The organism is Streptomyces gardneri (genome assembly GCF_006539185.1).
Taxonomy (GTDB): domain Bacteria; phylum Actinomycetota; class Actinomycetes; order Streptomycetales; family Streptomycetaceae; genus Streptomyces; species Streptomyces gardneri.
In genome coordinates, this window is the sequence record NZ_BJMN01000050.1 from 1 (window position 1) to 56,314 (window position 56,314).

General features: G+C 71.8%; 51 protein-coding genes (1 of these 51 cut by a window edge). 15 read left to right on the forward strand and 36 right to left on the reverse strand.

What is annotated here, in order from left to right; genetic code table 11:
* The 3 genes from SGA01_RS32530 to SGA01_RS32540 form a co-directional block, all read right to left on the reverse strand.
* Nucleotides 1-1,330 (reverse strand): NADH-quinone oxidoreductase subunit C (locus SGA01_RS32530; RefSeq protein ID WP_141301076.1); only part of this gene is annotated, 1,330 nt, incomplete at its 3' end.
* Entirely contained in the window at nt 1,327-1,890 is a 564-nt protein-coding gene (locus tag SGA01_RS32535; protein WP_141301078.1) for an NADH-quinone oxidoreductase subunit B, read from the reverse strand. The genes SGA01_RS32535 and SGA01_RS32530, both read right to left, overlap by 4 nt.
* Nucleotides 1,881-2,309 carry an NADH-quinone oxidoreductase subunit A gene (locus SGA01_RS32540; protein WP_174867584.1) on the reverse strand — a complete coding sequence of 143 codons (429 nt, stop codon included), beginning with the start codon at nt 2,307-2,309 and terminating at the stop codon, nt 1,881-1,883. The genes SGA01_RS32535 and SGA01_RS32540 overlap by 10 nt, the downstream gene beginning before the upstream one ends.
* A 197-nt stretch (nt 2,310-2,506) precedes the next feature.
* Here SGA01_RS32540 and SGA01_RS32545 point away from each other — a divergent pair, with 197 nt between their 5' ends.
* The 5 genes from SGA01_RS32545 (at nt 2,507) to SGA01_RS32565 (ending at nt 9,291) form a co-directional block, all read left to right on the forward strand.
* The gene (locus tag SGA01_RS32545) at nt 2,507-3,706 is read left to right on the forward strand and encodes a sensor histidine kinase (RefSeq protein WP_141301080.1); all 1,200 of its coding nucleotides are present in this window, start codon (nt 2,507-2,509) and stop codon (nt 3,704-3,706) included.
* Between the two features lie 155 nt (nt 3,707-3,861).
* The gene (locus SGA01_RS32550; RefSeq protein ID WP_141301082.1) at nt 3,862-5,148 is read left to right on the forward strand and encodes a sensor histidine kinase; all 1,287 of its coding nucleotides are present in this window, start codon (nt 3,862-3,864) and stop codon (nt 5,146-5,148) included.
* Between the two features lie 120 nt (nt 5,149-5,268).
* The gene (locus SGA01_RS32555; RefSeq protein WP_057950495.1) at nt 5,269-5,940 is read left to right on the forward strand and encodes a response regulator transcription factor; all 672 of its coding nucleotides are present in this window, start codon (nt 5,269-5,271) and stop codon (nt 5,938-5,940) included.
* Between the two features lie 359 nt (nt 5,941-6,299).
* Nucleotides 6,300-8,237 (forward strand): 2-oxoacid:acceptor oxidoreductase subunit alpha, encoded by a 1,938-nt coding sequence (locus SGA01_RS32560; protein WP_141301084.1) that lies wholly within the window; start codon nt 6,300-6,302, stop codon nt 8,235-8,237.
* Nucleotides 8,230-9,291, forward strand: coding sequence for a 2-oxoacid:ferredoxin oxidoreductase subunit beta (locus tag SGA01_RS32565; RefSeq protein WP_141301086.1), 1,062 nt, complete (start codon nt 8,230-8,232; stop codon nt 9,289-9,291). The genes SGA01_RS32560 and SGA01_RS32565 overlap by 8 nt, the downstream gene beginning before the upstream one ends.
* A gap of 49 nt (nt 9,292-9,340) precedes the next feature.
* Here the strand turns inward: SGA01_RS32565 and SGA01_RS32570 are convergent, their stop codons facing one another.
* From SGA01_RS32570 to SGA01_RS32585, 4 genes are all read right to left on the reverse strand, one after another.
* Nucleotides 9,341-11,527 (reverse strand): bifunctional serine/threonine-protein kinase/ABC transporter substrate-binding protein, encoded by a 2,187-nt coding sequence (locus SGA01_RS32570; protein ID WP_141301088.1) that lies wholly within the window; start codon nt 11,525-11,527, stop codon nt 9,341-9,343.
* Between the two features lie 3 nt (nt 11,528-11,530).
* Nucleotides 11,531-13,783 carry a bifunctional serine/threonine-protein kinase/ABC transporter substrate-binding protein gene (locus tag SGA01_RS32575; protein WP_141301090.1) on the reverse strand — a complete coding sequence of 751 codons (2,253 nt, stop codon included), beginning with the start codon at nt 13,781-13,783 and terminating at the stop codon, nt 11,531-11,533.
* A complete protein-coding gene (locus SGA01_RS32580) occupies nt 13,780-14,625 on the reverse strand; it encodes a hypothetical protein (RefSeq protein ID WP_141301092.1) in 846 nt (281 codons plus the stop codon). Before SGA01_RS32580 ends, SGA01_RS32575 begins: the two co-directional genes overlap by 4 nt.
* An 85-nt stretch (nt 14,626-14,710) precedes the next feature.
* Nucleotides 14,711-15,070, reverse strand: a complete 360-nt coding sequence (locus SGA01_RS32585) for a winged helix-turn-helix transcriptional regulator (protein ID WP_141301175.1) — start codon at nt 15,068-15,070, stop codon at nt 14,711-14,713.
* A 157-nt stretch (nt 15,071-15,227) separates the two neighbouring features.
* Here SGA01_RS32585 and SGA01_RS32590 point away from each other — a divergent pair, with 157 nt between their 5' ends.
* Nucleotides 15,228-16,094: an SDR family oxidoreductase gene (locus SGA01_RS32590; protein WP_141301094.1), complete on the forward strand. Its 867-nt coding sequence runs from the start codon at nt 15,228-15,230 to the stop codon at nt 16,092-16,094.
* Between the two features lie 178 nt (nt 16,095-16,272).
* On the forward strand, nt 16,273-17,202 hold the full coding sequence (gene rarD / locus SGA01_RS32595) for an EamA family transporter RarD (RefSeq protein WP_229918389.1): 930 nt from the start codon (nt 16,273-16,275) through the stop codon (nt 17,200-17,202).
* A gap of 33 nt (nt 17,203-17,235) precedes the next feature.
* On the opposite strand, the gene SGA01_RS32600 is transcribed toward rarD, so the two are convergent.
* Nucleotides 17,236-17,553 (reverse strand): DUF6401 family natural product biosynthesis protein, encoded by a 318-nt coding sequence (locus tag SGA01_RS32600; RefSeq protein WP_055641905.1) that lies wholly within the window; start codon nt 17,551-17,553, stop codon nt 17,236-17,238.
* 137 nt (nt 17,554-17,690) lie between these two features.
* Here SGA01_RS32600 and SGA01_RS32605 point away from each other — a divergent pair, with 137 nt between their 5' ends.
* Entirely contained in the window at nt 17,691-18,128 is a 438-nt protein-coding gene (locus SGA01_RS32605) for a winged helix-turn-helix transcriptional regulator (RefSeq protein WP_141301096.1), read from the forward strand.
* 122 nt (nt 18,129-18,250) lie between these two features.
* Nucleotides 18,251-18,916 (forward strand): DUF4291 domain-containing protein, encoded by a 666-nt coding sequence (locus tag SGA01_RS32610; protein WP_141301098.1) that lies wholly within the window; start codon nt 18,251-18,253, stop codon nt 18,914-18,916.
* Here SGA01_RS32610 and SGA01_RS32615 read toward each other — a convergent pair.
* Genes SGA01_RS32615 through SGA01_RS32625 form a run of 3 tightly spaced genes read right to left on the reverse strand, consistent with a single transcriptional unit; the run spans nt 18,841 to nt 20,806 of the window.
* Nucleotides 18,841-19,512, reverse strand: coding sequence for an NADPH-dependent F420 reductase (locus tag SGA01_RS32615; protein WP_141301100.1), 672 nt, complete (start codon nt 19,510-19,512; stop codon nt 18,841-18,843). The two genes, SGA01_RS32610 and SGA01_RS32615, sit on opposite strands and share 76 nt — an antisense overlap.
* A gap of 50 nt (nt 19,513-19,562) precedes the next feature.
* Nucleotides 19,563-20,189 carry a GNAT family N-acetyltransferase gene (locus tag SGA01_RS32620; protein ID WP_141301102.1) on the reverse strand — a complete coding sequence of 209 codons (627 nt, stop codon included), beginning with the start codon at nt 20,187-20,189 and terminating at the stop codon, nt 19,563-19,565.
* Nucleotides 20,186-20,806: a CGNR zinc finger domain-containing protein gene (locus SGA01_RS32625; protein ID WP_141301179.1), complete on the reverse strand. Its 621-nt coding sequence runs from the start codon at nt 20,804-20,806 to the stop codon at nt 20,186-20,188. Before SGA01_RS32625 ends, SGA01_RS32620 begins: the two co-directional genes overlap by 4 nt.
* A gap of 54 nt (nt 20,807-20,860) precedes the next feature.
* Between SGA01_RS32625 and SGA01_RS32630 the strand changes: the two genes are divergently transcribed.
* The gene (locus SGA01_RS32630) at nt 20,861-21,328 is read left to right on the forward strand and encodes a VOC family protein (protein WP_141301104.1); all 468 of its coding nucleotides are present in this window, start codon (nt 20,861-20,863) and stop codon (nt 21,326-21,328) included.
* Nucleotides 21,329-21,380: 52 nt separating this feature from the next.
* Here the strand turns inward: SGA01_RS32630 and SGA01_RS32635 are convergent, their stop codons facing one another.
* From SGA01_RS32635 to SGA01_RS32645, 3 genes are all read right to left on the reverse strand, one after another.
* Nucleotides 21,381-21,809: an RNHCP domain-containing protein gene (locus SGA01_RS32635; RefSeq protein ID WP_141301106.1), complete on the reverse strand. Its 429-nt coding sequence runs from the start codon at nt 21,807-21,809 to the stop codon at nt 21,381-21,383.
* A gap of 1 nt (nt 21,810) precedes the next feature.
* A complete protein-coding gene (locus tag SGA01_RS32640) occupies nt 21,811-22,158 on the reverse strand; it encodes an RNHCP domain-containing protein (protein WP_229918385.1) in 348 nt (115 codons plus the stop codon).
* Between the two features lie 262 nt (nt 22,159-22,420).
* Nucleotides 22,421-22,918 (reverse strand): DUF1203 domain-containing protein, encoded by a 498-nt coding sequence (locus SGA01_RS32645; RefSeq protein WP_141301110.1) that lies wholly within the window; start codon nt 22,916-22,918, stop codon nt 22,421-22,423.
* Between the two features lie 310 nt (nt 22,919-23,228).
* Between SGA01_RS32645 and SGA01_RS32650 the strand changes: the two genes are divergently transcribed.
* Nucleotides 23,229-24,530, forward strand: a complete 1,302-nt coding sequence (locus SGA01_RS32650; RefSeq protein WP_141301112.1) for a M28 family metallopeptidase — start codon at nt 23,229-23,231, stop codon at nt 24,528-24,530.
* 86 nt (nt 24,531-24,616) lie between these two features.
* On the opposite strand, the gene SGA01_RS32655 is transcribed toward SGA01_RS32650, so the two are convergent.
* Nucleotides 24,617-25,789 (reverse strand): LolA family protein, encoded by a 1,173-nt coding sequence (locus SGA01_RS32655; protein WP_141301114.1) that lies wholly within the window; start codon nt 25,787-25,789, stop codon nt 24,617-24,619.
* Between the two features lie 175 nt (nt 25,790-25,964).
* The gene (locus tag SGA01_RS32660) at nt 25,965-26,975 is read right to left on the reverse strand and encodes a polyprenyl synthetase family protein (protein WP_141301116.1); all 1,011 of its coding nucleotides are present in this window, start codon (nt 26,973-26,975) and stop codon (nt 25,965-25,967) included.
* A 186-nt stretch (nt 26,976-27,161) separates the two neighbouring features.
* Here SGA01_RS32660 and SGA01_RS32665 point away from each other — a divergent pair, with 186 nt between their 5' ends.
* Nucleotides 27,162-28,667, forward strand: coding sequence for a peptide MFS transporter (locus tag SGA01_RS32665; RefSeq protein WP_141301118.1), 1,506 nt, complete (start codon nt 27,162-27,164; stop codon nt 28,665-28,667).
* Nucleotides 28,668-28,688: 21 nt separating this feature from the next.
* The gene (locus SGA01_RS32670; protein WP_141301120.1) at nt 28,689-30,689 is read left to right on the forward strand and encodes a CocE/NonD family hydrolase; all 2,001 of its coding nucleotides are present in this window, start codon (nt 28,689-28,691) and stop codon (nt 30,687-30,689) included.
* 67 nt (nt 30,690-30,756) lie between these two features.
* Here SGA01_RS32670 and SGA01_RS32675 read toward each other — a convergent pair whose 3' ends face one another.
* Complete coding sequence (locus SGA01_RS32675; protein ID WP_141301122.1) at nt 30,757-32,145, reverse strand: LPXTG cell wall anchor domain-containing protein; 1,389 nt, start codon at nt 32,143-32,145, stop codon at nt 30,757-30,759.
* Between the two features lie 289 nt (nt 32,146-32,434).
* On the opposite strand from SGA01_RS32675, the gene fahA reads away from it, so the two are divergent.
* The gene (fahA, locus tag SGA01_RS32680) at nt 32,435-33,661 is read left to right on the forward strand and encodes a fumarylacetoacetase (RefSeq protein WP_055641920.1); all 1,227 of its coding nucleotides are present in this window, start codon (nt 32,435-32,437) and stop codon (nt 33,659-33,661) included.
* A 7-nt stretch (nt 33,662-33,668) separates the two neighbouring features.
* Here the strand turns inward: fahA and SGA01_RS32685 are convergent, their stop codons facing one another.
* From SGA01_RS32685 to SGA01_RS32760, 16 genes are all read right to left on the reverse strand, one after another.
* A complete protein-coding gene (locus SGA01_RS32685; RefSeq protein WP_141301124.1) occupies nt 33,669-34,499 on the reverse strand; it encodes a dioxygenase family protein in 831 nt (276 codons plus the stop codon).
* A gap of 38 nt (nt 34,500-34,537) precedes the next feature.
* On the reverse strand, nt 34,538-35,488 hold the full coding sequence (locus tag SGA01_RS32690; RefSeq protein ID WP_141301126.1) for a helix-turn-helix transcriptional regulator: 951 nt from the start codon (nt 35,486-35,488) through the stop codon (nt 34,538-34,540).
* A gap of 160 nt (nt 35,489-35,648) precedes the next feature.
* Nucleotides 35,649-37,301, reverse strand: a complete 1,653-nt coding sequence (nuoN, locus tag SGA01_RS32695) for an NADH-quinone oxidoreductase subunit NuoN (RefSeq protein ID WP_141301128.1) — start codon at nt 37,299-37,301, stop codon at nt 35,649-35,651.
* Nucleotides 37,298-38,878, reverse strand: coding sequence for an NADH-quinone oxidoreductase subunit M (locus tag SGA01_RS32700; RefSeq protein WP_055641924.1), 1,581 nt, complete (start codon nt 38,876-38,878; stop codon nt 37,298-37,300). The genes nuoN and SGA01_RS32700 overlap by 4 nt, the downstream gene beginning before the upstream one ends.
* A gap of 5 nt (nt 38,879-38,883) precedes the next feature.
* Nucleotides 38,884-40,776, reverse strand: coding sequence for an NADH-quinone oxidoreductase subunit L (gene nuoL / locus SGA01_RS32705; protein ID WP_141301130.1), 1,893 nt, complete (start codon nt 40,774-40,776; stop codon nt 38,884-38,886).
* A gap of 11 nt (nt 40,777-40,787) precedes the next feature.
* A complete protein-coding gene (gene nuoK / locus SGA01_RS32710; protein ID WP_017239464.1) occupies nt 40,788-41,087 on the reverse strand; it encodes an NADH-quinone oxidoreductase subunit NuoK in 300 nt (99 codons plus the stop codon).
* The gene (locus SGA01_RS32715) at nt 41,084-41,911 is read right to left on the reverse strand and encodes an NADH-quinone oxidoreductase subunit J (RefSeq protein WP_141301132.1); all 828 of its coding nucleotides are present in this window, start codon (nt 41,909-41,911) and stop codon (nt 41,084-41,086) included. Before SGA01_RS32715 ends, nuoK begins: the two co-directional genes overlap by 4 nt.
* On the reverse strand, nt 41,908-42,486 hold the full coding sequence (gene nuoI / locus SGA01_RS32720; RefSeq protein WP_055641927.1) for an NADH-quinone oxidoreductase subunit NuoI: 579 nt from the start codon (nt 42,484-42,486) through the stop codon (nt 41,908-41,910). The genes SGA01_RS32715 and nuoI overlap by 4 nt, the downstream gene beginning before the upstream one ends.
* Complete coding sequence (gene nuoH / locus SGA01_RS32725; RefSeq protein ID WP_141301134.1) at nt 42,479-43,840, reverse strand: NADH-quinone oxidoreductase subunit NuoH; 1,362 nt, start codon at nt 43,838-43,840, stop codon at nt 42,479-42,481. The genes nuoI and nuoH overlap by 8 nt, the downstream gene beginning before the upstream one ends.
* Nucleotides 43,837-46,320 carry an NADH-quinone oxidoreductase subunit G gene (locus SGA01_RS32730; protein WP_141301136.1) on the reverse strand — a complete coding sequence of 828 codons (2,484 nt, stop codon included), beginning with the start codon at nt 46,318-46,320 and terminating at the stop codon, nt 43,837-43,839. The genes nuoH and SGA01_RS32730 overlap by 4 nt, the downstream gene beginning before the upstream one ends.
* Nucleotides 46,317-47,678 carry an NADH-quinone oxidoreductase subunit NuoF gene (gene nuoF, locus SGA01_RS32735; protein ID WP_055641930.1) on the reverse strand — a complete coding sequence of 454 codons (1,362 nt, stop codon included), beginning with the start codon at nt 47,676-47,678 and terminating at the stop codon, nt 46,317-46,319. Before nuoF ends, SGA01_RS32730 begins: the two co-directional genes overlap by 4 nt.
* On the reverse strand, nt 47,678-48,427 hold the full coding sequence (gene nuoE, locus SGA01_RS32740; protein WP_141301138.1) for an NADH-quinone oxidoreductase subunit NuoE: 750 nt from the start codon (nt 48,425-48,427) through the stop codon (nt 47,678-47,680). The genes nuoF and nuoE overlap by 1 nt, the downstream gene beginning before the upstream one ends.
* Entirely contained in the window at nt 48,424-49,746 is a 1,323-nt protein-coding gene (locus SGA01_RS32745; RefSeq protein WP_141301140.1) for an NADH-quinone oxidoreductase subunit D, read from the reverse strand. The genes nuoE and SGA01_RS32745 overlap by 4 nt, the downstream gene beginning before the upstream one ends.
* Nucleotides 49,743-50,474, reverse strand: coding sequence for an NADH-quinone oxidoreductase subunit C (locus SGA01_RS32750; RefSeq protein ID WP_141301142.1), 732 nt, complete (start codon nt 50,472-50,474; stop codon nt 49,743-49,745). Before SGA01_RS32750 ends, SGA01_RS32745 begins: the two co-directional genes overlap by 4 nt.
* Nucleotides 50,471-51,025: a NuoB/complex I 20 kDa subunit family protein gene (locus tag SGA01_RS32755; protein WP_024756031.1), complete on the reverse strand. Its 555-nt coding sequence runs from the start codon at nt 51,023-51,025 to the stop codon at nt 50,471-50,473. The genes SGA01_RS32750 and SGA01_RS32755 overlap by 4 nt, the downstream gene beginning before the upstream one ends.
* A 17-nt stretch (nt 51,026-51,042) precedes the next feature.
* A complete protein-coding gene (locus SGA01_RS32760) occupies nt 51,043-51,402 on the reverse strand; it encodes an NADH-quinone oxidoreductase subunit A (protein ID WP_019888619.1) in 360 nt (119 codons plus the stop codon).
* 661 nt (nt 51,403-52,063) lie between these two features.
* Here SGA01_RS32760 and SGA01_RS32765 point away from each other — a divergent pair.
* On the forward strand, nt 52,064-52,996 hold the full coding sequence (locus SGA01_RS32765) for a C40 family peptidase (RefSeq protein ID WP_141301144.1): 933 nt from the start codon (nt 52,064-52,066) through the stop codon (nt 52,994-52,996).
* A gap of 80 nt (nt 52,997-53,076) precedes the next feature.
* Here SGA01_RS32765 and SGA01_RS32770 read toward each other — a convergent pair whose 3' ends face one another.
* The 3 genes in view from SGA01_RS32770 to SGA01_RS32780 are tightly spaced (each overlapping or abutting the next) and all read right to left on the reverse strand, a layout consistent with a single transcriptional unit that may run on beyond the window.
* Nucleotides 53,077-54,321 carry an ABC transporter permease gene (locus SGA01_RS32770; protein ID WP_141301146.1) on the reverse strand — a complete coding sequence of 415 codons (1,245 nt, stop codon included), beginning with the start codon at nt 54,319-54,321 and terminating at the stop codon, nt 53,077-53,079.
* Complete coding sequence (locus tag SGA01_RS32775) at nt 54,318-55,037, reverse strand: ABC transporter ATP-binding protein (protein WP_141301148.1); 720 nt, start codon at nt 55,035-55,037, stop codon at nt 54,318-54,320. Before SGA01_RS32775 ends, SGA01_RS32770 begins: the two co-directional genes overlap by 4 nt.
* Nucleotides 55,034-56,314, reverse strand: partial view of a peptidoglycan-binding protein gene (locus SGA01_RS32780; protein ID WP_229918386.1) — the 3' portion only. Its footprint extends 288 nt past the window's final position; only the last 1,281 of its 1,569 coding nucleotides appear in the window; its start codon lies off the right edge, out of view; the stop codon is at nt 55,034-55,036. The genes SGA01_RS32775 and SGA01_RS32780 overlap by 4 nt, the downstream gene beginning before the upstream one ends.

The following is a 56,314-nucleotide window of genomic DNA, read 5'->3' on the forward strand; positions in this document are numbered from 1 at the left end:
CCGCCGGGGTCGCCGGGGCGGCCGGGGACACCGGGGCAGGCTCGGCCTCGGTGGCCTCGGCCGGGGGTTCCGGCTGTTCGGGCTTCTCGTCGAAGGCCGGGCGGGCGTGGTGCCAGGGGGCGTCCGAGCTGCGGGTGCGCGGGGTGGCGGGGGTCGCCGCGTCCGGAGCCGTCTGGCTCGCCGAGCCGTCGGCCGTCGTGCGGGAGCGGCGGGGCGGGCGGGCCGTGGGGGCGGCCGGGGGTTCGGGCGAGGTGCCCGGCTCCTCCGGAGCCGTCTGGCTGGCCGAGCCCTCCGACGCCGTGCGCGAGCGGCGTACCGGGGAGCCCGGCTCCGGGGTGGCCTGGCTCGCCGAGCCGTCGGCCGTCGTGCGCGAGCGGCGCGCCGGGGCGCCCGGGTCCGGCTCCGGGGTCGCCTGGCTCGCCGAGCCGTCCGACGTCGTGCGGGAGCGCCGCGGCGTGGTCGGGGTTTCGGGTGACGTGGCCGGCTCCTCCGGGGTCGCCTGGCTTGCCGAGCCGTCCGACGCCGTGCGGGAGCGGCGTACCGGAGCGCTCGGGTCCGGGGTCGCCTGGCTTGCCGAGCCCTCCGACGTCGTGCGCGAGCGGCGTGCCGGGGTGGCCGGGTCCGGCTGGCTTGCCGAGCCCTCTGTCACCGAGCGGGAGCGGCGTACGGGAGCGCCCGGTTCCGAGCCCTCCGTGGTCGCGCGGGCGCGGCCCGCCGCCGCTCGGGTCGGGCGGGTCGGGGCCGGGGGGAGCTGGCCCTTGAGGGGGCCCCATTCGTTGGGGTCCGGTACACCCGGCGGGAGCATCTGGCGGCGCTTGGGGCCTCCGCCGTCGTGGGACTCGCCCGGCTCCTTCGCTCCCGGCCACGCCTTCGCGACCCGGGCCGCGAGGACGAAGTCCTTGCGCAGCGGGTGGCCCTCGAAGTTCTCCGGGAGGAGGAGAGGGACGAGGTGCGGGTGGCCCGTGAAGTCCACGCCGAACATCTCGTGGGTCTCGCGCTCGTGCCAGCCCGCGCCCGCGTACACCCCGATCGCCGTCGGGAGGACCGGGGCCGCGTGCGGGACCGTCGTGCGGAGGAGGAGGCGGCGCGGGGGGTGGCCGGCCGAGAGGGCGACCACGTGGGCGCAGACGCGGAAGCCCGTGCCCGGTTCGTCGACCGCGCTCAGCCAGTCGAAGTAGGTGCAGCCCAGCTCGTCGCGGGCCGTGGTGAGGGCCGTGATCCAGGCGGCCGGCGGGACGTCGACCGTCAGCAGGTCGTACGCGTGCTCCGCCGTCGCCTCCTCGCCGAAGATCTCGGTGACGGAGTCGGGGAGGGAGTCGAAGGCGCTCATGACGTGGCTCCCGGCGGGGGCGTCAGCGGGCTCGTCAGCTCCGAGACCGACGCGGTCGTCGCGTACCGCTCCGCCAGGTTCTCGCGCGCGATCTTCTCCTGGAGCTTGAGGATGCCCTGGAGGAGCGCCTCCGGCCGCGGCGGGCAGCCCGGCACGTACACGTCGACCGGGATGATCTGGTCGACGCCCTTCGTCACCGAGTACGAGTCCCAGTACGGGCCGCCGCAGTTCGAGCAGGCGCCGAAGGAGATCACGTACTTCGGCTCGGGCATCTGCTCGTACAGCCGCTTCACGGCCGGGGCCATCTTGTCCGTCACCGTGCCGGAGACGATCATCAGGTCCGCCTGGCGCGGGCCCGGCGCGAAGGGGATCACGCCGAGCCGGATGAAGTCGTGCCGGGCCATCGACGCGGCGATGAACTCGATCGCGCAGCAGGCGAGGCCGAAGTTGAAGACCCACAGGCTGTAGCGGCGGCCCCAGTTCAGGACCACCTTCATCGGCTCGGGCGCCAGGCGGGCGAGCGGCCCCAGCGTGGGCGCGGGCAGCGGTGTTACGTCCATGTCAGGACGCCCTTCTTGTACGCGTAGAGCAGCCCCACGGCCAGGAAGCCGAGGAAGACGAACATCTCGACCAGGGTCGTGGCGCCGTAGCCGGGCGCCGCGAAGACCGTCGCCCAGGGGAAGAGGAAGATCGAGTCGACGGCGAAGATCACGTAGAGGAAGGCGTACACGTAGTAGCGGACCTGGGTGTGCGCCCAGCCCTCCCCCACGGGGTCGACACCGCACTCGTAGGTGAGGAGCTTCTCGGGTGTCGGCACGACAGGCCTGAGCAGCCGGTTGGCCGTGAAGGCCACGGCGACGAAGAGCACGCCGACGACGGCGAGCACGCCGACGACGGAGTACGTCTGGAAGTAGTCCGCCGCGTCGGCCGCGACAACGGTCGGTTCCCGCACGTCCGCCCCTCGGTCTCGGTGTCTCATGGGTCACTTCTGTTGTTGTACGGACGCGAGTCTAGGCCCTGCTAAAGGGACCGTAAGCAGTCCCCGGACAGTGCCCGGACAGATCCCCGGACAGTCCCCGGGCCGTCCCCCGGCCGTCCCAGGTGGGGATATCCCTACTGGCTCTCACCCACCTCCCCCATGGCGTCGCGCGCTGCGCGACCGGCAGTCTGGTGACCATGAGCGCCGATCATGAATCCGCCGTCGCCGCGGTTGCCGCCGATTCCCCCACCTCCTCCCCCGCCCCCCGGCCGCCCGTGCGGTCCGCCTACGGGAAGGAGACCTGGAAGGAGATCTCCTTCCTCCTCTCCAACCTCTTCACGGCCCTGGCCGGTTTCGTCTACGCGGTCGTGACCGTCCTGGTCGGCGTGAGCCTCTCCGTCACGGTGATCGGGCTGCCGCTGCTCGCCCTCGGGCTCGGCGGCGCGCGCTGGATCGGCCGGTCGGAGCGGGCGCGGGCCCGTGCGCTGCTCGGGGTGCATGTCGCGGAGCCGTCCCGGATGCCGAAGCGCCGCGGCTTCTTCGCCTGGCTGTGGTCCTCGCTGAAGGACCCGGTGGCCTGGCGGACCCAGCTGTACGGGCTGATCCGGCTGCCCTGGGGCATCGTGACGTTCACCGTCACCCTGGTCTCGCTCCTGATCCTCTGGCCCGTCCTGCCCTTCATCGCCCGCGGTCTCGCCAACGGCGACCGGGGCATGGTCCGCGGCCTTCTCTCGCCCTCCGACGAGCTGGAGCGGCGGATCGCCGAGCTGGAGTCGGACCGGGGCGTGGTCGTGGACACGGCCGCGGCGGACCTGCGGCGCATCGAGCGCGATCTGCACGACGGCGCGCAGGCCCGGCTCGTCGCCCTCGCGATGGGGCTCGGTCTCGCGAAGGAGAAGCTCCTGGAGGACCCGGAGGGTGCCGCGGCGATGGTCGACGAGGCCCACGGCGAGGTGAAGCTCGCGCTGCAGGAGCTGCGGGACCTGGCCCGGGGCATCCACCCGGCCGTCCTCACGGACCGGGGGCTGAGCGCCGCGCTCTCCTCGGTGTCCGCGCGGTGCACGGTCCCGGTGAAGGTGTCGGTGGACCTGGCGGAGCGGCCGGCCGAGGCGATCGAGGGCATCGCGTACTTCACGGTCTCTGAGCTGCTCCAGAACGTCTCCAAGCACGCGCGGGCGCGGTCCGCGTCCGTGGAGGTGTGGCGGTCGGAGGACCGGCTGATGCTCCAGGTGCGCGACGACGGCGTCGGCGGGGCGCGGCTCGACGGCGGGACGGGTCTCGCGGGGCTGACGGAGCGGCTCGGGGCGGTGGACGGCCTCCTGGTCGTCGACTCCCCCGAGGGCGGTCCGACGACGGTCACGGCGGAGCTGCCGTGGCGCTCCCGGCCGGCGTCCTGAGCGACGACGTCAGCCGTCCGCGCCCCAGGTAGGGAAAACCCCCCGTCCGAGACGCCCACTCCCCTCATGGTCCGGAGCGCGCCGGGACGGAATTCTGGAAGACGTCACACCACAGCCCACGGACCACAGCCCCCGAGCAGAGAAGGACGACCGCGATGGCCTCCCCCCGACTCCCCGCCGCGATCAGCGCGCCGTTCGAGGCCCGCACCTGGCGTGCGCTCGGTTACGTGCTGATCGGGCTGCCGCTCAGCGTCTGCTGGTTCGCGCTCTCCGTCGCCTTCGTCTCGGCCGGTGCCGGGCTGCTCATCACCTTCCTCGGGGTGCCGATCCTGGCCGGGGCGCTCGCGATGTGCCGGGGCTTCGGCGCGGTCGAGCGGGCCAGGGCCCGGGCGCTCCTCGACTTCGACGTGAAGGCGCCCGAGCCGGTGCGCGGCAAGACCGGCGGGGCGTTCTCCTGGATGGGCGCGATGCTGAAGAACGGGGCGTCGTGGCGCCACCTGCTGTACGCGATCCTGCACATGCCGTGGGCGATCTTCGGCTTCACCGTGACGGTGGCGCTGTGGGGCTGGGGCTGGAGCCTCTTCACGTACCCGCTGTGGCAGTGGGTCTTCCCGGCGTACGTGGGCCAGGACGGCATCCAGCTGTACGGGGACGGGACGCACAACTTCTACCTCGACTCGCCCTTCGAGACCGGCGTCACCAGCGCGATCGGCCTGCTGTTCGTCCTGGTCGGGCCGTGGGTGCTGCGCGGGATCGTCGCCGTCGACCGGCTCCTCGTCTCCGGGCTGCTCGGCCCCTCGCGGCTGGCCTCCCGCGTGACGGAGCTGGAGTCGGACCGGGGCCTGGTCGTGGACACGGCCGCGGCCGACCTGCGGCGCATCGAGCGGGACCTGCACGACGGCCCGCAGGCCCGGCTGGCCTCGCTCGCCATGGATCTGGGGCTCGCGAAGGAGAAGCTGGCGGAGGACCCGAAGGCCGCGGCGGTGATGGTCGACGAGGCGCACGGCGAGGTGAAGGTCGCCCTCCAGGAGCTGCGGGACCTGGCCCGGGGGATCCACCCGGCCGTCCTGACGGACCGGGGCCTGGACGCGGCGCTCTCGTCGGTGGCCTCCCGGTGCGCGGTCCCGGTGTCGGTGGACGTGGACCTGCCGGCCCGGCCGGTCGCGGCGATCGAGGGCATCGCGTACTTCACGGTCTCGGAGCTCCTCCAGAACGTCTCGAAGCACGCTCGGGCCCGGCGCGCCTGGGTCGACGTGTGGCGGGCGGGTGACCGGCTGATGCTCCAGGTGCGGGACGACGGTGTCGGCGGCGCGGAGGCGGCGGCGGGCCGGAGCCTGGCGGGGCTCTCCGACCGGGTCGGGGCGGTCGACGGCGTACTGGCGGTGGACTCGCCCGCCGGCGGGCCGACGACCGTGACCGTCGAGCTGCCCTGGCGTGCGTAGACCGGACGCTCACCGTCCGCTCCGGGCCTGCCCCGGGGCGGACGGCTTTTTGCGATGCTGGGGGTCTCATTGACTTTTGACCTTCGGAACAGGGGGCGGCGGGACGTGGTGGTACAAGAGGTGACGGACCGGGTACGGGTGGTCATCGCGGAGGATTCGGTGCTGCTCCGCGAGGGGCTGACCCGGCTGCTGACCGACCGGGGGCACGACGTCGTCGCCGGGGTGGGTGACGGCGAGGCGCTGGTGAAGCTGGTGGCCGGGCTCGCGGACGAGGGAGCGCTGCCGGACGTGGTGGTGGCGGACGTGCGGATGCCGCCGACGCACACGGACGAGGGCGTGCGGGCGGCGGTGCGGCTGCGCAAGGAGTACCCGGGGCTCGGCGTCCTGGTCCTGTCGCAGTACGTGGAGGAGCAGTACGCCACCGAACTCCTGGCCGGTTCGAGCCGGGGCGTGGGCTATCTGCTGAAGGACCGGGTCGCGGAGGTCCGCGAGTTCGTGGACGCGGTCGTCCGGGTCGCCGGGGGCGGTACGGCCCTGGATCCCGAGGTGGTGCAGCAGCTGCTCGGCCGGTCCCGGCAGCAGGACGTGCTGGCGAACCTGACCCCGCGCGAGCGGGAGGTCCTCGGTCTGATGGCGGAGGGCCGGACGAACTCGGCGATCGCGCGGCAGCTGGTGGTGAGCGACGGCGCGGTGGAGAAGCACATCAGCAACATCTTCCTGAAACTGGGTCTCTCGCCGAGTGACGGTGATCATCGGCGGGTACTCGCGGTGTTGACATACCTGAAGTCCTGAAAATCTGACACCCTGTCAGAAACAGCCGCGGTCCGGCCGGGCCGAGTGCGGCTGGAGCGAGGCCGGAGTGAGGCCGGAGTGGCGTCGGGAAGGCTGCGGACCGTCCGACAACCGGAGGGTCCTAGATCCAAAGGATGAGGCGTAACGCGACCTTCCGGAACAATCCGGGTGGCGACAGAACGTGACAATTCAGGGCAAGAGGGCGTCTCAAAAAGAGGTCCACCATACGAGAAGTCCCGGGAGGGGCCCCCTTACCGTCGTAGGGTGGGCCACGGGACGACCGGTGATCGGCCGGCGTCTCCCGAGCCTTCTCCCGCCTCCGGCGGAGAGTCCCCTTGCCACGAGGGAGGTCCAGTTCAGTGACCAGCCAGGTCAGTAGCGAGGCCGGTGAGGCCCTGCTCGGGGAGCAGCGCAGCGCCCCGGCGACGGCCCACCACGGCACCGAGAAGGAAGTGCGCCGTCTCGACCGGGTGATCATCCGCTTCGCGGGCGACTCCGGTGACGGCATGCAGCTCACGGGTGACCGCTTCACCTCGGAGACGGCGTCCTTCGGGAACGACCTCTCCACGCTGCCGAACTTCCCGGCCGAGATCCGCGCACCCGCCGGAACGCTGCCGGGCGTCTCGTCCTTCCAGCTGCACTTCGCCGACCACGACATCCTGACCCCGGGCGACGCCCCGAACGTGCTGGTCGCGATGAACCCGGCCGCGCTCAAGGCCAACATCGGCGACGTGCCGCGCGGCGGCGAGATCATCGTCAACACCGACGAGTTCGCCAAGCGCGCCATGGCCAAGGTCGGCTACGCGACCTCGCCCCTGGAGGACGGGTCGCTGGACGCGTACCACGTGCATCCGGTGCCGCTGACGACGCTGACCATCGAGGCCCTCAAGGAGTTCGGCCTGTCCCGGAAGGAGGCCGAGCGGAGCAAGAACATGTTCGCGCTCGGGCTGCTCTCCTGGATGTACCACCGGCCGACCGAGGGCACCGAGAAGTTCCTGCGCCAGAAGTTCGCGAAGAAGCCGCAGATCGCCGAGGCCAACGTGGCCGCCTTCCGGGCCGGCTGGAACTTCGGCGAGACCACCGAGGACTTCGCCGTCTCCTACGAGGTCGCCCCGGCGACCCGGGCCTTCCCCACCGGCACGTACCGGAACATCTCCGGGAACCTGGCCCTCTCGTACGGCCTGATCGCCGCGGGCCGCCAGGCGGACCTGCCGCTGTACCTGGGCTCGTACCCGATCACACCGGCCTCGGACATCCTGCACGAGCTGTCCAAGCACAAGAACTTCGGCGTGCGCACCTTCCAGGCCGAGGACGAGATCGCCGGCATCGGCGCCGCGCTCGGCGCGGCCTTCGGCGGCTCACTCGCCGTCACCACGACGTCCGGCCCCGGTGTGGCCCTCAAGTCGGAGACGATCGGCCTCGCGGTCTCCCTGGAGCTGCCGCTGCTGATCATCGACATCCAGCGCGGCGGCCCGTCCACCGGTCTGCCCACCAAGACCGAGCAGGCCGACCTCCTCCAGGCCATGTACGGCCGCAACGGCGAGGCCCCGGTGCCGATCGTGGCCCCCAGGACGCCCGGGGACTGCTTCGACGCGGCCCTGGAGGCGGCGCGGATCGCCCTGACGTACCGCACGCCCGTCTTCCTGCTCTCCGACGGCTACCTCGCCAACGGCTCCGAGCCCTGGCGCGTCCCGGACGTCGAGGAGCTCCCCGACCTGCGGACACAGTTCGCGACCGGGCCGAACCACACGCTCGACGACGGCACCGAGGTCTTCTGGCCGTACAAGCGCAACCCCGAGACCCTGGCCCGCCCCTGGGCCGTGCCCGGCACCCCCGGCCTCGAACACCGCATCGGCGGCATCGAGAAGCAGGACGGCACCGGCAACATCTCGTACGACCCCGCGAACCACGAGTTCATGGTCCGCACCCGCCAGGCCAAGATCGACGGCATCGACGTCCCGGACATCGAGGTCGACGACCCGGACGGCGCGAGCACCCTGGTGCTCGGCTGGGGCTCCACCTACGGGCCGATCACCGCCGCCGTCCGCCGCCTCCGGGTCGCGGGCAAGCCGATCGCCCAGGCCCACCTGCGCCACCTCAACCCCTTCCCGAAGAACCTCGGGGAGGTGCTGAAGCGGTACGAGAAGGTCGTCGTCCCCGAGATGAACCTCGGCCAGCTCTCCACCCTCGTCCGGGCGAAGTACCTCGTCGACGCCCGCAGCCACACCCAGGTCAACGGCATGCCGTTCAAGGCCGAGCAGCTCGCGGCCGTCCTCAAGGAGGCCATCGATGCCTGAGCCCACGGAGACGCTGCTGAGCCTGGTGCCCAAGGCCGAGGCCCAGCAGTCGATGAAGGACTTCAAGTCCGACCAGGAGGTGCGGTGGTGCCCCGGCTGCGGTGATTACGCCGTCCTCGCCGCCGTCCAGGGCTTCATGCCCGAACTCGGCCTGGCGAAGGAGAACATCGTCTTCGTCTCGGGCATCGGCTGCTCCTCCCGCTTCCCGTACTACATGAACACGTACGGGATGCACTCCATCCACGGCCGCGCCCCGGCGATCGCCACCGGCCTCGCCACCTCCCGCCGCGACCTGTCCGTCTGGGTCGTCACGGGCGACGGCGACGCGCTCTCCATCGGCGGCAACCACCTCATCCACGCGCTCCGGCGCAACGTCAACCTGAAGATCCTGCTCTTCAACAACCGGATCTACGGGCTGACCAAGGGCCAGTACTCGCCCACCTCCGAGGTCGGCAAGATCACCAAGTCGACCCCGATGGGCTCGCTCGACGCGCCCTTCAACCCGGTGTCGCTCGCGCTCGGCGCGGAGGCCTCCTTCGTGGCCCGCACGGTCGACTCCGACCGCAAGCACCTCACCGAGGTCCTGCGCCAGGCCGCCGACCACAACGGCACGGCGCTGGTCGAGATCTACCAGAACTGCAACATCTTCAACGACGGCGCCTTCGAGGTCCTCAAGGACAAGGACCAGGCGAAGGAGGCGGTCATCCGCCTGGAGCACGGGCAGCCGATCCGCTTCGGCGCCGAGCTCGACAAGGGCGTCGTCCGCGACCCGGCCACCGGCGACCTCCAGGTCGTCACGGTCACCCCGGAGAACGAGTCGCGGATCCTCGTCCACGACGCCCACTCCGCCACCCCCACCACGGCCTTCGCGCTCTCGCGGCTCGCGGACCCGGACACCCTCCACCAGACGCCCATCGGGGTGTTCAGGTCGGTGGACCGTCCGGTCTACGACACGCTGATGGCGGAGCAGCTCGACACGGCCGTGGAACAGCACGGCAAGGGCGACCTGGGCCGGCTCCTCACCGGCAACGACACGTGGACGGTGGCGGGCTGACGCGTGTGTGCGTGTGAGGGCCCGGTCGACACGAGTCGGCCGGGCCCTTTCACGTTCCCTTCGCCGCCGCCTCGTCGAACTTCCCGAGGAAGCGGGGCACTCCGCCCTTCACCTGCCAGAGGAAGAGGCCCAGGAGGGCGACGGGCAGGTTCCCACCCGTCCGGTTCACGTACTCCTTGACGAGCCCTTGGTACGAGCTCCGCACCAGGCTGTTCCGGACACCCGCGGCCACCGATTCGGCGTTGTTGGCGCTCGCGATACGCAGCCCCTGGAGCGCCCAGTTGGCGGCGTCGTACGCCTCCGTCGCGAACCGTTCGACGGGGGTCCCGGCGGAGAGACCCCAGCGCTTCCGGTACGCGGCCGTGAACGCCCGCGCCGCCGGGATCCCGTCGGGATCCACGTAGCCCGTGCCGAAGTACCAGCCCTCGGCGGCCGGGCCCGCGACGGCGAGGAACTCGGGCTGGAGCACGTACTCGACGCTGCCGCAGGGGCCCCGGTAGCCCTGGTCGCGCAGGGCCCTGGCACACAGCGCGGCCCGGCGCGGCGACGCCCCCGCGAAGAACACGCCCTGCGGGTCGGTCGCGAGGGCGGCTCGTACGGCGGCGCCGAAGTCCTCGCTGTCCGCCTCCACGGGGTGCGAGGTCACCGACCCGTCCTTCTTCCCCGACGGCGGGTAGTCCTTCAGGTTCTTGACGAGCAGCCAGCTGTACTCTCCGGCGGCCCGGTCCTCCACGACGGCAGTCCGGTAGGCCTCGTGCTCGACGAGATAGCGGAGGAAGGCGAGGGACATCATCCCCTGCTGGGTTCGGGGCTGGAAGTAGGTGGTCTTGGCGTCCTGGCCCTTGATCTGAGTGGCCGGGACGTCGGCGATGACGCTCGCCAACGACATCGCGCGGAGCGTGAGTTCGTTCGCGGCGGCGGCCGCGGTCGGCGCCGTCGTCGGCCCCAGGACGCCGATCAGTTTCGGGTCCTTGAGCAGAGCCAGTGCGGCAGCCTTGGCGCGCTCCGGCTTCCCCCCGTCGTCCTCGACCCGGAGGCGTACGTCGCATGGCCGGTCGGCGCGGGCGTTGAACTCCTCCACGGCCAGCCGGATGCCGCGCTCCTGCCCCCGCCCGTCCGACTTGGTGGGGCCGCTCAGGTCGGTGAGGACGCCGATCGTGTACGAGGCGAGGGGGCCGCCGGTGCCGCCCGTTCCCGTGCCCGTGCCGCCGCCCGGTGAGCGGGTGAGCAGCCAGGCGGTGAGACCGCCGGCGCCCGCGACGGCGGCGGTGGAGCCGGCGATCAGCAGCCGGCGCCGCGAGACGCCCGTGGGCCGGTCCTCCTGGGTGAGCAGGGTCGGGTCGGCGACGGGCAGGTCGAGGACGCGGGTGGAGCGCTGGGCGATCAGCGCGGGCAGGCCGGGTGGGAGCCAGTCGCCCGCCGGGCCGTCGGCCGCGCCCAGCGCGGCCCGCACGTCGGCGGCCGTGGGCCGGTCCGCCGGGTCCTTGGCGAGGCAGGCGGCGACCAGCGGGAGGACGCTGTCGGGGACGCCGTCGAGGTCGGGTTCCTCGTGGACGGTGCGGTAGACGACGGCGGCCACCGCACCCGTGCCGAAGGGGCGTTCGCCCGTGAGGGCGTAGGCGAGGACACAGCCGAGCGAGAACACGTCGCTGGCCGGGCCGACCTCGCCCGCCCCGGTGACGCGGGCCTGTTCCGGAGCGAGGAAGCCGGGGGTGCCGATCATCGCGTCGGTGGCGGTCAGGGCGGTGGCGCCGGCGGAGCGGGCGATGCCGAAGTCGATGAGGCGGGGCCCGTCGAGAGCGAGGAGGACGTTGCCGGGCTTGACGTCGCGGTGCACGAGCCCGGCCTCGTGCATGTCGACGAGGGCGGAAGCGAGCCGGGCGCCCAGGGCCCGGACGGTCGGCTCGGGGAGGGCGCCGTGCAGGGCGACGGCCTCGGCGAGCGAGGGGCCGGGCACGTACTCGGTGGCGAGCCAGGGTTCGCGGGCCTCCGGGTCGGCGCCGAGGACGCGGACGACCCAGCGGCCGGTGATGCGCTCGGCGGCGCGGGCCTCGCGGCGGAACCGTTCCCGGAAGCCGGGGTCGGCGGCATGCTCGGCGCGGATGAGCTTGAGCGCGGCGAGGGTCCCGCCGGCGGAACGGGCGAGGAAGACCACGCCCATGCCGCCGGCGCCGAGCCGCCCGAGCAGCCGGTAGCCGGCGAGGGTCGACGGGTCGGCCTTGCGGAGCGGCTGCACGGGTCAGGCCTTCTTGTCGTTCTTCTTGGGCTTGCTCGGCAGCAGGGGCGCGGAGCCGATCGGCTTGTACGCGCCGTTCTGCACCGCGAAGACGAAGGTGCCGCCCATCCCCAGGTCGCCGAACTCGTTGAAGTGGTAACCGCCCATCGCGCCGGTGTACTTCTGCTTGCGCAGCGCTGCCCACAGGCCCTTGCGGGCGGGCTTGCCGCCGGCCTTCGCCTGGGCCTTCAGCTGCTCGATCGTCATCGTGACGACGTCGTACGACTCGCCCGCGTAGTACGCGGGGGCCGTCCCGAACCGCTTGCGGTGGGCGGCGGTGAAGGCGGCGGCCGTCTTCTGGGTCGCGGGGTCGGCGACGGGCGCGCACACGAACCAGCCCTCGGCGGCCGACCCGGCCTGCTTGAGGAAGTCCTGGCCGAAGACGGCCTGGCCGGTGAACCTCGGTCCGGTGAAGCCGAGTTCGGTGAGGGCTCGGGCGGCGTGGACGGCGGTTTCGGTGACGCCGCAGTGGACGTAGGCGTCGATGCCGGCGTCGATCATCTCGCCGAGCACCCGGCGGTACGCGCCGGCGTCGGCGTGGGCGGGGACGACCCGGAAGTGCGGGGGGATCCCGGCCTGCCCGAAGCCGAAGCGGACGCCGCCGGTGACCTGCCAGCTGTAGTGGTCCTCGGTCCGGTCCTCCAGGACGCCTGGGCGGCGGATCGCGGGCAGCAGGGTGGCGGCGAAGGAGAGGTGGGTGCCCGCGCTGATGTGGTTGGGGATGGCGCGCAGGAGCGTCTCGTTCCGCGTGGTGCCCGTGCGGAGGGTGAGCAGGTTGTATCCCGCCGAGACCGTGATCAGCGGGATCCCGGCCTCCTCGAAGGCGGGCATGACGGCCTGGCCGACGGCGTCGGTGGTGGGGCCGAGGACGGCGAGGACCCCGGGGTCGGTGGTGAGGGGCTTGACGGTCTCCAGGACGCGGGTCGCGTCGCCCCGGTCGTCGACCACCTTGAGGGCGAGCGTGAAGGGCTTGTCCTTGCGGGCGTTGAACTGCTCGACGGCGAGGCGCGCGCCGCGCTCCTGGGCCTGGCCGATCTCCTTGGCGGGCCCGGACAGGTCGGCGAGGACGCCGATCGTCCAGCTGGTGCGGGGCGGTACGGGCTTCTTGCCGCCCTTGCCGTCCGTCTCCTTGTCGTCCCCGAGCCCCGCCCAGACGGCCGCCGCGCCGCCGCCGACGGCCAGCACGGCGGCGCCCGAGGCGAGCAGCAGGAAGCCGCGTCGGCTCTTCTCCGGGGCGGCCGGGCCGGTGGTCCCGCCGGTCTCGGTGACGTCGATCTCGGGGAGGGCGAGCATCCGGGCGGAGCGTTCGGCGATGGTCCGGACGACGGGTGCGGGGAGCCATTCGGCGCCGTCGCCGGGGCGGTCCTCGACGAGCTGGACCCCGATCTCGGCCGCGGTGGGCCGTCCGGCGGGGTCCTTGGCGAGGCAGGCGCGGACGAGGTCGAGCAGTCCTTCGGGGACGCCGGTGAGGTCGGGTTCGTCGTGGACGGTCCGATACATCAGGGCGTCGACGGCGCCGGTGCCGAAGGGCGGGCGTCCGGTCGCCGCGTACGCGAGGAGGCAGCCGAGGGCGAAGACGTCGGCGGGCGGGCCGATGGCGTCGGTGCGGGCCTCGGCCTGTTCGGGGGCGAGGAAGCCGGGGGTGCCGACGACCATGTCGGTGGCGGTGAGGGCGGTCTCGCCGGTGGCGCGGGCGATGCCGAAGTCGATGAGACGGGGGCCGTCGACGGCGAGGAGGACGTTCCCGGGCTTCACGTCTCGGTGGACGAGCCCGGCCGCGTGCACGGCGGCGAGGGCGCGGGCGACGGACCAGCCGAGGAGGCGGACGCTCCGCTCGGGCAGCGGGCCGTGCGCGGCGACGGCCTCACCGAGGGAGGGGCCGGCGACGAAGGCGGTGGCCATCCACGGTTCGGGGGCGTCCGGGTCGGCGCCGGTGACGGGGACGGCCCAGGGGCTGGAGACCCGGCGGGCGGCCTCGACCTCGCGGCGGAAGCGGGCGCGGAAGTCGGGCTGGTCGGCCTGGTCGGCGTGGGTGACCTTGACGGCGGCGAGTTCGCCGGCGGCGGTGCGGCCGAGGTAGACGACGCCCATGCCGCCGGCGCCGAGGCGGCCGAGGAGCCGGTAGCCGGCGATCGCCGACGGGTCGGAGGGCAGCAGCGGCTGGAGGGCGCCGGGCTCGGGTCGTTCGGGCCGGGGCTGCGGGGTGGGAGTGCTCACGACTGGACCTCCAGCTCGTCCTCGGCGCGTTGCAGCATGGTGACGAGGGCCTGGACCTGCGCCTGGGCCGTGCCGGTGATGGTGTCTCCGTTCATCTCCTGGTAGCCGGGGGCGCCCTTGACGACGGTGGCGACGGTGACCTGGCCGAGCCGGGACTGGTACCAGCTGTAGGGCTGCTTCCCCTTCACCGCGTCGTTGACGTAGGAGCCGCCCTCGCGGATCGCGTCGTGGGCGGTGGCGTTGCCGCCGACGCCGAAGGGGTTGCCGAGTGACATGAGGCCGGTGATGCGCTCGCCGTCGCGGAGTTTCTGGTCGGGACAGTTCAGCGCCTCTTCGAGGGTGGAGGCCATCTCCCAGTCGGCGGCGGACTCGGTGCGGTGCACGGTGACGGTGGCGGCGACCCGCAGGACGCCCTTGCCGCCGGTGGCGGGGATCTCGCTGTAGGCGGTGACGCTGGCCAGGACGTCGGCGGGCCGGGTGCCGGTCTCCCAGGAGCAGTTGGCGCCGAGGACGGGCCAGTAGTCCGGGTCGCTGAGGTACGGGGTGCGCTTGACGTAGCCCGGGGCCCAGGCGTCGGGCCCGGCGACGACGGCGAGGGCGAGGCGCCGGGCCTCGGCCTCGGTCTTCGGCGCGCGCTTCGGGTCCGGGGTGAAGTCGAGGGCGGTCGGGGCGGGAGCCGGGACGGTGGCCTGCGCCTTGGTGGGCGCCGGTGCCGTACTCGTACTCCCCTTGCCCTCGGGTCCCTTCCCGTCGTCGGCTCCGCCGGCGCACCCGGTGGCGAGGAGTCCGCCCACCAGTACGGCACAGCAGGCGCGCAGCGGTCGTCGGTCCCTGTACGTCACAGTTCCCCCCACGGTCCCTCACGGTTTCCCCCGAACGTGAGCAGATCGTACGGTGCGGCGCCGACAACTCGCCTGGTCTACAACATCATTGGGACGAACCGGTAGCCGTCTCGCGACGCGCCTCGTCGTACCGCGCGCGGGCCTTCTCGACCTCCGCGACCCGCTGGTCGGTCCAGCGGGCGAGTTCCCGGACCTGGCGGGCGGCCTCCTCGCCCAGGGCGGTGAGGCTGTAGTCGACGCGGGGCGGGATGACGGCCTTGGCGTCGCGGTGGACGAAGCCGTCGCGCTCCAGGGTCTGGAGCGTCTGCGTGAGCATCTTCTCGCTCACGCCGCCGACCCGGCGGCGCAGCTCGCTGAAGCGGTACGAACGCTCGCGCAGCGCGATGAGGATCAGTACGGCCCAGCGACTGGTGACGTGCTCCAGGACGAGCCGGGCCGGGCACATGCCGCCGCCCACGACGTCCACCAGCAGGCTCTTCGGTTCCTTACTTACTTCCACACCAGTACCTTACTTCAAAGTGGGTACTTACGAAAGGAAAGCGCCCGACGTACGGTGAGTGCATCGCCCACCGCACCCCACGGGAAAAGGAACAGGACCCACCATGAGCATCGTCGTCACCGGAGCCACCGGACAGCTCGGCCGTCTCGTCATCGACGCCCTCCTCGCCACCGTGCCCGCCGGGTCCGTCGCGGCCGTCGTCCGGAACAAGGAGAAGGCCGCCGACCTCGCCGAGCGCGGCGTCGAGCTGCGGATCGCGGACTACAGCCGGCCCGAGACCCTGGCGGAGGCCTTCGAGGCCGGCGACCGGGTGCTCCTCATCTCGGGCAGCGAGGTCGGGCAGCGCGTCCCGCAGCACGCCGCCGTGATCGACGCGGCCAAGGCGGCGGGCGTCGCCCAGCTCGCGTACACCGGCGTCCTCGGCGGCCCGGAGGCCGACTTCGACCTGGCCGCCGAGCACAAGGAGACCGAGCGGCTGATCCTCGCCTCCGGCCTGCCGCACACCTTCCTCCGCAACGGCTGGTACACCGAGAACTACACCGCGAACCTCGCCCCGGTCCTGGCCCACGGCGCCGTCGTCTCCAACGCCGGCGAGGGCCGGATCGCCTCCGCGACCCGCGCCGACTACGCCGCCGCCGCGGCCGCCGTCCTGACCGGCCCGGCCGAGGAGCACCTGAACAAGGCGTACGAGCTGAGCGGCGACATCGCCTGGTCGCACGCCGAGTACGCGGCCGAGGTCGCCGCCCAGTCCGGCCGGGAGATCGCGTACAACAACGTCCCCGCCGAGGCCCACCTCGCGATCCTCACCGGCGCCGGCGTCCCGGAGCCCTTCGCCGCGATCCTGGTCGACGTCGACCGGGCCGTCGAGCACGGCGCGCTCGCCCTGCGGACCGGCGACCTGGCCCGGCTGATCGGCCGCCCCACCACCCCGATCGCCGTGACGATCAAGGAAGCGCTGAACGCCTCCTGAACCGGGCCCTCGAAATGTCATGACCGTATGGCGATACGGGCATGACAACCTCCCCCTCGCGGCGCTACCTTCGACAGGACAGCGCGGCGCGGGGCGGGGCAGGGCAGGAGGTCCGGTGGAGACGAAGACGGAGAACGAGGGACGAGCAGGATTGCTCTACGGGATCGGCGCCTACGGCATGTGGGGACTGGTCCCGCTCTTCTGGCCGCTTCTCAAGCCCGCCGGGGCCGTCGAGATCCTCGCCCACCGGATGGTCTGGTCGCTGGTCTTCGTCGGCATCGCGCTGCTCGCGCTCCGCCGCTGGAGCTGGATACCGGAGCTCGTGCGCAGCCCGCGCAAGCTCGCGCTGATCACCGTCGCCGCCGCCGTCATCAGCGTGAACTGGGGTCTCTACATCTGGTCGGTCAACACCGGCCGGGTCGTCGAGGCGTCCCTCGGCTACTTCATCAACCCGCTGGTCACCATCGCGCTCGGCGTCCTCGTCCTCAAGGAGCGGCTGCGCCCGGCCCAGTGGGCGGCGGTCGGCGTCGGCTTCGCGGCCGTCCTGGTCCTCGCGATCGGCTACGGGCAGCCGCCGTGGATCTCGCTCGTCCTCGCCTCCTCCTTCGCGATCTACGGCCTCGTGAAGAAGAAGCTCAACCTCGGCGGCCTGGAGTCGCTCGCCGCCGAGACCGCCGTCCAGTTCCTGCCGGCCCTCGGCTACCTGGTCTGGCTCGGCACCCAGGGCACGCTGGCCTTCGGCTCCGAGGGCGCCGGACACGCGGCCCTGCTCGTCTCCACCGGGATCGTCACGGCGGTGCCGCTGGTCTGCTTCGGCGCGGCCGCCATCCGCGTACCGCTGTCGACGCTCGGACTGCTCCAGTACCTGGCGCCGACCTTCCAGTTCCTGCTCGGGGTCCTGTACTTCCACGAGGCGATGCCGCCGGAGCGGTGGGCCGGCTTCTCACTGGTCTGGCTCGCCCTGACGCTCCTCACCTGGGACGCGCTGCGCACGGCCCGCCGCAGCCGGGCCGCGATGGCCGCCGCGTCGGCGGAGGCGGTCGCTTCGGTCGAGGCGGCCTCGATCGAGGCGGCCTCGGTCGCCCCGAAGGTCCACCAGGGACGCTGACCCGACCGACCTCACACGTCGGTCGGACGTCACTCAGGCGTCCAGGAGGTCGTGCTCCCTGATCAGCCAGCAGACCGCCGTCAGCCGCAGGGTCACGAAGTCGTGGCCCGCGGGCTCGGCCCACTCGGCCTCGGAGAGCCCGTGGGTGAACCCCCGCACATAGTCGGCGAGCTCCTCCCGCCGTACGGTCCGGCCCTCCGGCCCGCGCTGTGCCGGGACGAGCGCGTCGCACACCGCGGCGGCGTGCTGGTCGACGGCGGCCGCGAGGCCCGGCTCGGAGGTGACCTCCGCGAGCCGGGGCAGGTACGCGAGGGCGACATCGGTCAGGGGGCAGCCGGGCGAATCGCTCATCACTCCACATTAGGTGCGGACAGGGAGGTTCAGGGCGTGACCTTGGTCGCAGCCGGAGGGGGCGAGGAGTGGCCGGTTACCACCCATGGGGTCGGTTCTCTCTTGTAACCGACCGGGCCCTGCGCCAGGATCGGGTCATGGATGACAGCGCCATCAAGGCACCGAGCCACTGCGCGGCGAGCTACGGGAGCGACGGGGACCCCGATCCCTTCCAGTGGGACACCCGCGAGGACTGCGAGGTCCGCCAGATCCTCGACCGCGTCGCCGACAAGTGGTCCCTGCTCGTCATCGCCCTCCTCGACCGCCGCGTCCTGCGCTTCACCGAGCTCAAGCGCGAGATCGACGGCGTCAGCCAGCGCATGCTGACCGTGACGCTGCGGCAGCTGGAGCGCGACGGCCTGGTGAAGCGCACCGTCCACCCGGTGGTCCCGCCCCGCGTCGAGTACGAGCTCACCCCCCTCGGCGGCACCCTGCACACGACGATCCGCTCCCTCGTGACCTGGACCGAGCAGCACCAGAACGAGATCGCGGCGGCACGCGAGGAGTACGACGCGAAGGAGGCGGCCCTCACCTGAGGGCCGGTACGGGGGAAGCCGGAGCCGGGAGCGGTCGGCGTCCGGAGCAGCCGGAGCCCCGAGCCCGGCGCCCCCGGAAATCCGGTGGCCCGCGCCCCGGGGCGTCGCCCACTCTGAGGTCCATGGAAGAACCGAAGTACCGGATCCGGGCGCTCCACACCCCGGACACCGTCACCGTCTACCAGGCGTACCGGCCGGAGATCGGCCTGCCCGCCGCCCGCGACGGTCGATTCCCGGCCACCTGGAAGCGCGACCGGATGACGTGGATCAAGCCGTCGTTCCTGTGGATGATGTACCGCTGCGGCTGGGGCGCGAAGGAGGGCCAGGAGACGGTCCTCGCCGTGGAGATCACCCGCGAGGGCTTCGAGTGGGCCCTGCGGAACGCCTGCCTCTCGCACTACGTACGCCGCTTCCACCCCGACCAGGCCACCTGGAAGCGGCAGTTGCGGCAGGCCCCGGCCCGCGTCCAGTGGGACCCGGAGCGCGACCTGCACCTGCGCCCGCTCCCGCACCGCTCGCTCCAGCTCGGCCTGTCGGGCGAGGCCTCCCGCCGGTACGCGGACGAGTGGACGGTCTCCGTCACCGACGTGACCCCGCTCGCCCACGACGTCCACGCGCTGGTCCGCGCGGGCGACCCGACCGCCGCCGCCCGGCTGCTGCCCCGCGAGGAGCCGTACCCGACGCCCGACGGGCTACTGGACCACCTGCTCGTTCACGAAGCGGCGAACCCCGCCGAACCGGCCACCGAGACCGAGAAGTTGAAGTCGCCGGTGCCGAACATTCCGTAGAGGCGCAGCCACAGCTGCACGAGCTGCTCGGTGGCCCGGGCGCTCGACAGGTCGCCGAGGTCCAGGATCCGGCCGGAGGGCCAGCCGAACGAGCGGAGCAGATCGGCGACCACGGCCTTCGCGCCCTCGTCGTCGCCGCTGAGGAAGACGTTGTGGTCGCCCGGGACGCGGTCGGGCTCGACCATCACCGTGTTGGTCATCGTGTTGAGCGTCTTGACGACACGGGTCTCAGGGAAGGCCTTCTGGAGCTGCTCGGCGAGGCTGCCGCCGTCGGGCGTGAGGACCTTGGGCGGGAAGCCCTCCGAGAAGTCCAGCGCGTTGGAGACGTCGACGAGGACCTTGCCGCGGAGGTTCTCCGCGCCCGCGGACTCCAGGACGGCGAGGGAGACGAGTCCGCCGGTCGCGTTCACCACCAGCTCGGCGGGGCCGGCGGCGTCGGCGAAGGTGCCGTGCGCGCCGCCGTGCTCCTCGGCCCACTTCACGGCCTCGGCGTTGTCCGCGGTGCGGGAGCCCATGGCGACCTCGTGCCCGAGGGAGACCAGCTTGGTGGCGAGGCGGCGACCGACCTCGCCCGTCCCCAGTACGGCGATCCTCATGACGTGTGCTCTCCTCGGTGTCCGAAAACCAATGACCCGGCGGCCCGACCCTACGACGCCGAGGCCGCCGACGGCGGCCCGAACCGTCCCGCGTCTTCCCGTACCCGCGCGTGCAGGTGCATGTCGTGCCGGCCGTCGCCATGGAGGGCCGCGCTCCGCTTGGTCCCCTCCCACGCGTAACCGGAAGCCAGGGCGACCCGGCACGAGGCCTCGTTACGGGTCGAGTGGTCCAGCTCCAGGCGGTGGAACCCGATGTCGTCCAGGGCCCACGCGGTGAGCGCCGTCAGGGCGCGGGAGGCGACCCGCGCTCCCCGCGCGGCGGGGAGCACCCAGTACGCGCAGTCGGCCAGTCCGTCGTCGAAGTCCATGCCACGCAGCGCGATCCGCCCGAGGACCTCACCGGTGCCGGGGGCGACCACCGCCCAGTGCCCGCCGCGCTCCCGCTCCCAGTCCCGGCGGTAGCCGTCGAACCAGGCGCGGACCGCGTCCTCGGACGCGGGCCTGCGCGTGTGCCAGCGCCGGATCGCGGGGTCCTGGTAGGCGGTGAGGAAGACCGGAACGTCGGCGTCGGCCCAGGGACGGAGCACCAGGCCGCCGACGGCGGCGAGTTCGGGCTGCGGGGAGCCGGCGATGGCACCGGCGGGGAGGACGGGCGCCGTGGAGAGTTCACGAGTCATGGCGCCATCCTTCCCTCCCCCGCCCTTTCCTCCCCCGCCCCTTCCCCAGGGGTACGGGCACGGTGCGCCCGCACCTTGTGGCGGTTGCCGCACCGTTCCATCGAGCACCAGCGGCGGCGCCCGGGGCGTGAGGTGTCGGCGAAGAGCAGGGCGCAGTCGTCGGCGCCGCAGACGCGGATCCGGTCGGCGTACGGGCCGGTGAGGAGCTCGACGGCGTCCCGGGCGACCGTGGCCAGGAGCCGGGTCCCGGTGGCGCCGGGGGCCCAGGCGCGGGTGCCGTCCGGGCGGATCACGGCCGCGAGCGGCGCCCCCGCGGCGGCCTCGTTGACCGCCGCCAGATCCCGGGGGTCGTATGCCTCTCCCCCGGCGCGCGCCAGAGCCAGCCGCCAGAGGGCGTCCCGTACCGTCCGCACGGCCGTCAGCTCGGCGGGCGTCACGGTCACGTCCGGACCCGGGGCGAGGCGGCAGTCCCTGATCCAGTCATGGAGGCCCCGCGCATCGTCGAGGACTTCGTATCGGGCGGCGACGGGACCGGGGCCTCCGGTGAGGAGCAGCTCCAGGCAGAGCGCCCCGGCGTCGAAGTGGAACCGCTGTCCGTCGCGGTGCTGGAGCGTCATTCCCGGGCGTGTTCCGGTGGCGGCCTGAGTCACGTAACCAGTATAAGTAGTTACATGACTGCGCTCCACTGGAAGCTCGTGATCGACTGCTCCGACCCGCACGCCCAGGCAGCGTTCTGGGCAGCCGCCCTCCGCTACCGGGAAGAGGACCACAGCGCCCTCGTCGAGCAGCTGCTCGGCGCGGGGGCCGTCCCCGCGGACCAGACCGCCACCGTCCACCCCGGCACCCCCGAGAAACGCCTCGGCTGGCGCACCCTCGCCGCCGTCCGCCACCCGGACGATCCCCTGGACCCCGTCAGCGGCGCGGGCCTGGGGCGCCGGATCCTCTTCCAGCAGGTCCCCGAGCCGAAGACCGTCAAGAACCGCCTCCACGTCGACGTCCACGCCGAATCCGGCGCCCGCGACACCGAAGTGACCCGCCTGGAGGGCCTGGGCGCCACGGTCCTGCGCCGGGTGGCCGAGCAGGGCGGGTCGTGGGTGGTGATGGCGGACCCGGAGGGGAACGAGTTCTGCGTGCAGTGAGGCAGTGGCCGCCGGACGAGTGGGATTCCCCGTCCGCCCGGCGGCCACACGCTCACAGAGTGAGCAGCGCCTCGTGCGCGGCACCCGGGACACCCGGGTCCCGCAGCGGCCGCAGCGCGAGCCGCATCAGGGCGAGGGCGTTGTCGTCCCCGGCGATCCGGTTGACGCTCAACTCGCCGCAGGACAGGCACTCGTGGACGATCATCCACTCGCCGTCCGGACGCACGGAGACGCTCAGTGCCGCCATCCGCCCGTGACAGTCCGCGTCCCGGTCACCCGGCACCCGGCGGTCCACATGCAGGCTCACCAGGCAGTTCGGGCAGTGGTTGCGGTGGGCGGTGCCGGGCGCGGACAGGGACACGTCGAGCCGGCAGCCGGCACACCGGAAGTCGTGCGACCGGTGCTGCCGCCCCTGCCCGTGGAGTACATCCTTGCGCCGCTGGGCGACACGGCGGACCTGGGCGTTCTTGCGCCGCGCCATGTCACAGCTCCCCGAACGCTTCGAGCGGGAACGGGGGTTGTGCGAGCGGCCGGACCGCCATCCGCATCAGGATGAGCCGGTTGTCGTCCCCGGCGACGGGGCTGGACGTCAGCTCGTCGCAGCGGACGCACCGGTGGATCACCCGCCAGTCTCCGTTGCGCAGCACGGCGATGGAGATGGGCGTCATCCGGGCGGCGCACTCGCTGGGCCCGCCGTCGACGTGGTCGACGACGTGCCGCGAGTGCAGGCAGGACGGGCAGTGGTTGCGCCGCGGCCCGTCGGCGGGATGGGCGTGGACGGTCAGACCGCACCACACGCAGAGGAAGGTGTCGAGGGAGGTGATGGGCACCCGGGGGCTCCTTGCTGAGGAATCGTCGATAACAGCAGGAGTCGGCCGAGCGGCCTCGGAGTACGGCTACGCGGTGGTGCGTCGAGGCGCGCTCGGCGCGGGCCGGGGCATACAACACCCTCTCTACGGGGCAGGGTCGGGCAGGTCGGGCCACGCGAGGCGGGACCGGACCGGGGACACGCGGACGGAAGACCCTCCGAAACTACGACCCCGCCGACCCGACCCGCCACCGCTTTTTCCCACGCTTCCCACGCTTACGGCGTCACGGCCGCCGCACCTCGAAGAGGAAGCAGCCGTACTCGACGGCCCGTACGTGCACGAGGGCGACGGCCGGATCGGCGAAGGCCTCGGCGAACGCCCCATCCGCCTCCTCACCGGCGGCCTCGGACAGCTCGAGGAGCCGCCCGCCGACGATCCGCCCCGCCGCGTCGTACCGCCGGACAGCCCGCAGCACCCCGCCGCGCACGAAGGGGTACGCCTCCGAGGGCGCGGGTCCGCCGCACTCCTCGGCGTGCACGAAGACGGGCCCCTGCTCGTCGTACGCCCCGGGATCGACCCCGGCCTCGGCGGCCCAGCGCCGCAGCGGGGCGTACGACACGAGCGCGATCCGCTCCCCCGCGACGGCGGCCCGCAGACAGCACCGCAGGGGGCCGCCCCCTTCCTCGGCGACGAACGGCACAAAGGGACGCCCGGCGTCGTCGGTGACGCGCAGCCGGGCGAGGACGGCGGACGGGATGGCACGAGCGGTGTAGGTGGTCATGGAGCCAGGGTCACGCGGAGCCACCGCCGCCCGCTGGCGGAATTCGGACGGGAAGCTCGGGACGGGATCCGGGTGCGGGGCCTGGGCAGGGGAGCCACCGGCGACGGAATCTCCCTCGTCCGCTGAGCGAACGCACCTGACCGGTTTCCGCTCTTGACGCGGAGTCAAACTCTCGCTGAACATTCAGCACGCACAACAGAACAACTGAACACCGCACATGCACTCGCACAGCTCCAGCGCCTCGTGGCACCCAAGCCCGAGGCGTCTCGCACGTTCCGTCCCATCCCCGTTCGGAATCCGGAGCCCCCACATGAACATCTCCGTGCCCAGACGCGTCACCGCGGTCGCCGCTCTCGCGGCCCTCGCACTCGCCGGTCTCACCGGCACCGCCGGCGCCGAGTCGCGTGCGGCCGTCGCCGCGCCCGACATCCCGCTGGCCAACGTCAAGCAGCACTTGACGGACCTCCAGTCGATCGCCACCGCCAACGGCGGCAACCGCGCCCATGGCCGTACCGGCTACAAGGCGTCCATCGACTTCGTGAAGGCCAAGCTCGACGCCGCCGGATACACCACGACGATCCAGCAGTTCACGTCCAGCGGTGCCACCGGCTACAACCTCATCGCCGACTGGCCGGGCGGCGACCCGAACCAGGTCCTGATGGCCGGCGCGCATCTCGACTCGGTCAGCTCCGGCGCCGGCATCAACGACAACGGCTCCGGCTCCGCCGCGGTCCTGGAGACGGCCCTCGCCGTCGCCCGGTCCGGCTACCAGCCCTCCAAGCACCTGCGCTTCGGCTGGTGGGGCGCGGAGGAGCTCGGTCTCGTCGGCTCGAAGTACTACGTCAGCCAGCTGCCCACGGCCGAACGGTCCAAGGTCTCCGGCTACTTGAACTTCGACATGATCGGCTCGCCCAACCCGGGCTACTTCGTCTACGACGACGACCCGGCCATCGAGCAGACCTTCAAGAACTACTTCGCGGGTCTCGGTGTCCCCACCGAGATCGAGACCGAGGGCGACGGCCGCTCGGACCACGCCTCGTTCAAGAACGTCGGCATACCCGTCGGCGGTCTCTTCACGGGCGCGAGCCGGGTCAAGACCAGTGCCCAGGTGTCGAAGTGGGGCGGTACGGCCACGGCCTTCGACCGCTGCTACCACTCGTCCTGCGACAACACGTCGAACATCAACGACACCGCCCTGGACCGCAACAGCGACGCGGTCGCGCACGCGATCTGGGCGCTGTCCGGCACCACGACGCCGCCCACCGGCACGGTCTTCGAGAACACGGCCGACGTCTCGGTCCCGGACAACGGCGCCGCGGTGACCTCGACGGTCAACGTCACGGGCATCACCGGCAACGCCCCGAGCAACCTCGCCGTCGGCGTGGACATCGTCCACACCTACCGCGGTGACCTCGTGGTCGACCTCGTCGCCCCCGACGGCTCGGTCTACAGCCTGTCCAACCGGTCCGGCGGCAGCGCCGACAACATCGTCCAGACCTTCACCGTGAACGCCTCCTCGGAGGTCGCCAACGGCGCCTGGAAGCTCCGCGTCCAGGACAAGGCCTCGGTCGACACCGGTTACATCAACAACTTCAAGCTGACCTTCCCGTAAGCCAGGGGAAGAGCCGGCGGAAGTGCACACTCCCGGGTGGGTCGGTGACCATCGCCCCCGACCCGCCCGGGGTCCCAACCTGACTGCTACTTACCGGCGTTGGCCGCGTTCACCAGCGCGTCCTGCGTCACCGCGCCGACGTAGACCTTGCCGTCGTCCGTGAGCAGCGCGTTCACCAGCTTCGTCTTGAAGAGGGTGCCCGAGCCGAACTTCCCGGTGACCTTGTCGCCGAAGGAGTCCAGGAGCCCCTGGATCTCCTTCGGCGCCTCGTCGGTCTTCGGGGCCGGGGCGCCGGTGTCGAGCTTCGCGATCGTCGTCCAGCCCTCGCCGATGACGTTCAGGCCGCCGTCCTTCCCGAAGTCGCCGAAGCCCTTCTCCAGGTCGCCGAAGCCCTTCTCGAAGCCCTCGGGGAACTTCTCCTCCTTCGCGCCCTTCTCCGCGGCGCCCTCCGTCACCTTCGCGCCCTCGGGGACCTTGAAGTCGAAGTCCGAGGCCGCCGGCTTGCCGAAGTCGACCTTCGTGAAGCCCGCGTCGACGACCGGCTTGCCGCCCTCGACCGAGGCGAGGGTGAACTTCAGCGGGGTGCCGTTCGCCGCGTCCACGGCGATCTTGACGGACTCGACCGTCGAGCCGGACTGCTTCGGCTTGATCAGCAGCTGGTACGCGTCCCGGCCGGCGACCTTGGCCGTGCCGTCGACGGTGATCGAGGTGGTGTCGCCGGCCGCCTTCAGGATCTCGTCCGCCAGCTCCTTCGGAGTGGCCGGAATCTGCTTGTCGGCGCCCTCGGGGGCACCGGAGGCGCCCTTCTCGTGGAAGACCTCCTTGGACTTGCTGTCGTAGGCCCAGACGTCGTCGCCGTTGTGGACGAGGCTGTACTCGTCGGAGCCGTCGAGCAGCGTCAGCTTCTGGCGGTCGGGGCCGTCGGCGGCCACGCGCAGGGTGTGCGTACCGGAGACGAGCTCCGTGAGCTTCTCGGTGGGGTCCGCCGTGGAGGAGCCGCCGTCGCCGCCGCCGGCGAGACCGCCGAGGCCGGCCAGGCCGCCGAGGGGCAGGCCGAGGTCGGTGGAGATCCTGAACGTGCCGGACAGGGTCTGGGTGTCCGAGGCGGCGATCTTCTCGATGAGCTGCTGGGCCGTGATCTCCGGCAGGTCCGGGTCACCGGCCGCCGCCAGTGCCGGGACGAGCCCGATGGTCGCCGCGGCCACTCCTGCCACCGCGACCGGGACGATGAACCGGCTCGCCTTACGGGTGTCTGCCATGGTCTCCGCTTCCTCCGTGCGCCCTAGTGGTCGATGACTCCATCTGACCAAAACGGCGGCACGGAAGCGTCAGCCCCCGGGATCAACCTCGCGTACTGCTTCGGGATGACCCGACCCTGAGTTCCCCTCACCCGCACGGGGTACGGGGCTCCGCGGGCGAAGCCCCCGAGAGAGCTCAGCGCGCGCGGTGGACCACGGCGTCGCACATCTCCTGGAGCGCCGACTTCGCGTACCCGTCGGGCAGCGGCGCCAGCATCTCCCGCGCCTCCTCCGCGTACCGCACGGTGTCCCGCCGGGCCTGCTCCAGGGCCGGGTGGACGCGGAGCCGCCGCAGGACCTCGGCGTGCCGGTCGTCGTCCGTCAGGTCGCTGTCGACGAGGGCGACGAGCTCGACGTCCTCGGGGCGGCCGTGGGCGGCCGCCGCGGCCCGCAGGTGCAGGACGGGCAGGGTCGGGATGCCCTCGCGGAGGTCGATGCCCGGGGTCTTGCCGGACTCGTGGGAGTCGGAGGCGATGTCGAGGACGTCGTCGGCGAGCTGGAAGGCGACGCCGAGCCGCTCCCCGTACTGGGTGAGGACGTCGACGACGCTCTCGTCGGCGCCGGCCATCATCGCGCCGAAGCGGCAGGAGACGGCGACGAGCGAGCCGGTCTTGCCGCCGAGGACGTCGAGGTAGTGCTCGACGGGGTCGCGGCCGTCGGTCGGTCCCGCGGTCTCCAGGATCTGGCCGGTGACGAGTCGTTCGAACGCCTCGGACTGGATCCGTACGGCCTCGGGGCCGAGGTCCGCGAGCGTGTGCGAGGCGCGGGCGAAGAGGAAGTCACCCGTCAGGACGGCGATCGAGTTGCCCCAGCGCGTGTTGGCGCTCGGCACCCCGCGCCGGACGTCGGCCTCGTCCATGACGTCGTCGTGGTAGAGCGTGGCCAGGTGGGTGAGCTCGACGACCACGGCGGAGGGCACCACGCCCGGCGCGTAGGGGTCGCCGAACTGGGCGGCGAGCATCACGAGCAGGGGGCGGAACCGCTTGCCACCGGCCAGGACGAGGTGCTGCGCGGCCTCCGTGATGAAGGGGACGTCGCTCTTGGTGGCGTCCAGGAGGCCCGCCTCCACAGCCGCCAACCCCGTCTGGACATCGGCTTCGAGAGCCTGGTCCCGCACGCTAAGACCGAACGGCCCGACGACGGTCACGAGGGGGTCTCCTGTCTGCTGACGCCTGCTGACGATCACATGGACTGTTTGACGATCACACGGATTGTCGATGTGTCGCTCGATTCACTCAAGCCAGCGTATCCGGTCACCTTTCGATCACCGTGGGCGCCTTCCCGTCACCCCCGGTATGTTCGTGATCAGCTCATACGACCAGGAGTAGGCGTTTTGTCCCGAACAGCGATCGATACGGATCCGAACGGCGAGCAGCCGCCCCCCGAGGACGACCACGCGTTCCTCGGTCACCCCCGGGGCCTGCTGACCCTCTCGGGCCTGGAGGTCTGGGAGCGGTTCTCGTTCCTCGGCATGCAGGCCATCCTCGTCCTCTACTTCGCCGCGAGCGTCTCCGACGGCGGCCTCGGCATGGCCTCCGGCACCGCCGCCTCGGTCTCCGCCGCCTACGGCACCCTCGTCTACCTCGTCTCGGTGGCCGGCGGCTGGCTCGCGGACCGCGTCCTCGGCTCGTACCGCGCGGTCCTCTGGGGCGGCATCCTGATCGCCTGCGGCCACTACGCGATGGCCGTGCCGACCGCCGCGATGACCTGGGTCGGCCTCGGCCTGATCAGCGCCGGCACCGGCCTCCTCAAGCCGAACGTCGCGACCATGGTCGGCAAGCTGTACCGCACCGACGACGACCGCCGCGACGCCGGTTTCGCGCTCTACTACATGGCGATCAACATCGGCGCCTTCGCCGGACCGCTGATCACCGGCTGGCTCGCCGACCACAAGGGCTACCACTGGGGCTTCTCGGCCGCCGCGCTCGGCATGACCCTCGGCCTGATCCAGTACGTGGCGGGCCGCCGTCACCTGGCCGGGCGCAAGCACTCCGCCGAATTCGCCCTCGCCCCGGACGCCATGCGCCGGGCCGTCCGGCTGATCGTCACCGGGACGGTCGTGACGGCCGCCGTCGCCGTGGTCCTCGCCGTCGCGGGCTGGCTGACCATGGACCGGTTCGTCGACCTGCTGACCCTGATCTCGGTGATCGCGCCCGTCGTCTTCTTCTGGGTGATGTTCACCAGCCCCCGGGTCACGGCCGAGGAGCGCGGCCGCCTCAAGCCGTACATCGTGCTGTTCCTGGCCTCGGTGGTGTTCAACTTCATCCTCTTCCAGGCGTACTCGACGATGATCCTGCTCGCCTCGACCAACGCCCGCACGACCATCCTCGGCTTCGACTTCCCGGCGAGCTGGTACGCCTCCGCCCTCGGCGCCTTCGAGGTCCTCCTCGCCCCCGTCGTGGCCGCAGTCTGGGCCCGGATGGGCCACAAGCAGCCGCACGCCTCCAACAAGATCGCCTTCGGTGTGATCCTCGGCGGCCTCTCGTTCCTCCTGATGGTCCTGCCGACCTCCGGGCACGCCGACGACACGTACCAGATGGCCGCCTGGTGGATCGTCGGCTCGTACCTGCTGCTCGGCCTCGGCGACGTGCTCCTGGAGACCTCAGGGATGTCCGCCACGAGCAAGCTCGCCCCGAAGGCCTTCGCCAGCCAGACGATGTCGCTGTGGTTCCTGTCGCTCGCGCTCGCCAACGGCATCCAGGCCCAGACCGTGAAGCTCTACGACGACGTCTCCAAGGCCGCGTACTTCGGCGTGAACGGCGCCGTGGCCGTCGCCGTCGGCCTCGTCGTGATCGCCCTGGCGCCCTGGCTGCGCCGCACCATGCACCCCGTCCACTGAGGCAGCCCCCGAGGTGAGCTCATGCCGAAGATCCGTACCGACTTCCCGTACGAGACCCGCCACGAGGACGTCCGCATCCCGCTCCCCGACGGGACCAGGCTGTACGCCCGGATCTGGCGCCCGGTCACCGAAGAGCCCGTACCGGCCCTCCTGGAGTACCTGCCGTACCGCCTCAGCGACTGGACCGCGCCCCGGGACTGGCAGCGCCACCCCTGGTACGCGGGCCACGGCTACGCCTCCGTACGGGTCGACGTCCGCGGCCACGGCAACAGCGACGGCCTCCCCGGCGACGAGTACGACGCCGTCGAGCTCGCCGACGGCGTGGCCGTCGTGAACTGGCTCGCCGAACAGCCCTGGTGCTCGGGCGGCGTCGGCATGTTCGGCATCTCCTGGGGCGGCTTCAACGCGCTCCAGATCGCCGCCCTCGCCCCCGAGCCGCTGAAGGCGATCGTCACCGTCTGCTCCACCGACGACCGGTACGACAACGACGTCCACTACATGGGCGGCTCGGTCCTCGGCGTCGACATGCACGCCTGGGCCGCCACCATGCTCGCCTTCGTCTGCCGCCCGCCCGACCCCCGGTACGCGGGCGAGGAGTGGCGCGCGATGTGGCTGAGGCGCCTGGAGGCCGTGGACCCGCTCATCCACACCTGGCTCGCCCACCAGACCCGCGACGCCTACTGGCGGCACGGCAGCGTCTGCGAGGACTACTCCGCCATCGGGGCCGCCGTCCTCGCCGTCGGCGGCTGGCACGACCCCTACCGGGACACCGTCCTGCGGCTCGCCCAGCACCTCCCCCAGGACCGGGTGCGCGGCATCATCGGCCCCTGGTCCCACCAGTACCCGGACCGCGGCCTGCCGCCCGGCCCCGCCATCGGCTTCCTCCAGGAGACCCTGCGCTGGTGGGACCATCACCTCAAGGGCGTCGACAACGACGTGATGGCCGAGCCGCTGCTGCGCTCCTGGATCAGCGAGTCGCACCCGCCGGCCACCGTCTACGAGGAGCTGCCGGGCCGCTGGGTCACCGACCCCGCCTGGCCCTCCCCGAACGTCACCCCCGTGACGTACGCCTTCCAGGGCGCCCCGGTCGTGGTCGACTCGCCCCAGCAGACCGGCATCGACGCCGGCCGGTTCTTCCCCTTCGGCAACGACGCCGACCTCCCGCCCGACCAGCGCGAGGAGGACGCCCACTCGGCCTGCTTCGACTTCCCCGTCCCCGAGGACGGCGGCCCCATCGAGATCCTCGGCCGCCCGTCCGTGAGCCTCCACCTCCGGACGCCCGCGCCGACCGGCCAGGTCGTCGCCCGGCTCTGCGACATCGCCCCCGACGGCTCCTCCACGCTCGTCACGCGCGGCGCGCTGAACTTCTCCGCCCGCTACGGCCGCGACCGGGCCGTGGAGGCGCAGATCGACGAGTGGGAGAGCTTCGACTTCGAGCTGAACGGCATCGGGCACACCTTCCCGCCCGGCCACCGGGTGCGGCTCGCGGTCTCCTCCACGTACTGGCCGTGGATCTGGCCGCAGCCGGACGCGGCGGGCTTCACGCTCGACCCGGCAGGCTCCTCCCTCACCCTGCCGGTCCGCCGCCACACGGAGGACGCCGTCGAGTGGGAGGAGCCGGAGCAGTCCGAGCCGCTGGGCGTCGCCTACCCGCGCACCCTGGAGGAGCCGCGCCCGGAGCGGGTCGTGGTGCGGGACGTGGCGAAGGGCGAGTGGAAGCTGGAGGTCGACCCGAAGTACGGCGGCACGCGCGTGTACCCGGACGGCCTGGAGTTCACCGAGGACGCCGTGGAGACGTACACGATCGCCGAGGGCGACCCGCTGTCCGCGCGGACCCGCTCGGAGTGGTCGATCCGGCTGCACCGGCCCGAGATGTCCTGGGACGTCACCGTCGACACGCGCTCGGAGATCTCCTGCGACGCGGACGCCTTCCACACCGCGAACGAGGTGGTGTGCAAGGAGGGCGGCGAGGTCGTCTTCCACCGCACGTGGGAGGAGAGCATCCCGCGCACGGCGGGCTGAGGACGCGCGAAGGCGCCCGTACCCCGACGGGGGGTACGGGCGCCTTCGTGCTGCCTTGCGGGGCCGGTTACGCGTTCGCGCCGGCCTTGCGGCGGCGGGCGAAGACCAGCGCGCCCGCGCCGAGGGCGACGGCGCCGGCGGCGGCGAGGCCCAGCGGCAGGGTGTCGTTCGCACCGGTGGCGGCGAGGGTGCCGTTGTTCACCGGGGTGCGGGACGAGCCGCCCTGCTGGGTGGTGTTCGTGTTCCCGCCGGTGGTGACGGTCGGCGCCGGGGTGGGCGCCGCGGTCGTCTCCGTCGGCTCCGGGGCGGGCGTCGCGGTCGTCTCCGTCGGCTCCGGCTTCGGCTTGCCGGTCTTGGCCGCGAGGATGTCGAACTCGGTCTGCGCGAACTGCTCGCCGCCGCCGCAGTCACCGTCGAACTTCTCGTACGCGCCGAAGCTGACGGCCGTACCCTTGCCCGCGGGGGCGTCGGCGGCGACCGTGAGGCGGAGCTTCACGTCGTACTGGCCGCCCTTGACGAGCTTGCCGATTTCGATGGAGTCGGACTTCTCGGTGAACGAGGTCCACTCCAGGTTGTCGGCGGAGGACCACTCGACGGGGATGATCCGCTTGGCGAAGTCCGTCTCGTCGTCGATGAGCTCACCGGGCGCGGGGAGACGCATCGCGTTGACGTAGGCGTGGACTTCCTCCAGGGTCCGCTCGGTGGGGTTGCTGACACGCAGCGAGAAGATCGTGGGCTCGCCGGCGGTGACCGTCTTCGGGCCGGTCAGCGCGACCTTGAGGGAGGACTCCTTCTCCATGTCCTCCTCCTCGCAGATCGCACCGCCCTCGAACTCCTCCAGGGCGTCCTCGGCGTCGGCGAGATCCTGCTCGGCCACCACGATGTCGGCGGCGAGGAGGGTCGCCTTCTGCGTGAGGGCGACCATCGCGTCGCTGTAGGCCGTGCTCGCGTTCTTCAGGCGGAGGTCGGCCTCGGTCTTGGTGGTGGCGGCGGACTCGGCAGCGGTCTTCGCCGCGGTGACGGCCTGCTCGGCCGTCGCGATCTCCTCCGGAGTCGCGGCGCTGCCGGTCTCCTTCAGCTTCGCCAGGGCCTCCTCGGCGGCGACGAGCGCCGCGTCGGCGGTGGCCTTGGCGGTCTTGGCGGCCCCTGCGGCGGCGGTGGCCGCGGCCAGCTCGGTCTTCAGGGCCTCGTCGATGTTCTTCTCGTCGATGTCCTTCACGACGGCCTTGCGCTGCGCCTTGAGGTCGGCGAGCTTGGCCTCCGCGTCGGCGACGGCGGCGAGGAGCTTCTCGTACTCGGCGAAGTCATCGCCGTCCGGGTCCTCGTCCGAGGCGGGCTTCTGGGTCGACGCGGGCGACGGCTTGGTGTCGGCGAACGCGGGCGCGGCGGACAGGAACACGGCCGGGGTGGTCACGGCGGCGGCCACGGCGGTCGCGAGAATGCGACGAATCTCCACAGTGCGGGACCTTTTTCCTGGTCAGGGAGTGTGAGAGAGGTGCGGGGCACGCGCCTGCGGCAGCTTCACGCGGCGCGATACCACCGTGATCGTATGGCCGGGAACGCCCCTGCGGGAGACCGCTTTTCACGGCTCGGGGCGGGGTGCATCACTCACCGGGCGCGCAAACCGCGCGAAGTCGGACAGTTGCTCACGGAGGCCGCGCTTTCTGTGTGATCCATGTCATCAGCGCCCGGCGGCCCGCCCCGTAACGTGTCCCCCACACACGTGGAAAGCGAGGCACGCACAGATGTCCGAGCACAGCCCGCTCGACCTGGCCGAGGGCGATCCCTTCGGCCCGCACAACCTCCCGTACGGCGTCTTCACCACCGCCGACGAGCCCGAGCGGCGCCGGCTCGGCGTCCGGATCGGCGGGTACGTGCTGGACGCGGGCGCCGCCGCGCACGCGCTCGGCTCGCCCTATGCGGCGCTGCTCGCCCAGCCGAGCCTGAACCCGCTGCTCGCGGCCGGGCGGACCGCCTGGCGCGATGTGCGCCGGGCGCTCACGGCCTGGGTGACGGTGCCCGCGCACCGGGCGGACATCGAGCCGCTGCTGCACCCGCTGGACGCGGTGACGCTGCACCTGCCGTACGAGGTCGCGGACTACGTCGACTTCTACGCGAGCGAGCACCACGCGACGAACGTGGGCCGGATCTTCCGCCCCGACGGCGACGCCCTCACCCCCAACTGGAAGCACCTGCCGATCGGTTACCACGGTCGCGCGGGCACGGTCGTGGTCTCCGGCACCGATGTCGTGCGCCCCTCCGGGCAGCGCAAGGCGCCGACGGACGCGGCCCCGGTCTTCGGCCCGTCGATCAAGCTGGACATCGAGGCGGAGGTCGGCTTCCTCGTCGGCACCCCGTCGGAGCTGGGCCGGCCGGTCGCGCTCGGCGACTTCCAGGAGCACGTCTTCGGCCTCACGCTGCTGAACGACTGGTCGGCGCGCGACATCCAGGCCTGGGAGTACGTGCCGCTCGGCCCGTTCCTCGGCAAGTCGTTCCAGACCTCGGTCGCGGCCTGGGTGACGCCCCTGGAGGCGCTGGACGCCGCCCGGACCGCCCCGCCGGCGCGGGACTTCCCGCTGCTTCCGTACCTGGACGACGCGGCCGAGGAGGAGCCGGGCGGCTTCGACGTGCGGATCACCGTGGAGATCAACGGCGAGACCGTGGCGGAGCCGCCGTTCTCCACCATGTACTGGACGGCTGCCCAGCAGCTCGCCCACATGACGGTGAACGGCGCCTCGCTGCGCACGGGTGACCTGTACGGCTCCGGGACGGTCTCCGGGCCCGAGGTGGGCCAGCGCGGCTCGCTGCTCGAACTCACCTGGAACGGCCGGGACGCGATCGAACTGGCCGGTGGCAAGCGGACGTTCCTGGAGGACGGTGACGAGGTCGTGCTCACGGCCTGGGCGCCGGGCCCGGACGGCACGCGCGTGGGTCTCGGCGAGGTCCGGGGCCGGATCGTTCCTTCCGCGTAGCCGGTGGCTACCGGGGCCGCCAGAGAGCGGGGACGTTCGGCGGCTCCCAGCCGGCCTGGGCGGTGTGTGCCTGGAGGCACACATAGCCCGGGCCGCCGTAGGTGACGGTGTCCCCCGCCCGGTAGGCGGTCCCGGCGGCCCAGGTGCCGCCGGGCGGCTGGGTCGTCGCGGTGGCCGTCGGGGTCGGGCTCGGGCCGGGGGTCTGCAGCACGTTCAGGACGAAGTCGAAGGCGGCCTCGCGGGCCCCTCCCGTGTCCCGCACGGTCATGAGCAGCCGCGGGTCGAAGATCGTGTCGGTGTTGTTGCGGGGTTCGTTCGGGAAGTACAGCTGGGTGGTGAGCACCGGGCGGCCGGGCGCCTGGAGCTTGACGTGGATGTGCCGGGTGCGGCCGGGGTAGAGGCCGGGCACGATCGTGGTGAGCTTGAAGGCGCCCTGGGCGTCGGTGAACTGGTGCCCACGAAAGCGGAAGCCGGTGTTGTCGTAGGCGCCGTTGGTGTCGGCCTGCCAGAAGTCCAGCAGGACGCCCGCTATCGGCCGGCAGGCGAGCCCGAAGACGTAGCCGCTGACGGTGAGCCGTACGCCGACCGTGCCGGACTCCAACAGGCTCGTCCGCAGCGGCGAGTTGGGCTTGAAGTAGGGGCCCTCGGTCTGCGGCGGGGTCGGGTCGTCGCCGTCGTCGCACTCCGGGGTGAGCGCGGGCGCGGCCTCGCCCGCGGTGAGGGTGCGGGCGAGCGCCGGGACGCCCATGAGCACCGCGGGCGCCGCCATGCCGGCGGCGAGCGCGGCGCGCAGCACCGCCTTGCGGGTGACGTGCCCGGTACTGGTTTCGTGGTCCATGCCTGCTCCTCGTGCGGGGGGCTGGGGTCGCAACGAACCTAGGCCCGCACGCCGCCGCCTTCGAGGGACGGAACACGGCCGTCGTGGTGTTTTCGGAAGTCCCCGGGGCTACGGCCCGTCTCCCGACGGAAGAAGCGGCAGAAGTACGCGGGGTCGTCGAAGCCGGCCCGCCGGGCGACCTGATGGATCGACAGGTCGGTGCCGATCAGGAGCCGTTGGGCCTCGCGCGTGCGCGCCTCGCGGAGCAGCACCCCCGGGGTCCGGCCGGTGGCGGCCCGTACGGCCGCGGTGAGGTGGCCGGGGGTGACCCCGATCAGCTCGGCGCACTCCCGCACGGACCGGTGGTCCTCGCCGGTACGGGCGATCAGGCGGGCGAACTCCTCGGCGACCGCCCCCGCCCTGCCGGCCTGCGCCCCGTCTCCGGGGCCGGCTCCGGCGTCGGGACCGGGGCCGGGCAGTCGCGCCGTACGGACGAGGAGGACGCGCAGCAGGGACCGCAGGACCGTCGCGAAGCCGGGGTCGCCGTGCCCGTACTCCTCGGCGAGCTCGGCCATCAGGCGGGCGGTACGGGCGTGCGTGGGCCCGTCGAGGGTGAGCCAGGGGCGTTCGCCGAGGCGGCGCAGCAGCGCCCGGTCGCCGGGGTGGTCGAGGAGGAAGTCCTCGGTGAAGAGGACGACGGTGCCGTCCAGGCCGCGGGCGTCCTCCCAGCGGTGCACCTGCCCGGGCACGATCACGGCCAGGTGGGGCGGGCGCAGTTCCCAGCGGGCCAGGTCGACGACGTGGGCGCCGGTCCCGGCGGTGACGTGGACGATCTCGTAGAAGGTGTGGCGGTGGGGGAAGGCGGCCCTCGACAGGGGGCCGACGGCGTCGAAGCTCCCGGCGGCGAAGGGCACGTCGTCGGGCAGGCGCAGTTCCAGGCGGTGGACGGGCGGGTCGCCCGCCCGGGGGGCGGCGCAGGGAGTCCCTGGTAAGACGGTCGAGCCACGCATCGTGCCGCTTCCCTCTCGACGACTGGTACAGACCATTCGGGGCGGTTTCCACGATGGCACGGGCACCGCCCATGGGTCACCCCCGCGCCCACCCACCCGTGGACACACGAGGAGGGGCCCGGCTCACCGTGAGCCGGGCCCCTCCTCGTACAGCGCACACCTACCGGACGAACACGCTCGCCTGGTTGGCCAGGTCGAGGAAGGGCTGCGGCGCGAGGCCGAGCACCAGCGTGACCACCACGCCCGCCGTGATGGTGAGCGTCGTCAGGGCCGAGGGCACGGCGACCGTGGGGCCGTCCGCCTTCGGCTCGCTGAAGAACATCAGCACGATCACCCGGATGTAGAAGAACGCGGCGATCGCCGAGGAGAGCACGCCGACCACGACGAGCGCGCCCGCGCCGCCGTCCGCCGCCGCCTTGAAGACCGCGAACTTGCCGGAGAAGCCGGAGGTCAGCGGAATGCCGGCGAAGGCGAGCAGGAAGACCGCGAAGACCGCCGCGACCAGCGGCGAACGGCGGCCGAGCCCGGCCCACTTGGAGAGGTGGGTGGCCTCGCCGCCCGCGTCCCTGACCAGGGTGACGACGGCGAACGCGCCGATCGTCACGAAGGAGTACGCCCCCAGGTAGAAGAGGACGGACGAGATGCCGCTCGGGGTGGCGGCGATGACGCCGGCGAGCAGGAAGCCCGCGTGCGCGATGGACGAGTAGGCCAGGAGCCGCTTGATGTCGGTCTGAGTGATGGCGACGATCGCACCGCCCAGCATGGTGACGATCGCGACGCCCCACATGACCGGCCGCCAGTCCCAGGTGAGGCCCGGCAGCACCACGTACAGCAGGCGGAGCAGCGCGCCGAACGCGGCGACCTTGGTCGCGGCGGCCATGAAGCCGGTGACCGGGGTCGGGGCGCCCTGGTAGACGTCCGGGGTCCACATGTGGAACGGCACGGCGCCGACCTTGAAGAGGAGCCCCGTGAGCACCATGGCGAAGCCGATGAGCAGCAGGACGTCGTTGCCCATGGTGTCGGCGAGCGCCGGGTCGACGGAGACGACGGCGCCGTCGACGACCCGGGCGATCGTGGCGTACGAGACGGAGCCCGCGTAGCCGTAGAGCAGGGCGATCCCGAAGAGCAGGAACGCCGAGGAGAAGGCGCCGAGCAGGAAGTACTTGACGGCCGCCTCCTGCGACATCAGCCGCTTGCGGCGGGCGACGGCGCAGAGCAGGTACAGCGGGAGGGAGAAGACCTCCAGCGCGACGAAGAGCGTCAGGAGGTCGTTGGCCGCGGGGAAGACCAGCATGCCGGCGATCGCGAAGAGCGCGAGCGGGAAGACCTCGGTGGTGGTGAACCCGGCCTTGACGGCCGCCCTCTCCTGCTCGCTGCCGGGGACGGCGGCGGCCTCGGCGGCGAAGGAGTCGACCTTGTGGCCGTGGTCGGCCGGGTCGAGCCTGCGCTCGGCGAAGGTGAAGATCGCGACGATCGAGGCGAGGAGAATGGTGCCCTGGAGGAACAGGGCGGGTCCGTCGACGGCGATGGCGCCCATGGCCGCGATCTGGGCCTTGGTGGTGCCGTAGCCGCCGGCCGCCAGGGCGACGACCGCGGCGAAGGCCGCGGCGAGGGCGAGGACGGAGAGGAACACCTGGGCCACGTACCGGCCCTTGCGGGGCACGAAGGCCTCGACGAGGACGCTGATGATCGCGGCGCCGATCACGATGAGTACGGGCGAGAGCTGCGTGTACTCGATGTGGGGAGCCGGGATCTTGTTCAGCGGCTCGACCGCCGCCGTCGTCCACAGGCTGTGGACAGCCGTTGCGCTCACTGGGCGGCCTCCACGTTGGGCACGGTGGGCTGGGGGTCCTTCTGCTGGACGTCGGACATGGTGTGCTGCACCGCCGGGTTGACGACGTCCGTCAGCGGCTTCGGGAAGACGCCGAGGAAGATCAGGACGGCGATCAGCGGGACGACCACCGCCAGTTCACGCGCCCGCAGGTCCGGCAGCGTGCGCACCTCCTCCTTCACCGGCCCGGTCATCGTCCGCTGGTACAGGACGAGGACGTAGAGCGCGGCGAGGACGATGCCGGTGGTGGCGATGATCCCGGCCACCGGGTACCGGGAGTAGGTGCCGACCAGGACCAGGAACTCGCTGACGAACGGCGCGAGTCCGGGCAGCGACAGGGTCGCGAGGCCACCGATCAGGAACGTGCCGGCGAGCACCGGGGCGACCTTCTGCACACCGCCGTAGTCGGCGATGAGCCGCGAGCCGCGCCGGGAGATCAGGAAGCCGGCGACGAGCATCAGCGCGGCCGTCGAGATGCCGTGGTTGACCATGTAGAGCGTGGCACCGGACTGGCCCTGGGTGGTCATCGCGAAGATGCCCAGGATGATGAAGCCGAAGTGCGAGATCGACGCGTAGGCGACCAGACGCTTGATGTCCCGCTGGCCGACGGCGAGCAGCGCCCCGTACACGATGCTGATGAGCGCGAGGACGATGATCGCCGGGGTGGCCCACTTCGAGGCCTCGGGGAAGAGCCCCAGGCAGAAGCGGAGCATCGCGAAGGTGCCGACCTTGTCGACGACGGCGGTGATGAGGACGGCGACCGGGGCGGTGGCCTCCCCCATCGCGTTCGGCAGCCAGGTGTGGAGCGGCCAGAGCGGCGCCTTCACGGCGAAGGCGAAGAAGAAGCCGAGGAAGAGCAGCCGCTCGGTGTTGGTCGCCATCTCCAGCGAGCCGTTCGCCCGCGCCTCGGCGATCTCCGTGAGCGAGAAGTTCCCCGCGACCACGTAGAGCCCGATGACCGCGGCCAGCATGATGAGGCCGCCGACCAGGTTGTAGAGCAGGAACTTGACCGCCGCGTACGAGCGCTGGGCCGCCGCGTTCTCGTCGGAGCCGGAGTGCGCCCGGTCGCCGAAGCCGCCGATGAGGAAGTACATCGGGATGAGCATGGCTTCGAAGAGGACGTAGAACAGGAAGACGTCGGTGGCCTCGAAGGAGAGGATCACCATCGCCTCGACCATGAGGATCAGGGCGAAGAAGCCCTGGGTGGGCCGCCACCTCTTCGAGGAGGTCTCCAGGGGGTCGGCGTCGTGCCAGCCGGCCAGGATGATGAACGGGATCAGCAGGGCGGTGAGCGCGATCAGCGCCACCCCGATGCCGTCGACCCCGAGCTCGTACCGGACGCCGAAGTCCTTGATCCAGGAGTGCGATTCGGTCAGCTGGTACCGCTCGCCGCCGGGCTCGAACCGTACGAAGACGACGGCGGCGAGCACCAGCGTGGCGAGCGAGACGAGCAGCGCCAGCCATTTGGCGGCGGTGCGACGGGCGGCGGGGACGGCGGCGGTGAGGATCGCACCGGCCGCCGGCACCGCTGCCGTCAGCGTAAGGAGCGGGAAAGACATGGCAGTTACACCGCCCTCATCAGCAGGGTCGCGGCGATCAGCACCGCAGTACCTCCGAACATGGAGACCGCGTACGTGCGGGCGTAGCCGTTCTGGAGCTTGCGCAGTCGGCCGGAGAGTCCGCCGACGGCGGCCGCGGTGCCGTTGACGACGCCGTCGACCAGGGTGTGGTCGACGTAGACCAGGGAGCGGGTGACGTGCGTCCCGCCGGTGACGAAGACGGCGTGGTTGAAGTCGTCCTGGAGGAGGTCGCGGCGGGCGGCCCGGGTGAGGAGCGAGCCGCGCGGGGCGACGACCGGGACGGGCCTGCGCCCGTACTGGAGGTAGGCGAGCCCGACGCCGATCACCATGACGGCGACGGTGGCGGCGGTGACGGCGGCGGCGCTGATGGGCGGGTGGCCGTGCGCGTAGCCGGTGACCGGCTCCAGCCACTCGACGAACCCGGCGAACTCGAAGTAGGCGCCTGCGGCGACGGAGCCGACGGCCAGCAGGATCATCGGGATCGTCATGGACCTGGGCGACTCGTGCGGGTGCGGCGGCTCGCCGTTCTCGTCGTTCTGCCAGCGCTTCTCGCCGAAGAACGTCATGAGCATCACGCGGGTCATGTAGTACGCGGTGATGGCCGCACCGAGCAGGGTGACCGAGCCGAGGATCCAGCCCTCGGTGCCGCCCTTCGCGAAGGCCGCCTCGATGATCTTGTCCTTGGAGAAGAAGCCGGACAGACCGGGGAAGCCGATGATCGCGAGGTAGCCGAGGCCGAAGGTGACGAAGGTGACCGGCATGTACTTCCGCAGGCCGCCGTACTTCCGCATGTCGACCTCGTCGTTCATGCCGTGCATGACCGAACCGGCACCGAGGAAGAGCCCGGCCTTGAAGAAGCCGTGCGTCACCAGGTGCATGATCGCGAAGACGTAGCCGATGGGGCCGAGGCCGGCCGCCAGGATCATGTAGCCGATCTGCGACATCGTCGAGCCGGCGAGGGCCTTCTTGATGTCGTCCTTGGCACAACCGACGATCGCACCGAAGAGGAGCGTGACCGCGCCGACGACGGTGACGACGAGCTGCGCGTCCGGCGCCGCGTTGAAGATGTCGGCGGAGCGGACGATCAGATAGACACCGGCGGTCACCATCGTGGCCGCGTGGATGAGGGCCGAGACCGGGGTCGGGCCCTCCATCGCGTCCCCGAGCCAGGACTGCAGCGGCACCTGGGCCGACTTGCCGCAGGCCGCGAGGAGCAGCATCAGGCCGATCGCGGTCAGGGTGCCCTGGGACGCCTCGCCGGTCGATGCCAGGACCGGCCCGAAGGCGAAGGTCCCGAAGGTGGTGAACATGATCATGATGGCGATCGAGAGGCCCATGTCGCCGACCCGGTTGACCAGGAAGGCCTTCTTCGCGGCGGTGGCCGCGCTGGGCTTGTGCTGCCAGAAACCGATCAGGAGGTACGAGGCGAGGCCGACGCCCTCCCAGCCGAAGTACAGGAGCAGGTAGTTGTCGGCGAGGACGAGCAGGAGCATCGCCGCGACGAAGAGGTTGAGATAGCCGAAGAAGCGGCGGCGGCGCTCGTCGTGCTCCATGTAGCCGATGGAGTAGACGTGGATGAGCGTGCCGACCCCGCTGATCAGCAGGACGAAGGTCATCGACAGCTGGTCGAGCTGGAAGGCGATGTCCGCCTGGAAGCCCTCCACCGGGATCCAGGTGAACAGCCGCTGGTGCATGGCCCGGTCGTCGGCGCTCTTGCCGAGCATGTCGGCGAAGAGCGCCAGGCCGATGAAGAACGAGACGGCCGCGAGCAGGGTGCCGAGCCAGTGCCCGGTCCTGTCGAGGCGCCGTCCGCCGCAGAGCAGGACGGCCGCGCCGAGCAGGGGTACCCCGACGAGCAGCGCAATGAGATTTTCCACGGGTCAGCCCCTCACAGCTTCATCAGGCTGGCGTCGTCGACCGAGGCCGAGTGGCGGGCACGGAAGACGGACACGATGATCGCGAGCCCGACGACGACCTCCGCGGCGGCGACGACCATCGTGAAGAACGCGATGATCTGGCCGTCGAGGTTGCCGTGCATGCGGGAGAAGGTGACGAACGCGAGGTTGCAGGCGTTGAGCATCAGCTCGACGCACATGAAGACCACGATCGCGTTGCGCCGGATCAGCACCCCCGCCGCACCGATGGTGAACAGCAGGGCCGCGAGATACAGGTAGTTGACGGGGTTCACCGGGTGGCCTCCTCTTCGTCCCGGTCCCGGCCGAGCCGCTCCTCGGAGCGCTGCTCCAGGGCCTTGAGGTCGGCGAGCGCCTCGCTGGACACGTCCCGGATCTGACCCCGCTTGCGCAGGGTCTGCATGACGGTGAGCTCCGACGGGGAACCGTCGGGGAGCAGACCGGCGACGTCCACGGCGTTGTGCCGGGCGTAGACACCGGGCGCGGGCAGCGGCGGCACGTGCGTGCCCTGGCGTACGCGCTGCTCGGAGAGCTCGCGCTGGGTGCGGGCCCGCTCGGTGCGCTCGCGGTGCGTGAGCACCATCGCGCCGACGGCCGCCGTGATGAGGAGCGCGCCGGTGATCTCGAAGGCGAAGACGTACTTGGTGAAGATGAGGGCGGCGAGGCCCTCCACGTTTCCGCCGTACGCCGAGTTGGCCGCGCCGAGGCCGTTGAACTCGGTGAGCGAGGCCTGGCCGATGCCGGCGACCAGCAGGATGCCGAAGCCGAGCCCGCAGGCCGCGGCCCACCAGCGCTGGCCCTTGATGGTCTCCTTCAGGGAGTCCGCGGCCGTGACGCCGACCAGCATGACGATGAAGAGGAAGAGCATCATGATCGCGCCGGTGTAGACGACGATCTGGACGATGCCGAGGAAGTACGCGCCGTTGGCGAGGTAGAAGACCGCGAGGACGATCATCGTGCCGGCCAGCGACAGCGCGCTGTGCATGGCCTTCTTCATCAGGATCGTGGCGAGGGCGCCGATGACGGCGACGGTGCCGAGGACCCAGAACTGGAAGGCCTCACCCGAGGACGTCGTGTACGCCGCGAGGTTGGCGCTCATGCGTCCGCCCCCTCCTGCTCGCCCTGCTCACCCTTGGAGACGGCGACCTGCTGGACGGTCCCGGGGGCGGCCTCGGTGACGAGGCCCCGGTAGTAGTCCTGCTCGGTCATGCCGGGGAAGATCGCGTGCGGGGAGTCGACCATGGTCTCCTCCAGGCCCGCGAGCAGCTGCTCCTTGGTGTAGATCAGGTTCTCGCGGGAGGAGTCGGCCAGCTCGAACTCGTTGGTCATCGTCAGCGCGCGCGTGGGGCAGGCCTCGATGCACAGCCCGCAGAGGATGCAGCGGGCGTAGTTGATCTGGTAGACGCGGCCGTACCGCTCGCCGGGCGAGTAGCGCTCCTCGTCGGTGTTGTCCGCGCCCTCGACGTAGATCGCGTCGGCGGGACAGGCCCAGGCGCAGAGCTCGCAGCCGACGCACTTCTCCAGGCCGTCGGGGTGACGGTTGAGCTGGTGCCGGCCGTGGAAGCGGGGCGCCGTCGTCTTCTGCTGCTCCGGGTACTGCTCGGTCAGCCGCTTCTTGAACATGGCCTTGAAGGTCACGCCGAAGCCGGCCACCGGATTCTGGAAGTCAGACACCGTCCGTCTCCTTTCCCTCACTCGCAGTAGCAGTATCGGAGGCGCCACTGACAACGAGGTCCTTGTCGCGCCGCGGCCTGCGCCGGGGCACGGGCGGCAGGGACTGTCCGGGCTTGGGCGGTACGGGGAAGCCTCCGGCCATCGGGTCGAAGACGCGCTCCTTCTCGGGCGCCGCCGCCTGCGCCTTCGCCTTCCTGTCGCGGAACGTGTCGAAGAGGAAGGAGAGCAGCAGCAGTCCGAGGACGGCCCCGGCCACGTACAGGACGATGTTGCTGAACGCGATGTTCTCGTTCCGCAGGGCCCGGACGGTGGCGACGAGCATGAGCCAGACCACGGAGACCGGGATGAGGACCTTCCACCCGAGCTTCATCAGCTGGTCGTAGCGGACGCGGGGCAGGGTGCCGCGGAGCCAGATGAAGAAGAAGAGGAGCAGCTGCACCTTGACGATGAACCAGAGCATCGGCCACCAGCCGTGGTTCGCGCCCTCCCAGAAGGTGGAGATCGGGTACGGGGCCCGCCAGCCGCCCAGGAAGAGCGTCACCGACACGGCCGAGACCGTCACCATGTTCACGTACTCGGCGAGCATGAACAGCGCGAACTTGATGGACGAGTACTCGGTGTTGAAGCCGCCGACGAGGTCGCCCTCGGACTCCGGCATGTCGAAGGGGGCGCGGTTGGTCTCGCCGACCATCGTGACGATGTAGATGATGAACGACACCGGCAGCAGGATCACGAACCAGCGGTCCGCCTGCGCCTCGACGATCGCCGAGGTCGACATCGACCCGGAGTAGAGGAAGACGGAGGCGAAGGCCGCGCCCATGGCGATCTCGTACGAGATCATCTGGGCGCAGGAGCGCAGACCGCCGAGCAGGGGGTACGTGGAGCCGGAGGACCAGCCCGCGAGGACGATGCCGTAGATGCCGACGGAGGCGACCGCGAGGACGTACAGCATCGCGATCGGCAGGTCGGTGAGCTGCATCGTCGTGCGCTGGCCGAAGATCGACACCTCGTTGCCTGCGGGCCCGAAGGGGATCACGGCGATCGCCATGAAGGCCGGGATCGCGGCGATGATCGGGGCGAGGACGTAGACGACCTTGTCGGCCTTCTTGACGATCACGTCCTCCTTCAGCATCAGCTTGACGCCGTCCGCGAGGGACTGGAGGAGGCCCCAGGGGCCGTGCCGGTTGGGGCCGACGCGCAGCTGCATCCAGGCGACGACCTTGCGCTCCCACACGATGGAGAAGAGCACGGTGACCATCAGGAAGGCGAAGCAGAAGACGGCCTTGATCGCGACGAGCCACCAGGGGTCCGTGCCGAACATGGACAGGTCTTCGGCGGCGAGGAGGGTGTTCATGCCTGGACCTCCGTCGGGGTGGCCGGGCCGATGCGGACGAGGTCGCCGGGGTGGGCGCCGGTGGCGGAGTAGACGCCGGTGCCGGCCGAGTTCAGCGGGAGCCAGACCACGCGGTCGGGCATCTCGGTGACCTGGAGCGGGAAGGCGACCGAGCCGGCCGGGCCGGTGACCTCCAGGGTGTCGCCGTCCTTGACGCCGGTGTCGGCGGCGGTGGCGGCGGAGAGCCGGGCGACGGCCGCGTGGCGGGTGCCGGCCAGGGCGGTGTCGCCCTCCTGGAGACGGCCGAGGTCGAGGAGCAGCCGGTGTCCGGCGAGGACGGCCTCGCCGTCGCCGGGCCGGGGCGCGGCCTGGCCGGGCTCGGCGGGCTCGGAGGCCCGCTCCTCGGTCCAGCGGCCGAGCCGGTCCAGCTCCCGTCGTGCGGACCGCAGGTCGGGCAGGGCCAGGTGGGCGTCCATGGCGTCGGCGAGCATGTGGAGCACGCGTGCGTCGGACGGGGCGAGCGGCCTGGTCATCTGCTCGGGCTTGAGCGCGGCCTCGAAGAGGCGTGCCCTGCCTTCCCAGTTGAGGAAGGTGCCGGGCTTCTCGGCGACGGCGGCGACCGGGAGGACGACGTCGGCGCGGTCGGTGACCTCGCCGGGCCGCAGCTCCAGGGAGACCACGAAGGCCGCGTCGAGGGCCTCACGCGCGCGTGCCGGGTCGGGCAGGTCGACGACGTCGACACCGGCGACGAGCAGGGCGGCGAGTTCGCCGGTGGCCGCGGCCTCCAGGATCTGACCGGTGTCGCGGCCGTAGCGGTGCGGGAGTTCGCGGACGCCCCAGGCGGCGGCGACCTCCTCCCGCGCGCGCGGGTCGGTCGCGGGCCGGCCGCCGGGCAGCAGCGTCGGGATCGCGCCCGCCTCCACCGCGCCGCGCTCGCCGGAACGGCGCGGGATCCAGACGAGCCGGGCGCCGGTGGCGGCCGAGGCGCGCAGGGCGGCGGTGAGCGCGCCGGGCACGCCCGCGAGGCGCTCGCCGACGGCGATGACGGAGCCTTCCCGGCGGAGGGCCTCGGCGGCGGCGAGTCCGTCGCCTTCGAGGCCGACCCGGGAGGTGAGGGCGTCGAGCCACTCGGTCTCGGTGCCGGGCGCGGCCGGCAGCAGGGTGCCGCCCGCCTTCTCCAGGCCGCGGGTCGCGAAGGCGGCGATCGCGTACGTCTTCTGGCCGTGCTTGCGCCAGGCCTTGCGGAGCCGCAGGAAGACGCCGGGGGCCTCCTCCTCGGACTCCAGGCCGACGAGGAGAACGGCCGGCGCCGCTTCGAGCGAGGTGTACGTGACACCCGTACCGTCCAGGTCGCGTCCGCGTCCGGCGACGGCGGAGGCCAGGAAGTCGGCCTCCTCGCCGGAGTGGACGCGGGCCCGGAAGTCGATGTCGTTGGTGTCGAGGGCGACCCGGGCGAACTTGGCGTACGCGTAGGAGTCCTCGACGGTCAGCCGGCCGCCGGCGAGGACGCCGGTGCGGCCGCGGACGAGCCCGCGGGCGGCGGCCTCCAGGGCCTCCGGCCAGGACGCCGCTTCGAGCTCACCGGTCTCGTTGTTGCGGACGAGGGGGGTGGTGAGCCGGTCGCGCTGCTGCGCGTACCGGAAACCGAAGCGGCCCTTGTCGCAGATCCACTCCTCGTTGACCTCGGGGTCCTCGGCGGCGAGCTTCCGCATGACCTTGCCGCGCCGGTGGTCGGTGCGGGTGGCGCAGCCGCCGGCGCACTGCTCGCAGACCGACGGCGAGGAGACCAGGTCGAAGGGGCGGGAGCGGAAGCGGTAGGCGGCCGAGGTGAGGGCGCCGACCGGGCAGATCTGGATGGTGTTGCCGGAGAAGTACGACTCGAAGGGGTCGCCCTCGCCGGTGCCGACCTGCTGGAGCGCGCCGCGCTCGATCAGCTCGATCATCGGGTCGCCCGCGACCTGGTTGGAGAAGCGGGTGCAGCGGGCGCAGAGCACGCAGCGCTCGCGGTCGAGCAGCACCTGCGTGGAGATGTTGACCGGCTTCTCGTAGGTCCGCTTGTGGCCGTCGAAGCGGGACTCCGACTGGCCGTGGGACATGGCCTGGTTCTGCAGGGGGCACTCGCCGCCCTTGTCGCAGACCGGGCAGTCCAGCGGGTGGTTGATGAGCAGCAGCTCCATCACGCCGTGCTGGGCCTTCTCGGCCACGGGCGAGGTGAGCTGCGACTTGACCACCATGCCGTCGGTGCAGGTGATGGTGCAGGAGGCCATGGGCTTGCGCTGGCCCTCGACCTCGACGATGCACTGGCGGCAGGCGCCGGCGGGGTCGAGGAGCGGGTGGTCGCAGAAGCGCGGGATCTCGATGCCGAGCTGCTCGGCGGCGCGGATGACCAGCGTCCCCTTGGGGACGGAGATCTCGATGCCGTCGATGGTCAGCGTGACGAGGTCCTGGGGCGGGAGCGCCGCCTCGCCGCCCCCGGAGGGGGCAGACGTGGTGACTGTCATGCGTTCACCTCCGTGTTGTCTGCGCGCCGGTCGGCCCAGACGGTCGACCTGGCGGGGTCGAAGGGGCAGCCCTTGCCCGTGATGTGCTGCTCGTACTCCGCGCGGAAGTACTTGAGCGAGGAGAAGATCGGCGAGGCGGCGCCGTCGCCGAGGGCGCAGAACGACTTGCCGTTGATGTTGTCGGCGATGTCGTTCAGCTTGTCGAGGTCGGACATCACGCCCTTGCCGGCTTCGATGTCGCGGAGCAACTGGACGAGCCAGTACGTGCCTTCGCGGCAGGGGGTGCACTTGCCGCAGGACTCGTGGGCGTAGAACTCGGTCCAGCGGGTGACGGCCCGGACGACGCAGGTCGTCTCGTCGAAGCACTGGAGGGCCTTGGTGCCGAGCATGGATCCGGCGGCGCCGACGCCCTCGTAGTCGAGGGGCACGTCGAGGTGCTCCTCGGTGAACATGGGGGTGGAGGAGCCGCCGGGGGTCCAGAACTTGAGCCGGTGGCCCGGCCGCATGCCGCCGCTCATGTCGAGGAGCTGGCGCAGGGTGATGCCGAGGGGGGCCTCGTACTGGCCGGGTGTGGCGACGTGCCCGCTGAGCGAGTAGAGCGTGAAGCCCGGGGACTTCTCGCTGCCCATCGAGGTGAACCATTCCTTGCCGCGGTTGAGGATCGCGGGAACGGACGCGATGGACTCGACGTTGTTCACGACAGTGGGGCAGGCGTACAGACCGGCGACCGCGGGGAAGGGGGGGCGCAGCCGGGGCTGGCCGCGGCGCCCTTCGAGCGAGTCGAGCAGGGCGGTCTCCTCGCCGCAGATGTACGCGCCGGCGCCGGCGTGGACGGTGAGTTCGAGGTTGAGACCGCTGCCGAGGATGTTCCGGCCGAGGTAGCCCGCCGCGTAGGCCTCGCGGACGGCCTCGTGGAGACGGCGCAGGACGGGGACGACCTCGCCGCGCAGGTAGATGAACGCGTGCTCGGAGCGGATCGCGTAGCAGGCGATGATCATTCCCTCGATGAGGGAGTGCGGGTTGGCGAAGAGGAGGGGGATGTCCTTGCAGGTGCCGGGCTCGGACTCATCGGCGTTGACGACGAGGTAGTGGGGCTTGCCGTCGCCCTGCGGGATGAACTGCCACTTCATGCCGGTGGGGAAGCCGGCGCCGCCGCGGCCGCGGAGCCCGGATTCCTTGACGTACGCGATGAGGTCGTCGGGGCTCATCGCGAGGGCCCGCTTGAGGCCCTGGTATCCCTCGTGCCGCTCGTAGGTCTCCAGGGTCCAGGAGTTGGGCTGGTCCCAGAATGCGGAGAGGACCGGGGCGAGAAGCTTCTCGGGGCTGTTGTTGTTGTCGATCTCGGCCGCCAAGGTCATCACTCCCCCTCCTGACGGGTTGCCTCACCGCGCGGGTGGACGATTCGGTGGTGGGGCGCCTCGCCCTTGGCCAGGCGCAGTCCGACGAGGGAGGCGGGGCCCGCTCCGCCGGTGGCCTCGACGGCGCCGGGGCGCTCGTCGGGGAAGCCGGCGAGGATGCGGGCGGTCTCCTTGAAGGTGCAGAGGGGGGCGCCGCGGGTGGGTTCGACGGTCCGTCCGGCCCGCAGGTCGTCCACCATCCTCTTGGCGGACTCCGGGGTCTGGTTGTCGAAGAACTCCCAGTTGACCATCACGACGGGTGCGAAGTCGCAGGCCGCGTTGCACTCGATGTGTTCAAGGGTGATCTTGCCGTCGGCAGTCGTGTCGTCGGCTCCGTTGTTTCCGACGCCGAGGTGCTGCTTGAGCTCCTCGAAGATGGCGTCGCCGCCCATGACGGCGCAGAGCGTGTTCGTACAGACGCCGACCTGGTAGTCGCCGGAGGGCTTGCGCCGGTACATCGTGTAGAAGGTGGCGACGGCGGTGACCTCGGCGGTGGTCAGGCCGAGGAGTTCGGCGCAGAACCGCATGCCGGTACGGGTCACATGGCCCTCCTCCGACTGCACGAGGTGCAGCATCGGCAGGAGCGCGGAGCGGGAGTCCGGGTAGCGGGCGATGATCGCCCGCGCGTCCTCCTCCAGGCGCGCGTGGACCTCGGCCGGGTACTCGGGGGCGGGCAGCTGGGGCATCCCCAGGCTGACGTTCTCCGTCATCGGTCGACGCCTCCCATCACGGGGTCGATGGAGGCGACGGCGACGATGACGTCGGCGACCTGGCCGCCCTCGCACATCGCGGCCATGGCCTGGAGGTTGGTGAAGGACGGGTCGCGGAAGTGGACCCGGAAGGGGCGGGTGCCGCCGTCGGAGACGACGTGCACGCCGAGCTCGCCCTTGGGCGACTCGACGGCCGCGTAGGCCTGCCCGGCGGGGACCCGGAAGCCCTCGGTGACCAGCTTGAAGTGGTGGATCAGGGCCTCCATGGAGGTGCCCATGATCTTCTTGATGTGGTCGAGGGAGTTGCCGAGGCCGTCGGGGCCGAGCGCGAGCTGCGCGGGCCAGGCGATCTTCTTGTCGCCGACCATGACCGGTCCCGGGGCGAGGCGGTCGAGGCACTGCTCGACGATCCGGAGCGACTGCCGCATCTCCTCCAGGCGGACGAGGAAGCGTCCGTAGGAGTCGCAGGTGTCGGCGGTCGGGACGTCGAACTCGTAGTTCTCGTAGCCGCAGTACGGGTCCGTCTTGCGCAGGTCGTGCGGGAGGCCCGCGGAGCGCAGGATCGGTCCGGTGGCGCCGAGGGCCATGCAGCCGGTGAGGTCGAGGTAGCCGACGTCCTGCATGCGGGCCTTGAAGATGGGGTTGCCGGTGGCGAGCTTGTCGTACTCCGGCAGGTTCTTCTTCATGGTCTTCACGAACTCGCGGACGGCGTCGACGGCGCCGGGCGGCAGGTCCTGGGCGAGGCCGCCGGGGCGGATGAACGCGTGGTTCATGCGCAGGCCGGTGATCAGCTCGTACAGGTCCAGGATCATCTCGCGGTCCCGGAAGCCGTAGATCATGATCGTGGTGGCGCCGAGCTCCATGCCGCCGGTGGCGATGCACACCAGGTGGGAGGAGAGCCGGTTGAGCTCCATGAGCAGGACGCGGATGACGCTGGCGCGGTCCGGGATCTGCTCGGTGATGCCGAGGAGCTTCTCCACGCCGAGGCAGTACGCCGTCTCGTTGTAGAACGAGGTGAGGTAGTCCATGCGCGTGACGAAGGTGGTGCCCTGCGTCCAGGTCCGGTACTCGAGGTTCTTCTCGATGCCGGTGTGGAGGTAGCCGATGCCGCAGCGGGCCTCGGTGACGGTCTCGCCGTCGATCTCCAGGATGAGCCGGAGCACGCCGTGGGTGGACGGGTGCTGCGGGCCCATGTTGACGATGATGCGTTCGTCGTCGGCCTTGGCGGCGGACTGGACGACCTCTTCCCAGTCGCCGCCGGTCACCGTGTAGACGGCGCCTTCTGTCGTCTCCCGGGGGGAGGCGGACGGGGTGTTCACGAGTACGACCTCCGCTGGTCCGGAGCCGGGATCTGGGCGCCCTTGTACTCGATGGCGATGCCACCGAGGGGGTAGTCCTTGCGCTGCGGGTGGCCCTGCCAGTCGTCCGGCATCATGATCCGGGTGAGGGCGGGGTGACCGTCGAAGACGATGCCGAAGAAGTCGTACGCCTCGCGCTCGTGCCAGTCGTTCGTCGGGTAGACGGCGACGAGGGACGGGATGCGCGGGTCGGCGTCGGGCGCCGAGACCTCCAGGCGGATCAGCCTGCCGTGGGTGAGCGAGCGCAGGTGGTAGACGGCGTGCAGCTCGCGGCCCTTGTCCCCCGGGTAGTGGACGCCGGAGACGCCGGTGCAGAGCTCGAAGCGGAGCGCCGGGTCGTCGCGGAGCGTGCGGGCGACGCGGACGAGGTGCTCGCGCTCGATGTGGAAGGTGAGCTCGTCGCGGTCGACGACCGTCTTCTCGATGGCTTTGGCGGGGAGCAGTCCCTGCTCCTCCAGTGCGCCTTCGAGTTCGTCGGCGACCTCGTCGAACCAGCCGCCGTACGGGCGGTTGGCCGGGCCGGGGAGGCGGATCGAGCGGACGAGGCCGCTGTAGCCGGACGTGTCGCCGCCGTTGTTGGCGCCGAACATGCCACGCTGGAGGCGTACCTCCTCGCCGTGCTCCCCGCGCTGGCCCGGCAGGTTCTGCTCGCTCAGCTCCTTCTCGGGGTTGGGTGTCTCGTCACTCACCGGAGCAGACCCTTCAATTCGATGGTCGGCAGCGCCTTGAGCGCCGCCTCCTCCGCCTCGCGCGCCGCCTCCTCGGCGTTCACGCCGAGCTTGGAGGTCTGGATCTTCTGGTGGAGCTTGAGGATCGCGTCGAGGAGCATCTCCGGCCGCGGCGGACAGCCGGGCAGGTAGATGTCGACGGGCACGATGTGGTCGACGCCCTGCACGATCGCGTAGTTGTTGAACATGCCGCCCGAGGAGGCGCAGACGCCCATCGAGATGACCCACTTGGGGTTGGGCATCTGGTCGTAGACCTGCCGCAGGACCGGCGCCATCTTCTGGCTGACGCGGCCGGCGACGATCATGAGGTCGGCCTGGCGCGGTGAGCCGCGGAAGACCTCCATGCCGAAGCGGGCCAGGTCGTACCGGCCGGCGCCGGTGGTCATCATCTCGATGGCGCAGCAGGCGAGGCCGAAGGTCGCGGGGAACACGGACGCCTTGCGCACCCAGCCCGCGGCCTGTTCGACCGTCGTCAGCAGAAAGCCGCTCGGGAGTTTCTCTTCGAGTCCCATTGGTGCCCCTCAGCCCCTCAGTCCCATTCCAGGCCGCCGCGACGCCACACGTAGGCGTAGGCGACGAAGACGGTGAGCACGAAGAGCAGCATCTCCACGAGCCCGAAAAGCCCCAGGGCGTCGAACGTGACCGCCCAGGGGTAGAGGAAGACGATCTCGATGTCGAAGACGATGAAGAGCATCGCCGTCAGGTAGTACTTGATCGGGAAGCGGCCGCCTCCGGCGGGAGTGGGTGTCGGCTCGATGCCGCACTCGTACGCCTCAAGCTTTGCCCTGTTGTACCGCTTTGGCCCGATAAGCGTGGCCATGACCACGGAGAAGATCGCAAACCCCGCACCCAGGGCACCGAGCACGAGGACGGGCGCGTACGCATTCACGCTCCTCGCTCCTTCCAGTCGTCCTTGACCGTTGGATCGCACGACCGGACCGTGAAAGATCGCCCCCATGTGAGGCAGTTCACAAGCCCGGCTGCCCCGCATCTTATGCCCGCCCCTCTGTGATCTGCGACACGGGATACAGCAACGAGTTTGTGATCTCCACCACCTGACGAAGGATCATGAAGCCGGATGAGCGGTGATCTTGTTGCGCGAAGCGCCCAGGTGATCACCAGATGTGACATCCGTACCGGAAGTCGCTGCTCGGAGGGGGTGGCGCACTATCAAGCCATGGCCCATACAGGCAAATTGGCGATGGGATGGATCAAGGTGATAAAGGAAGCCGCCGTCGCCCGGTCGGGGGGTCCGGCGTACGGAGGTGGACGCGTGCGCCCGTTCACGAGCGGGGATGTGACCTGCGTCACGCCGCATGGGGGTCCGGGAAAGCGGGGCTTGGCCACAGACGTGAAGAGGTGGTAAGTGACGGGCAATTCGGACGTTTTATTGAAACCGCATGATCAAGGGCGCAATGAGCCGTGCCCGATTTGCCCGTTACGGCGTCAATAAGGGTGCCAAGGAAGCGGATTCAGCCATTCCCGGGGCAACTGTGGCGCAGCCCACGTTTCTTGAAGGGAACCGCCAAGCCCTGATAGCGGTTGTTCCCATGTCCCACACCGCTCACATACCCAGCCACCGGAAGCCCCGCCGCAGCGCCTCGAAGCTCGCGCTCCGCGCCGGAGTTGCCGGTGGCGTCCTCGGCACCATCGCGGTGGCCGGTGCTGCCGGGCCGGCGAATGCCGAGCCGGTGACCGAGACCATCGAAATGCCCACGCTCGGATCCCTCGACACCGCGGGCCTGGCGAGTGCTGTCGCCGCCTCGGCCGAGGCGTCCCAGCAGGAGGCCCTCGACCAGAGCCTGGAGAGCCAGGAGAACGCGGCCCTGCAGAAGGCCGCGAAGGAGGCCAAGAAGGCCAAGGCCGAGGCGGACCGCAAGGCCGAGGCCGAGCGCGCCGAGAAGGCCCGCGCCGAGGCCGAGGCCAAGGCGAAGGCCGAGCAGGAGCGCCTGGAGGCCGAGGCCCGCGCCTCGCGCGACCGTGAGCGCACCCAGCTCCGGACCACCTCCACGAGCGACAACAGCTCCTCCGGCTCCAACGCCTCGGACTCCGGCTCGGGCTCCACCGGCTCCTCGGACAGCGGCTCCTCCACGGGCAGCAGCAGCAACACCGAGACGCAGGCCCCCTCAGGCACCGCCGCCGCGATCGTGGCCTTCGCGCGCGCCCAGATCGGCGACGCGTACGTCATGGGCGGCACCGGCCCCAACTCCTGGGACTGCTCCGGCCTCGTCCAGGCCGCCTACGCCTCGGCCGGCATCGACCTGCCGCGCATCTCCGGCGACCAGTCGAGCCGCGGCACTTCCGTCTCGCTGAGCAACCTCCAGCCGGGCGACGTCCTGTACTGGGGCAGCCGCAGCGGCTCGTACCACGTCGCCATCTACGTCGGCGGCGGCAAGTACGTCGGCGCGCAGAACCCGTCCACGGGCGTCGTCGAGCGCTCGCTCGACTGGGACACCCCGTCGGGCGCCGTCCGGATCCTCTGATCCGGCGCACCACTCGATCGCCAGGCGAAGGGCCGTCACTCCTCGGGGGAGAGACGGTCCTTCGTCATGTGTGCCGCACGTCAGTGGCGGAGCGCCTCGGCCGGTTCGACGCGGGAGGCCCGCCAGGCCGGGTAGAGGCCGGCGACCACACCCGTCCCCAGACCGATCAGCGGCGCCGCGACGACGGCCGCGGGATGGACGACCGGGGTCCAGTCCCGGGCGAGCGCCACCCCGACCACCGTGCACACGCCCAGCGCCGTCCCGACGAGCCCGCCGACCGCGCCCAGGACCCCGGACTCCGTGAGGAACTGGACGGTGACGTGCCGCGCCCGGGCGCCCAGGGCCCGCCGCAGACCGATCTCGCCGGTCCGCTCCAGGACCGCGACCAGCGTGGTGTTGGCGATGCCGACGGCGCCGATCACCAGACAGACCCCGGCGAGCAGCAGGAACAGCTGGTCGAGGTCGCCGGTGACGTCCGCCCGCAGCGCCCTCGGGTCCGGCGGCGGGACGGCCTTCAGATACTCCGGATGGTCCGGGCGCAGCGCGACCGCGGCCTCGTGGGCGATCTGCCGGGCGGCCCCGGTCTCCGTGGCGACCAGCATCCTCGCGTCACCCGCCCCCGGCGGCCCCCACATGCGCTCGGCGGTCGTCCGGGGCACGCTCACCGACATCAGGACGTCCGGCCTGCGCTCGACGTCGTCGACGATGCCGGCCACCACGAACGGCTCGTCCCCGATGAACACCGCGGGCCGGGTCTCCAGGGTGGTGATGCCGAGCCGGGCGGCCACGGACGCCCCGACGACCGCCACCGGCTGGGCCTTCGCCGAGGCGAACTCGTCGTAGAGCCGGCCCTGCGCGAGGCGGGGGACGGCGGCCCGGAGCGCGCCGGGTGAGGCCGCGACCACGTCGACCGGGACTCCGTCGGCGCCGTCGCCCACGGGCGCGGCGCGCACGGTGACGTCCGGGCCGAGCCGGACCGTCCAGTAGACCCCGGCGTCCCGGACGCCGCCGAGCCGCCCGATCCGGGCGTCCGCGTCGGCGGGGAAGGCGGGTCCCGCGAACTCGTCCTGCTCCTGGGCGATGTCCTCGACGGTGACCTCGGTGGCGGTCAGCAGGTCGAACCGGGAGTCGATCCGGGAGGACGTGGTCGCCGTCAGGCCGAGGACCGCGACGAAGGTGCCGACGCCGAGGACCGTGCCGAGCGCGGTGAGCACGGACCGGCCGGGGCGCTGGAGCATGCCCGCGACGGCCTCGGAGAGCGCGTCGCGGGGGGTGAGGCGGGAGGGTTCGACGATCCGGCCGGCGCGCGGGCGGCGGCTTCTCATGCGGGGTTCCGTTCCGCGCGGGGTGCGGTGTCCCGGGGGTGTTCGGCGAGCAGGCCGTCGCGGATCGTGACCGTACGGCCGGCGCGGGCGGCGACCTCGCGGTCGTGGGTGATGACGACGACCGTCATGCCGGAGGCGTGGAGTTCACCGAGAAGGGCGAGGACCGTCTCCGCGTTGCCGGAGTCGAGGTTTCCCGTCGGCTCGTCGCAGAGCAGCAGCGAGGGGCGGCCCGCCAGCGCGCGGGCGATGGCGACGCGCTGGCGCTCGCCGCCCGAGAGGCGGCCCGGGAGCGCGTCGACGCGGTGGGCGAGGCCGACGCGTGCCAGCGCCTCCCTGGCCCTGCTGCGGCGCTCGGCGCGGGGCACGGCCGAATACACCATCGAGAGCATGACGTTCTCCGTGGCGCTGCGGTGCGGCATGAGGTGGAACGCCTGGAAGACGAAGCCGATGCGCCGGCCTCGCAGGGCGGTGCGGTCGCCGTCGGAGAGGGCGGCCGTGTCGATGCCGTCGAGGAGGTAGGTGCCCTCGGTGGGTGCGTCGAGGAGGCCGGCCACGTTCAGGAACGTGGACTTGCCGGAGCCGGAGGGGCCGACGACGGCGACGAACTCGCCGTGCCTGACCGTGAGTTCGCAGGGGCACAGGGCCCGGACGGGGGGCGGGCCCGGGTAGGTGAGGCCGACCCGGCGGAACTCCATGACGGGGGCGGGTGGGGTCACTCCTGCCCCCGGCCGCCCTGGGCGGCGCCGGTGGCGGCCACCCCCGTCACGACCTCGGCGCCCGCCGCCAGGGCGCCCGCCGCGAGCGGTACGACCTCGACGTAGCCGTCCCCGAGGGTGCCGGTCCGCACCTCGACGGGGTTCCGGCGCCCGCTCGCGTCGACGACGGTGACCAGGGTCCGGCCGTCCGCGCCCGCCGACACGGCGGTGACGGGGACGACGAGGGCCTCGCCGTCGGTGGAGGCGGCCTCGATCGTCAGCCGTACGTCCTGGCCGGCGAGGGCGGGCGGGATCTCCGCGTCGGGCACCGCGGTGAAGAGGAAGCCGGTGGGGCCCTTCGCGGGGGCGCCGCCTTCCTGGTCCGCTCCCCCGTCGCCGCCGCTCGGCGCGGTACGGACGGAGCTCGGCGCGGAGGCGACGGTCCCGACCTCCGCCGTGAGTTCGACGCCGGTCACCTCGTCGACGACACGGACCTTCTGGCCGGGCCTGACCATGCCCTTCTGGTGGTCCTGGAGATGGCCCTGGGCGAGGAGACGGCCGGAGGACAGGGTCAGCAGGGTGCCGGACACCGGGGAGCCGGGGCGCACGGCGGTGGACGCGACCCGGGCGGGGAAGCGGTCCACGAAGACGACCTCGCCGGCCGGGACCATGGGTCCGGCGGCGGCCCATGCCTTGTCCAGGGCGGTGCGGGCGGTGGCGAGGTCGGCGAGGGCCCGGTCGCGGGCCTTGCGCAGCGCCTTCGCCTGGGCCTTGGCCTGGGCCCTCGTCTGCGCCGCCGTCCGGGCCTTGTCGTCGGGGTCCGCGCCGTCCGCGCCGCCCCGGCCGTCCGCGCTGTTCTGCCCGTCCTGCCCGTCCTGGCTTGCCTGGTCGTCCTGGCTTGCCTGGCTGTCCGCGAGGGCGTCCCGCGCGTCCTCGGCGGCGCGTTCGGCGGCTGTCACGGCGGCCGCGGCACCGTCGACGGACGCGCCGTCGTCGTCCTGGGCGGGCCGGGGGTCGTAGCCGACGGAGGCGTAGAACTCCGTCACGGCGACCTTGGTCCCGGCACCGAAGACGCCCTGCTCGTCGCCGCCCCGGCCGTGCCCGAGCGCGGCGAGCGCGGCCTGGAGCTGGGCGACGTCGTCGCCGGTCGCGCCCGGCTTGAGGTCGCGGTAGACGGGCAGGCGCCCCTTCAGTACGAGGACGGGGCGGCCGGAGATCTCCAGGAGGACCTGCCCGGGGCGCACCGCGGCGCCGAGGGCGACCGGCGTCTTGGTGACGACGGGCGTGGCGCCCTCGCC

What these genes read in the sequence shown, in the direction of transcription:
- SGA01_RS32625 (WP_141301179.1), bottom strand. Translation starts at nt 20,806, where the DNA reads ATGACGCTCCAGCACCGCGACGGACAGCGGTTCCACTTCGACGCCGGG.
- SGA01_RS32730 (WP_141301136.1), bottom strand. Translation starts at nt 46,320, where the DNA reads ATGACAGTCACCACGTCTGCCCCCTCCGGGGGCGGCGAGGCGGCGCTC.
- SGA01_RS32590 (WP_141301094.1), top strand. Translation starts at nt 15,228, where the DNA reads ATGAGCATCGTCGTCACCGGAGCCACCGGACAGCTCGGCCGTCTCGTC.
- SGA01_RS32765 (WP_141301144.1), top strand. Translation starts at nt 52,064, where the DNA reads ATGTCCCACACCGCTCACATACCCAGCCACCGGAAGCCCCGCCGCAGC.
- rarD (WP_229918389.1), top strand. Translation starts at nt 16,273, where the DNA reads ATGTGGGGACTGGTCCCGCTCTTCTGGCCGCTTCTCAAGCCCGCCGGG.
- SGA01_RS32545 (WP_141301080.1), top strand. Translation starts at nt 2,507, where the DNA reads ATGAGCGCCGATCATGAATCCGCCGTCGCCGCGGTTGCCGCCGATTCC.
- SGA01_RS32770 (WP_141301146.1), bottom strand. Translation starts at nt 54,321, where the DNA reads ATGAGAAGCCGCCGCCCGCGCGCCGGCCGGATCGTCGAACCCTCCCGC.
- SGA01_RS32685 (WP_141301124.1), bottom strand. Translation starts at nt 34,499, where the DNA reads ATGGACCACGAAACCAGTACCGGGCACGTCACCCGCAAGGCGGTGCTG.
- SGA01_RS32550 (WP_141301082.1), top strand. Translation starts at nt 3,862, where the DNA reads ATGGCCTCCCCCCGACTCCCCGCCGCGATCAGCGCGCCGTTCGAGGCC.
- SGA01_RS32540 (WP_174867584.1), bottom strand. Translation starts at nt 2,309, where the DNA reads ATGAGACACCGAGACCGAGGGGCGGACGTGCGGGAACCGACCGTTGTC.
- SGA01_RS32535 (WP_141301078.1), bottom strand. Translation starts at nt 1,890, where the DNA reads ATGGACGTAACACCGCTGCCCGCGCCCACGCTGGGGCCGCTCGCCCGC.
- SGA01_RS32655 (WP_141301114.1), bottom strand. Translation starts at nt 25,789, where the DNA reads ATGGCAGACACCCGTAAGGCGAGCCGGTTCATCGTCCCGGTCGCGGTG.
- nuoE (WP_141301138.1), bottom strand. Translation starts at nt 48,427, where the DNA reads ATGACGGAGAACGTCAGCCTGGGGATGCCCCAGCTGCCCGCCCCCGAG.
- SGA01_RS32610 (WP_141301098.1), top strand. Translation starts at nt 18,251, where the DNA reads ATGGAAGAACCGAAGTACCGGATCCGGGCGCTCCACACCCCGGACACC.
- nuoH (WP_141301134.1), bottom strand. Translation starts at nt 43,840, where the DNA reads ATGAACACCCTCCTCGCCGCCGAAGACCTGTCCATGTTCGGCACGGAC.
- SGA01_RS32700 (WP_055641924.1), bottom strand. Translation starts at nt 38,878, where the DNA reads ATGTCTTTCCCGCTCCTTACGCTGACGGCAGCGGTGCCGGCGGCCGGT.
- nuoF (WP_055641930.1), bottom strand. Translation starts at nt 47,678, where the DNA reads ATGACCTTGGCGGCCGAGATCGACAACAACAACAGCCCCGAGAAGCTT.
- SGA01_RS32650 (WP_141301112.1), top strand. Translation starts at nt 23,229, where the DNA reads ATGAACATCTCCGTGCCCAGACGCGTCACCGCGGTCGCCGCTCTCGCG.
- SGA01_RS32645 (WP_141301110.1), bottom strand. Translation starts at nt 22,918, where the DNA reads ATGACCACCTACACCGCTCGTGCCATCCCGTCCGCCGTCCTCGCCCGG.
- SGA01_RS32630 (WP_141301104.1), top strand. Translation starts at nt 20,861, where the DNA reads ATGACTGCGCTCCACTGGAAGCTCGTGATCGACTGCTCCGACCCGCAC.
- SGA01_RS32690 (WP_141301126.1), bottom strand. Translation starts at nt 35,488, where the DNA reads ATGCGTGGCTCGACCGTCTTACCAGGGACTCCCTGCGCCGCCCCCCGG.
- SGA01_RS32620 (WP_141301102.1), bottom strand. Translation starts at nt 20,189, where the DNA reads ATGACTCGTGAACTCTCCACGGCGCCCGTCCTCCCCGCCGGTGCCATC.
- SGA01_RS32565 (WP_141301086.1), top strand. Translation starts at nt 8,230, where the DNA reads ATGCCTGAGCCCACGGAGACGCTGCTGAGCCTGGTGCCCAAGGCCGAG.
- SGA01_RS32715 (WP_141301132.1), bottom strand. Translation starts at nt 41,911, where the DNA reads ATGAGCGCCAACCTCGCGGCGTACACGACGTCCTCGGGTGAGGCCTTC.
- fahA (WP_055641920.1), top strand. Translation starts at nt 32,435, where the DNA reads ATGTCCGAGCACAGCCCGCTCGACCTGGCCGAGGGCGATCCCTTCGGC.
- SGA01_RS32600 (WP_055641905.1), bottom strand. Translation starts at nt 17,553, where the DNA reads ATGAGCGATTCGCCCGGCTGCCCCCTGACCGATGTCGCCCTCGCGTAC.
- SGA01_RS32585 (WP_141301175.1), bottom strand. Translation starts at nt 15,070, where the DNA reads ATGTGCCCGGCCCGGCTCGTCCTGGAGCACGTCACCAGTCGCTGGGCC.
- SGA01_RS32755 (WP_024756031.1), bottom strand. Translation starts at nt 51,025, where the DNA reads ATGGGACTCGAAGAGAAACTCCCGAGCGGCTTTCTGCTGACGACGGTC.
- SGA01_RS32635 (WP_141301106.1), bottom strand. Translation starts at nt 21,809, where the DNA reads ATGGCGCGGCGCAAGAACGCCCAGGTCCGCCGTGTCGCCCAGCGGCGC.
- SGA01_RS32615 (WP_141301100.1), bottom strand. Translation starts at nt 19,512, where the DNA reads ATGAGGATCGCCGTACTGGGGACGGGCGAGGTCGGTCGCCGCCTCGCC.
- SGA01_RS32670 (WP_141301120.1), top strand. Translation starts at nt 28,689, where the DNA reads ATGCCGAAGATCCGTACCGACTTCCCGTACGAGACCCGCCACGAGGAC.
- SGA01_RS32605 (WP_141301096.1), top strand. Translation starts at nt 17,691, where the DNA reads ATGGATGACAGCGCCATCAAGGCACCGAGCCACTGCGCGGCGAGCTAC.